A 56,574-nucleotide genomic window follows, 5' to 3' on the forward strand; every position below is an offset into this window, starting at 1 on the left:
CGCGGAAAAACCGAGTAACTGGGGTCGGATGTGCGTCCGGATGGGGGAGATACGCGGAAAAACCGAGTAACTCGGGTCGTGTGAGGGCATCCGGCGGGCGGCAAGACGAAGAAATCGAGTTACTGGGCATTGAAGTGGGCGCTTGGCGGACATTAAGTCGAAGAAATCGAGTTACTGAGCCCGGATTTCCGAGGCTAACGCCCTCCAGCCGGCTCCGCCTGCTATATCGGAGCCCGGATTTCCGAGGCTAACCTGGCTGTCCAAGGCTGGCGCCTCTGTACGCCAGCCCGGACTTCCGAGGCCAACCTCCTCCAGCCGGCTCCGCCCGCTATATCGGAGCCCGGATTAGTGGCACGATTCTTGCTTATCTTTTACGGCGAAGAGCCCCGGTCAGCAGCGAGGGCCAAGGAGACCTTTCCGAGGAGGATGAATTCGCATGAGAATGGAATATGCCAACGAGCCGTTCACGAATTTCAGCAAGGAAGAGGAAAGCGCCGCCTACGAGGCCGCGCTGGCCGCCGTCCGCGGGCAGCTGGGCCGCACGTACCCGATCGTCATCGGAGGCGAGGCGATCGAGACCGGGCGCACGCTCGACTCGATCAACCCGGCCGACAAGGCCGAGGTCGTCGGCGTCGTCCACCAGGCCGACCGCGAGCTGGCCGAGAAAGCGATCCGCACCGCCTACGAGACGTTCGGCTGGTGGCGCCACACGAGCGCGAAGGAGCGCTCGGGCTACCTGTTCAAGGCCGCTGCCGTCATGCGCCGCCGCAAGCATGAGTTCTCCGCGTGGCTGACGGTCGAGTCCGGCAAAAACCGCGCCGAAGCCGACGCCGATACGGCCGAGGCGATCGACTTCATGGAATTTTACGCCCGCGAGATGCTGCGCCTGAGCGAGCCGCAGCCGCTCACCCGCATCCCGGACGAAGACAACGAGCTGTACTACATCCCGCTCGGCGTCGGCATCGTCATCCCGCCGTGGAACTTCCCGCTCGCCATCATGGCCGGGATGACGACGGCCGCGCTCGTCTCCGGCAACACCGTCGTGCTCAAGCCGGCGAGCCCGACGGCGGTCATTGCCGCCAAGTTCGTCGAGCTGCTGGAGGAGGTCGGCGTGCCGGCCGGCGTCGTGAACTTCCTGCCGGGTCCGGGCTCCGAGGTGGGCGACTTCCTCGTCGAGCATCCGCTGACCCGCTTCATCAGCTTCACCGGCTCGCGCGACGTCGGACTGCGCATCAACGAGCGGGCCGCCAAGACCGCGCCGGGCCAGAAATGGATCAAGCGCGTCATCGCCGAGATGGGCGGCAAGGACTCGATCGTCGTCGACGCCGACGCCGATCTGGAGCTGGCGGCGGATGCGATCGCGGCGTCGGCGTTCGGATTTTCCGGTCAGAAGTGCAGCGCCTGCTCGCGCGCGATCGTCCATGCGGACGTGTACGACGAGGTGCTGGCCAAGGTGGTCGAGCGCACCGCCAAGCTGACGCTGGGCGATCCGGCCGAGCGCGGCACGAACCTCGGACCGGTCGTCGACGACAAGGCGTACGCCAAGATCCAGGAGTATATCGAGATCGGCAAGAACGAAGGCCGTCTCGTGCACGGCGGCGGCACAGGCGACGAGAAGGGCTTCTTCATCGAGCCGACGATCTTCGCCGACATCGCTCCGGAAGCGCGGCTCGCGCAGGAGGAGATTTTCGGGCCGGTCGTCGCCTTCATCAAAGCGTCCACGTTCGACGAAGCGCTCGAGATCGCCAACAACACCGACTACGGCCTGACGGGAGCCGTCATCTCCCGCAACCGCAGCCGCCTGGAGCAGGCTCGCCGCGAATTCTTCGCCGGCAACCTGTACTTCAACCGCAAGTGCACCGGCGCGCTCGTCGGCGTGCATCCGTTCGGCGGCTTCAACATGTCGGGCACCGACTCCAAGGCCGGCGGCCGCGACTACCTGCTGCTGTTCACCCAGGCGAAGCTCGTCTCCGAAAAAATGTAATCCCGCGCCGCGACCCGCGCGCGGTATACTGAATAAAACCGCCCAAGGAGGCCGCCGCCATGCCGGGACCCGTCCTGCAGCCTCAGGCGCTGCTCCGCCAGGAGCAGCGGCAGAAGCTCGCGCTCACGCAGCAGATGCGCCAGTCGCTGGCGCTGCTCGCGCTGCCCGCGGCCGAGCTCGACCGCGCCGTGCGCGAGCTCGCCGCGGACAATCCGCTGCTTGAGATCCGCGAGCCCGCGGCCTCGCGCCGCCTGGGCGGCCGCGGCCACGCCTCGGCCGCCGATCCGCTCGAGCGCGCCGCCGCCGCGCCGCCCACGCTCGAAGCCGAGCTGATCGCGCAGCTGCGGCTGAGCGGCGCCCCCGCGCCTCTCCGCCGCGCCGCCGCCTGGCTCGCCGGCAACCTCGACGAGAGCGGCTGGCTGGCGCTGCCGCTCGCGGAAGCGGCGGAGCGGCTGCGCCTTTCCGCCGCCGAGGCCGAGGCGGCGCTGCGGCTGCTGCAGTCGCTGCAGCCGGCCGGCATCGGCGCGCGGGACCTGCGCGAATGCCTGCTGCTGCAGCTGGACCGGGAGCCGGAGCCGGCTCCCGGGGCGCGCGAGCTCGCCGCGCGCTGGCTGCCCCAGCTGGCGGCCCGCCGCTGGGAGGAGATCGCGGCCGGCACCGGCCTTAGCCGCGCGCAGCTCGAAGAGGCGCGCCGAGCGCTGCTGCGCCTCGACCCGCGGCCCGGCCAGCGGCTGGCGGCCGGGGCAGCCGGCCGGACGCAGGCGGTCGTGCCCGACGCTCTCGTCCGCCAGGGCGCGGACGGCGAGCTGCTCGTCGAGCTGGCCGCCGCTTGGGAGCCGCGGCTGTCGCTCGCCGATATCGGCTCCGGCCCGCTCGCGGCCGTCGCCCGCGGCCACGAGGCGTACGCCTACGTGGAGAGCTGCCGCCGCGCGGCGCGCGCGCTCATCGGCGGGCTGGAGCAGCGGCGGGAGACGCTCGCGCGGGTCGTGCGCGCCGTCTTTGAGGAGCAGGCCGCGTTCCTGGAGCGCGGCTGGCCGGCGCTGCGGCCGCTTACGCTCGCGGACGTGGCGCTGCGGCTCGGCTTGCACGAGTCGACGGTGAGCCGCGCCGTGTCCGGCAAGCAGGTGCGGACGCCGCTCGGCACCTATCCGCTCAAGGCGTTTTTCAGCGCCGCGCTCGGCCGGGGCGGAGCGGCCGAGGAGGTGTCCGCCGCCGCCGCCAAGCAGCGGCTCGCCGAGCTCGTCGCGGCCGAGTGCCGCGAGCGGCCGCTGTCCGACCAGCAGCTCGCGGAGCGGCTGGCGGAGCTCGGCATCCCGCTGTCGCGGCGCACCGTCGCCAAGTACCGGGCGGAGCTGCGCATACCCAGCTCCTCCTCGCGGCGGGGCGACTGAGCGTGGCGTTCCTACATTCGAGAAGTCCAGGGCCTCCTTGCGAGGCGCCTGGGCTTTTTGGCTTTTCTTTCTGGACGGGCGGCCTGCCGATTCGCCATAATAAGGAAAAGGAGGTCGGACCATGGACGATCGCGAGCTGCTGCCACTCAACAACCGCGCCATCTTCGAGCCGCGGGCGGCGGCGCAGAGCTTCCGCCTGCAGCGGCTGCTGCCGCAAGGGCCGGCGGCGGCCTATATCCGCCATTATTGGCTCATCGAATGGAATCTGCCGCCGGGCGCGGTCCACACGCAGGAGGTGCTGGAGCATCCGACGGTCAACGTCGTTCTGCAGCCCGGCCGCTCGGTCGTCAGCGTCGCCGGAGCCGAACGCTCGCAGCAGCGGCTCGAGGGGCGGGACGAGGTGCTCGGCATGCTGTTCCGCCCGGGACTGTTCCGCCGCTGGCTGGACCGCGATCCCGGCGAGCTGGCCGGCCGGCGGCTGCCGGCGGAGCAGGTGCTTGGCCCCGGAGTGCTGGAGCTGGAGCGCGCCGTCTTCGCCGAGCCGGATTCCAGCCGCCGAGCGGCGCTCGTCGATGCGTTCTGGGCCGAGCGGCTGGCAGAGCCCGGAACGCTGCCCTGCTTCCGCACGACGTCCGACCCGACATCCGACCCGCCATCCGACCCCGAGCCCGACCCGACGTCCGACCCGCCATCCGACCCCGAGCCCGACCCGACGTCCGACCCTACGCCGGACCCGACATTCGACCCGGCATCCGACCCTACGCCAGCATCCGCCCCGCCGGCCCCTGTCCCGTCCGGTTCGGTTTCCTTCGCCCCGGCCTCCCTGGGGGCCGCGCCCGAAACGGATCCGTCCAAGATGGCTCCGTCCAGATCGGCCGCGCCCGGAACGGATCACTCGAAGCGGGCTCCGTCCGGCTCGGCCTCGCTAGCGCCCGATCCGTCCGCACAGCTGGCCGATCGCATCGTCACCGGCATCCAGCTCGACCGCAGCCAGCGCAGCGCCCGGGAGGTGGCCGCGCGCTGGGGGCTGTCGCCGCGCAGCCTGCAGCGGCTGTTCCGCGCCTACATCGGCATGACGCCGCAGGCGGTCATCCGACGGTACCGGCTGCACGAGACGATGGGCCTCGCCAGCGGCGACCCGGACTGGGCGTCGCTCGCGCTGGAGCTCGGTTATTTCGACCAGGCCCATCTGATCCGCGACTTCAAGGCGGTCGTCGGCATGACGCCTGGTTCCTATGCGAAGCGAATCACGAGCGAGGAAAGATAACATCGAACAAGCGTGGATCCTCGGATCCGCGCTTTTTTCATCCTTCGGCACCGTATTGTGTAATATATATTGACATCAACCTATCTTCATCTCTATACTCTCCGCAAGAACGGTCAGGGGGAGAGATGCAAGTGGGGAGAAGATGGGGGCATTTCGGAACGGCCGGCATGCTTGCGATCTTGCTGGTGCTGGGAGCGTGCTCGGGCGGAGGCGGAGCGGCGAACGAGGGGGCGGGGCCGACGTCGGTCCCGAGCGCAGGCGAGCCGGCGGGCGCTTCTCCCGCCCCGGCAGGCGGCGGCATCGCCAAGCCGCGCGTCGCGTTCGTCTATCTCGGCGTGCCCGGGGACGGAGGCTGGACGTACGAGCATGACCAGGGGCGACTGATGATGGAAAAGGAGCTGGGCATCGAGGCGACGACCGTCGAGAACGTGCCGGAAGGGGCGGACGCCGAGCGCGTGTTCGAGGAGCTGGCCCAGAACCACGACGTCGTCTTCGGCACGAGCTTCGGCTATATGGACGCGATGGTCAATGTGGCGAAGCGCCATCCCGACGTCAAGTTCATGCACGCGAGCGGCTACAAGACGGCGGACAACCTCGGCACATACCTCGGCAAGGAGTATCAAAGCGCTTATCTGGTCGGCATGGCGGCCGGCAAGATGACGAAGAACGACCATCTCGGCTATGTCGGCGCTTATCCGATCCCTGAGGTCATCTATACGATCAACGCTTTCGCGCTCGGCGCGCAGAGCGTCAATCCGGACATCAAGCTGTCCGTCGTCTGGAGCAATACCTGGTATGACCCGGCGACGGAGCGCCAGGCGGCGGTCAGCCTGCTGGACAAGGGCGTCGACGTGCTGGCGGCCTACCAGGACTCGCCGGCGAGCATCCAGGCGGCCGCCGAGCGCGGCGTCTGGGGCATCGGCAACGATTCCGACATGGGCCGCTACGCGCCCGAGACGTACATTTCCAACCCGGTCTGGCGCTGGGGGCCGTACTACGTGGAGCAGGTGAAGGCGGTCATCGACGGCACCTGGCAGAGCGGAAGCTACTTCGGCTCGATGGCCGACGGCATCACCGACATCGCTCCATTCGGCAAGAACGTGCCGGAGGACGTGAAGGCGCTGGCGGAGGAGAAGAAGCAGGAGATCCTTGCCGGGAGCTTCGACGTGTTCGCTGGTCCGATCCGCGACCAGAGCGGGGCGGAGCGGGTGCCGGAGGGCGGCGCGATGACGGTCGAGGACATTTTGGGCATGACGTGGTTCGTCGAGGGCATCGAGGGAACGATCCCGCAGTAGGCGGAGGGGTGAAAGGAGAGGAAATGAATGAGGCTGGAAGATCCCGTACTGACGGCCTGCTGGCATCCGGCCGCGCTCGCGCGCGACGTGACGGACCGTCCCTATCCGGTCACGGTCCTGGGAGAGAAGCTCGTCCTGTTCCGCAGCGGCAGCGGCGTCCACGCGCTCAAGGACCTGTGCATCCATCGCGGAGTGCCGCTGTCGCTGGGCAAGGTCGACCGGGGCGAGCTCGTCTGCGCTTATCACGGGTGGCGCTATGACGGCGGCGGGGCATGCGTCTGCATCCCATCGCTGCCGCCGCGCCAGCCGATTCCGTCCAAGGCGCGGGCCGAAGCGTACCGCTGCCGGGAAGAAGGCGGCTTCGTCTGGGTGTGCCTCGGCGAGGCCGAGCCGGAGCGGCTGCCGCTGCAGGGCAAGGTCGACCCGGCGCTGATCCCGGTCTGGATGGGCCCTTATCCGGTGCAGGCCGCGGCGCCTCGCGTCGTCGAGAACTTCCTCGACGTCTCGCATCTGATGTTCGTCCACGAAGGCCTGCTCGGAGACAGCCGCCATGCGGAAATCAACGACTACGGCGTGCATCGGCGCGAGGACGCGCTGTTTACGGACGAGATCGTCGTCTACCAGCCCGACCCGGACGGGCGGGGAGTCGGCGTCGAGAGCCGGTATGTCTACGAGATCTTCGGTCCGACCTGCGTCAAGCTCGTCAAGCGCAGCAGCGGTTCCGACGAGGAATTCCACTTGTTCCTGATCGTCCTGCCGGAGACGGCGACCGCCTGCACCGCCTTCATGCTGCAGCTGCGCAACTACTCGCCGAACGTGCCGGAGCAGGTGTTCATCGACTTTCAGAATACGCTGCTCGCTCAGGACAAGGTCATCGTCGAGGCGCAGAAGCCCGAGCTGCTGCCGCTCGATCTGCAGGCCGAGCTGCATCTGCGTTCCGACCGCGTCGCCATCGCCTATCGCCGCATGCTGAGGGAGCAAGGCATGACGATCGGCACGGAGTAAGGAAAAAGCCCCGTTCGCCGGACAAGATCCGGGAACGGGGCTTTGTTGCGCCTGCTTGGCTGCTTCGTGGCTTCATGGCTCGTTGCGGCTTGGAGAGCCGCCCCAGCTCCGCGCGGCTTGCCTGGCGGCCTCAGCGCCCTGCCTTGCGGCGGCTGCGGTAGAACCAGAACGCGCCCGCGAGCACGCCGAGCGCGATCAGCGCGTACGCGATGTTGGAGTAGATGTCCATGTAGCCGACGATCGTTTCCCACGACTCGCCGACGGAAGCGCCGACGGAGACGAGCACGGTATTCCAGATGAGCGAGCCGATCGTCGTCAGCAGCAGGAACAGCGGGAAGCTCATGCCGGACATGCCCGCCGGGATCGAGATGAGGCTGCGCACGAGCGGCACGAGCCGGCAGAGCAGCACGGCCCACGGGCCGTAGCGGTCGAACCAGGCGTCGGCCTTGCGGACGTCCTCGGGCTTGAGGCGCAGGATGTGGCCCCAGCGCGCGACGATCCGCTCCAGGCGCTCCGCGTTCAGCCACGCGCCGATGTAGTACAGGATGACGGCACCGATGACCGAGCCGAGCGTCGCGGCGATGATGACGCCGACGACGGTCATGCTCGTGCGGGCGGTCATGAAGCCGCCGAAGGTCAGGATGACCTCGGACGGAATAGGCGGGAACAGATTTTCAATCGCGATCAGGAATCCAACGCCGAAGTAGCCGAAGCGATCCATGATCTCCGTTATCCAGGCTTCCACAAAACCATCCTCTCGAAGGGCGTCCGCCGGCGGACATAGTTCTTCCCCTATACGATTCAGCCTGTCCCTTGGTTTCAGAAAACAAGCCGCCATGGCACGCTTCGCGAATGAGGAACGCCAGAGAGGCTTTGGTTAGACGTATACGTGATCTGCTATGGCGGCGACAACTAGGCCATTCGTCGAATTATGACATTCCTTGTAAAAAGTATAGATCTATAGGAGTATTGCTTTTTTTTGATTTAAATTGTAACTTATGGTTGCGAAAAGACGTTGAGAGGAAAGCTCATCCCTATTCTTCCACGGCACGATAAAGAATAGCCGAATCGAAAAGGAGGGACAAGTAAATCGAGTAAGGGAGGTTCTTGCGACTTTCTGTCAGGACAGATTAAAAACAGAAACATGCGCTCTGTGGTCGTTCCATCCGTTGCGAGCGCAGGAAAAGGAGATTCAGATCATGAAAAAATCGACGATAACAATCGTTTTGACAAGTGCGCTTATCCTTGTCGGTGCTGCAACTTCCCATATCATACAAGCATCAGCACCAAATGGGCCTGATCCATATCAGCTGGAAGCTGTTCCTTATGAAGGACAGATCAGTAAAGTCATGAGGGGAGAGAGCGGCTCTTCTCTTCTGGTTGACTCCATTGGTAGTAACGAGTATTCGAAAATGATGAGCATTCTTTACCCTAACGGGATTGTAGATGCGCAAGGCCAGGAAGTACCGGGGATAGACAATTTAGTCGAAGTGCGTGAACGATTTATTGAGGAGCATATGAGAGCACTTTCTCTGGTTGGTTCGACTCCAATCGAAATCGAGAAGACGCCGTTTACGATTTCTATCGCGGATGAATCGAATGGCGAATACAAAAGTTTGTTTTATAAAGCGAGTATCGGCAAGGACACCTTTGTATTCCCATCTGAATGGGGAAATCAGCCTTTTGATTTTGTCTCCGACAGTGAAAAGAATATCTATATCATCTATACGGATGCGGGGATTTGGAAGATTGATCCGATTGCTCTGAGCGCAAAAAAAATCACAGCAGACACATATTCGGGCAAAGACCGGCAACAAATCGGCCAAGAATTGACGAAGCTTCATCCGGATGCATACCTGCTCTGGGTCAGTAGTGTTATGATTAGCCCCGATGGCAAGCAAGTCGTTTATCGGACGAATCGTGACAGCACAAGGCTTGATGAGACATCAATATGGGCAATTGATCTTGATTCAGGAAAAGAGAGCCAACTAGTTCCGCCTTCTGTGAACAATGATATCCTAGGGTTCATCTCAGATCGCGATGTTGTGGTAGGGGCTCTCGCCGACACTCGTGCAATAGATGTGTATGACAAGTCGATTATTGCGCTCGATGTTCCGAAAGTGCCGAATCTGCGCATAAGTGCGGTTCAGGATGGGAAAATCGTCATATCCAGTCATGAAGAGGGCAGTTCGACTTCGACTGCGACGGTGAGTAGTGTCGATCTATCAAAGGGAATCCTCACTGAAATTTCTGAAATTTCTGGATATCTTGATGGAGAACCCCGATTTTCGCCATCGGGAACCCAAGTTGCGATCGGTTATGGAGACGATCCTTCGGTCGGGGTTGAAGATGTCATGATGGTTGAATTGTCGACGAAAACACAAAAGCTGCTCTCCAGTTCGTTGCAGAACAAGCGGTCTGTCAAAGGGAATATCATTCGTTTCCAATGGCTTAATGATGAAACAGCAGTTGTAGAAACGCAAACAGGAAGCAGCTTTTCAAGCGCTGTGGTCAATTCGACAGAAAAATGAGCCGATACTGAAAACAATTTGTTAGAAGAAGGTGTTGAGAAATGAGATACAAGAAATTAACGATAATGATGCTCTCTTTTGTTTTAGTTACTTTTATTTTCCCGGCTGGTGTTTTTGCTGCGGATTATAGCATCGTTTTCGGAAATACGCCGCCGTCTATCGTGAATTTCAACTCTCCTCTTTCAAATTCTTCATCTGCAGGCTTTGCGGCAGTGAACAGCAAATGGAATCAACCTCGGTCGAGTGGGACAAATCCCCATAACGGAGCGGATCTTCAAGCTGCATTAAATACGAATGTTTATGCTCCATATGACGGGTGGGCAACCGGAATTACTGTTACTGGTTCGTATGATATTGATTTCCTAGTCGATGCAAATAATAATAATGTTAAAGATGATGGGGATTATCATGTTCGATTTTATCATATGAATAGCAGGGAGACAGATGGGAAGAAAAGTCAAGGGGCTTTAATAGGAAAATCCGGCAATCAAGGAGATGTCCCTCCACATCTTCATTTTGGAGTTTGTTCGACATCGGGTGGATTGAAATGGCTGAGAAATGAAGTGAACTACAGGCACTTGTCTTCATCCAATTGGAGCTCAGGGAAAGACCTTGACGCTTATTCTGTGGTGGCCTGGAACAGCAACATCGCTTCTTTTACTGCATATATTAGGAATGATGGTACTAAAGAATCCTTCTCAGAAGTGAGAATTTATTATCGTACATCAGCGGGATCTTGGACGGATGGTGGAGTCATGAACAAGTCGGGAGATGTTTATAGTTACAACTTTACTGGTAAGGTGTCCTCTGGAACATCAGTACAGTGGATGTTTAGGATGCTTCGATCCGGAGTATCTCAGGCGGCATTCGGTCCGGCTAAATTTTATCAGCCAGACAACAATCCGAATGCAAGCTCATATGCATATAGCTACTTTACTAACACGGTGACATGAGTGTCATAGTACCCACGCCGATCTTGGCGAGGGTACTATGAAGTGTTTTACAGAAAAGGAGGACCTGCCATGAACCGTTTCCCCAAAGCGCCGCTGCCGATGCTCGTTACCGGAATGATTCTGACAGCCTTGACGGGCTGTACGAACGAAGCCCCCGCTGAAATGCCGCCCCCTAGCCCCCGAGTAAGCTCCGTCTCGACACCGACGGCAACGGTGTCACCCACCGAAATCCCGACGCTGTCGCCAACGCCTTCTGCGCCAGTCGGCGAGATCAGAACCTTCACGTTTGGCCGGCTGAAACTGGAGGTCACCCAAGTCATCGAGACTCGGACAAAACAGAGCAGTGATGGGGGTGTTCCTTGGGAGTACCAGCAAGTTGTTTATGGTGCGGGTGCTCGTGTTCGCGTTTTAGACACTGGCATGAGCGATGCGAGTATAACGGAAGATGGCAAGTCTCATCCCCAATTTGGGATATCCTTTGAACCGGATGGACGACAGGAAATCGACGAGAAGCTGGAGTCGTTTGAAATCACGCCCGATATGCGAGGAATTTTCAGCTTGGAGTCAAGTGTTTTTGTACTGGGATTTGAAGCCTACCAAGCAAGCTGATTCAAGAAGAAAGCCCCTTTGCAGGGGCTCTTCTTCGTTTCATCCCACCCGTTTCAGCCAAACAAGCCGCCCCCTGAGGGGCTCCGCGAACGGAGCCCCTCAGGGGGCGGCGGTATGGAAACGCCGGGCGGCCGGGGGGCGGCCGCCTCGGACGGGACCGTCGAAGCGAGGCGGCGGGCCTGCCTCCGCCTTACCCCAGATGCTGCAGGTAAGGCGTCAGGTCGACGCCCAGCGCGCCCGCCAGCCGCTTGCCGAGGTCGGCGTCGGCGCGGTAGAAGTTGCAGACGGCGCGCAGCTGCGTGCTGGACTCCGCCTGCGCGAGGTCGCCCGACAGGTTGCGGATGACCGCGTCCTGCTCGGCGGCGGAGTAGCGGCGCCATACTTGGCCCGCCTGCCCGAAGTCGTTCGTCTTGGCGATCTTCTGGCGTCCGGCCTGCGCGCCGGCGGCGAGCGGCGCCGGCGGCTCCGCGTATGCCGGATCCTCCTGGGGAGCGTCTTTGTGGCGGGATGGCTCGTAGTTGACGGAGCCGCCGGGCTTGCCGTGCTGCATGGTGCCGTCGCGCTGGTTGTTGCTCACCTGGGCGAACGGGCAGTTGATCGGCAGCTGCAGGTAGTTCGTGCCGACGCGGTACCGCTGCGTATCGGAGTAGGAGAACAGGCGGCCCTGCAGCAGCTTATCCTCGGAAGGCTCGATGCCCGGCACGACGACGCCCGGGTTGAAGCCGACCTGCTCCGTCTCGGCGAAGACGTTGTCCGGGTTGCGGTTCAGCGTCATCGTCCCGACATGCACGTACGGGATGTCCTCTTCGAACCAGTCCTTCGTCGGATCGAGCGGATCGAAGTCGAACGAGTCGAGGTCCGCCGGATCGAGGATCTGCACGAACAGGTCCCATTCGGGGAAGTCGCCGCGCTTGATCGCCTCCTGCAGGTCGCGCGTCGCGTGGTTGAAGTCATGCGCCTGGATCGCGCTCGCCTCGTCGCCGGACAGGTTGCGGACGCCCTGCTTGGGCACCCAGCGCAGCTTCGTGTAGACGCGGTTGCCGTGCTCGTTCACCCACTTGAACGCATGCACGCCGGAGCCGCGCATCTCGCGATAATTGGCCGGGATGCCTTCGTCGGAGAACAGATGCAGCAGCATGTTCGTCGACTCCGGCGTCAGCGACATGAAGTCCCAGTAGCGGTCGGGATGCTGGATGTTCGTGCTCGGATCGGGCTTGAGCGAGTGGACCATGTCCGGGAATTTCATCGCGTCGCGGATGAAGAACACCGGCAGGTTGTTGCCGACGAAGTCGTAGTTGCCCTCGGTCGTGTAGAACTTGACGGCGAAGCCGCGCGGATCGCGGAGCGTCTCCGGGGAGTGCTGGCCGTGGATGACCGTGCTGAAGCGGACGAATACCGGCGTCTCGGTGCCGGCGTCCTGCAGGAAAGCCGCCTTCGTCCAGCGCTTCATGCTGGCGGCCGTGCGGAATACGCCGTGCGCGCCGGCTCCGCGGGCGTGGACGACCCGCTCCGGAATCCGCTCCCGGTCGAAGTGCGCCAGCTTCTCCAGCAGCTGGTAGTCCTCGAGCAGCGTCGGGCCGTTCGGGCCGGCCGTCCTGGAGTTCTGGTTGTCCCCGATCGGGACCCCCTGGTTCGTCGTCAGTCGATTCATGAATGAGTTCCCCTTTCTCCCCGGTTCCCCGGCTTCAATGAGATTTGTTTTCAACTTTACATGTTTCTCATCTTATAGTCAATATCTATTTATAATAATTATAAATTAGAACTGAAGAAGGAATTGACCCCACGCCGCGGAAATCATAAGGACCACCAACGACAGCGCCTGCGGATTGCGAATTCCATGCCGGGCGCGCCGATTCCCGAAACGGCCGTCCGCCCGGCCCGAAGGGGAGAGCGGAATGCAGACGGAAACGCAGCCGCAGCCCGGCCGCCGGCCGGAAGCGGGACAAGCGAGGCTGGGGCGAGGCATCAACTCCAGCTGGACGTACGGACTCGGCATGCTGGCGATGATGGTGCCGAGCCAGGCGTTTTTATCGTTCTACAGCTACTACTATGTCGACAAGCTCGGACTCGGCATCGGGCTGGCGACGCTCGCCCGCACGATCTACCTCGTCTGGGACGCGGTCAACCAGCCGCTGCTCGGCTACTGGTCCGACCGCACGCGCAGCCGCTGGGGCCGCCGCAAGCCGTGGCTGTACGGCGCGCTGCCGGCGTTCGCCGCCGTTTTCATCGGGCTGTTCTCCGTGCCGGACGGCGTCGCCGCGACCGCCGCCGAGGGCGGCCTGGCGCTGTTCTACTGGTTCCTCGCCGCGCTCGTCCTGTTCGAGACGGCCTCCTCCGTCATCTGGGTCAACTACGGCGCGCTGCTGCCCGAGCTGTTCGCCGGCGCGGCGGCGCGGGCCAAGGCGTCCGCCGTCCAGCAGGGCTTTCAGATGCTCGCGATCCTGATCGGGACGGCGGCGACGCCGCTGCTGTTCCAGCGGCTCGGCTTCGGCGGCATGTCCTTCGTCTACGCCGCCGTCTTTCTCGTCTGCATGCTCGCCTTCCTCCGCCATCTGCGCGAGCCGCCGCAGTCCCGCAGCCAGCCTCCGCTGCCATTCCTCCAAGCGTTCCGCGTCACGCTGTCCAACCGCAGCTTCTGGATCTTCCATCTCGCGAACTCGTTCGCCCAGACGGTGAACGGGCTGCTCAGCTCCATGATTCCGTTCTATGCCAAGTATGCGCTCGGTATTCCCGAAAGCCAGGTGTCGCTGCTGCTCGCCTCGGTGTTCGTGCCGGTCATTCCGCTCGTCGCCGTCTGGTATGTCATCGCCCGCCGGCTCGGCGGCCTGCGCAGCTGGCGGCTCGCGCTCGCGGCCTACGGCGTCAGCGCCGTGCCGCTCTGGTTCGCGCAGGGGCTCGGCGGCGGCATCGCCGCGGGCGTCTGCATCGGCTTCGGCCTCGCCGGCTTCCTCGTGACGCCGGCCGTGCTCAGCGGCCGCATCATCGACCTCGACGCCGAGCGCACGGGACGCCGCCGCGAGGGCGTCTACACCGCCGTCGGCGGCTTCATCACCCGCTCGAGCGGCTTGCTGTCCGCGGTCGCGTTCTGGGTCGTCGGCCTGCTGCTCGGCTACCGGAGCGGCGCCGATCCCGGGCCGCATCCGGAGCTGGCCTTTCGCGTGCTGATCAGTCTCGTGCCGGTCGGTCTGCTTGCCGTATCCGTCGCCATATCCTTGTTGTACCGGGAAGAAGAGGAGGGACCGCATGACAAGCCGCAAGAGGCTCATCCTGAATTGTGACGACTTCGGCCAGTGCCGCGCCGCCAACGAGGCAATCATCGCCCTGCTCGAAGAGGGGCTCGCCAGCTCGGCGACGATCATGGCTCCCGCTCCGGCGTTCCGCGAGGCGGCCCAGTGGGCGCGCCGGCAAGGAGATCGCGTCAGCATCGGCGCCCATCTGACGTTCACGAGCGAGTTCCCCGGCTGGCGCTGGGGCTCGCTCACGGGAGCGGCCTCGCTGCAGGACGCGGAGGGATTTCTCCATCCGGACGTGGAGTCGTTCGAGCGCCGGGCGGAAGCCCGCGACGTGAAGCGGGAGATGGAGGCGCAGTTCCGCGCCGTCCGTGACGCCGGCGTGCGGATCACGCATGCCGACAACCATATGGGCAGCCTGTACGGGCTTGCGACCGGACGCAGCCATCTGCAGCTGACGCTGCGCGAATGCTCGGCCCGCCGCCTGCCGTTCCGCCTGTTCCGCCGCATCTGGGAGCAGGACGCCTTCCTCGCGTCGATCGCCGGCGCGGAGAAGACGCTCGGCAAGGTCGTGCTGCTCGCCGACCTGCTCGGGGTGCCGCTCCCGGATTATCTCGTCAGCCATCCGTACCATGTGGAGCCGGGGGAGACGTACGCCTCGTTCAAGGCGATTCTGTGCGCCAAGCTTTACGAGCTGCCGGAGGGCATCACGGAGACGTACGTGCATCCAGCCGTGCCCGACCGCGACATGGAGCGCATCGTGCCCTCGTGGGAGAAGCGGGTGTGGGAGTTCCGGCTGCTGCAGGACGACGACTTCCTCTATGCGCTGCGGGACGCCGGCATCGCGCTCGCCACGTACCGCGACGTCGCCCGCGAGCAGAAGCGCTCCCGCCTCGGCGCGCTCATGGGCATCGGCAAGCTGCTCGGGTGAAGCGCGGCGGCGCGAGGCCGGCGCTTTTCGCCATCGCGGCTCGTCTTTTCATGGAAAAGGAGAAGGAGGCAGGGCCGTGGGGAATCCATCGCGTCTCTCGGACGCGCCGGGCTTGGAGAGGACGCCCGATAACGACGGCTCCCGGAAGGGAAGAGCGGCTCGCCTCATCGTGCTGGCGCTGCTGCTCGGCCTAGGCGCGGCCTTCGGCACGCTGCTGTCGCCGCAGCTGGCGATCCGCGCCGACCTGCTGCTGCGGGTCCAGCCGGAGGCGGCGCTGCTGGCGGACATCGACCGGACCGACATCGTCTATCGAGGCATGCGCTACTACGGCATCGACCGCGGCCGGGACCGGCAGACGGGCAACAGCTTGGGCGGATTTTATGTGAAAAAGGTCGGGCCGCTTCATTTCGTTCAGGCATCCGGAGCCCCTTGATGCCCCAGCGGAGCTAAATTTAGGCATTTTCATGACAAAAAAGGATTTTATTCGACAAAAACTAACAACAAACGGAATGAAGGGCGATAAAGAAGGAAAAGACTCGAAATCGAGGTCCTATGCCTATTTATAACCAATTCCTATATCGGCTGATCGGCAATTACCTGATCGGCTCGGCGCTCGCCGTCGTCGGCGTCGGAGGCGCGATCATCAGCCTGAGCCTCGAGCTGCAGCCGGGCCAGCCGCTCGTCGTCGTCGTCATCCTGCTGTTGTCCATCGCTTGCATGCTGCTGTGCGAGGGAGCGGCCTTCCTGCGCCATGTGGCGCCGGTCCGGGCGCTGTACCGGATGGCCGAGCCGGACGCATCTGCGATACGCCAAGCCTATTTCCGCGTCCATCGCTTGCCGGCTCTGGCGGTGAGCCGCATCATGGGGCCGCATCTGCTCGGGTTCACGCTGCCGGCCCTGCTGCTGACGCTGGCCTGCCGGCCGCTCGGCTGGCTCGCCGTGCCGAACGGTTACCTCGTCATCGCGGCGCTCTCGTCGGCGCTCATCGCCTCGCTGCATGCGATGGTGGAATATTTCCTGACCGCCCAGGCGATCCGCCCGCTGCTGCTCGACATCAAGAGCTTCGCGGAGCCCGGAGCCGAGGAGCTGAGCCTGCGGGGCAAGGTGCTCGTCCCGATCCCGATCAAGTTCCAGGCGAGCATATTCGTCATCGGGGCGCTGCCGGTCATGATCTTCGTCCTGTCGACCCAAGTCCGCCTGTCCGTACGGGGCGAGTCCAGCGTCAGCTACTGGGCGTGGAGCGCGCTCGTGCTGCTCATAAGTCTCGGATTCGCCTCCTTCGCCGCCTGGCTGCTCGGCAAGAGCGTGCGCCAGCCGATCGAGGAGCTCTACACGATGATGCGGCTCGTGCGCAAGGGCAACCTGTCCGTCCGCGTGCCGGATCTGTACTCGGACGAGTTCTCGCGGCTCGTCGACGGATTCAATCATATGGTGCAGGGGCTCGGCGAGCGGGAGCGCATGAACGAGCAGCTGCTGCAAAGCTACTTCTCGACGCTCGCCGCGGCGCTGGACGCCCGCGATCCGTACACGGCCGGCCATTCCGAGCGGGTGGCCTCCTACGCGCTCATGATCGGCCGGGCCGAGGGCCTGTGCGGCGACCAGCTCGACGTGCTGAACAAGACGGCGCTGCTGCACGACATCGGCAAGATCGGCGTCCGCGACAGCGTGCTGCTCAAGGACGGCAACCTGACCGACGACGAGTTCGCCCAGATCAAGCTGCACACGGTCATGGGCGAGAACATCCTGCGCCAGGTGGAGCCGCAGGAAGCGATGGCGGCCTTCCTGCCGGGCGTGCGCTCCCATCACGAGCGCTACGACGGCACGGGCTACCCCGACGGCCTGCGCGGCGACGAGATCCCGCTCATGGGCCGGATCATCGCCGTCGCCGACGCCTATGACGCGATGACGTCGGACCGGCCGTACCGCAAGGGCATGCCGACCGCCAAGGCGCTGGAAATTCTGGAGGAGGGCCGCGGCACGCAGTGGGACCCGAAGTTCGCGCGCACGTTCATCCTGGCGATGGGGGGCTTGGAGCAGCCGGGGCAGGTGACGCTGCTGCCGCGACGTCCCGACGGCGCGAAGAACGAGGCCGAGCCGCCGCAAGCAGCGGACGGCGAGCGCAGCAAGAGCTCGTAAGCGGGCTGCGGGGAGAAGGGAGCGGCGGGCGATGCGCTCCGCTCCGGCGGCTCGCGGGGCGCGAGTCCGGGCCTCTGCCTCTGCCGCGAAGCGCGGGCGATGCGGCCGGCCGCCGGCTGCTCGTCCATGGCATGCAAGTCCGGCCTAGCCGGGCAGCAGCATAGGCAGACAAGCAAGGGCTGTCCCGGCGCCGTCATCCTCAGGATGACGGCGCCGGGACAGCCCTTTTTGGCCTTCGCGGCCGAAAGTCGCGGAGGCCTGCTCCGGTCAGGCGACGGCTGGGAGGCTTCTCCCTCTTTTACGACAGGCGCTGGACTTGCTGACAGGCAGTTGTCAGCAATGAGGGGTATACTAATAGAATTCGAGTCAGCGGAGGGTGGGGGGCGGAGATGCAGAGGACGGATAAACGCGATTCCCTGCCGCAGGAGGAGCCGGAGCAGGGCCGAGTCCCGGACAGCCTGAAGCCGCTGCGCTGGCCGGAGCGCTTCGAGGCGGCTGCGGCCTACATGGCGGCCCTGCCCGACAGGGAGCGCTACAGCCGCGAGGAGCTGCTGGCGGAGCCGCTGCTGCTGAGCCGCGAAGGGGCGCTCTCCATCTACTACGCCCCGCACAACGAGCTCGCCGCGCCGGATGCCCGGCTCATCATCGCAGGCTTGACGCCGGGCTGGCGGCAGATGGAGATCTCGCTCCGCGCCATGCGCGCCTGCCTGGCGGCGGGAGAGCCCCCTGCCGAAGCCTGCCGGCAAGCCCGTCGGGAGGCTCGCTTCGCCGGTCCGATGCGGACCGAACTGCTCGGAATGTTGGGACGGCTCGGCTTGCCCGAAGCGCTCGCTGCCGCTCTCGGCCGGAACGACGATTGGCCGCTGCTCGACCACCCCCTCGTCCACACGACCTCGGTGCTGCCGTGCCCGGTGTTCCGGGACGGGGCGAACTACAGCGGCCATCATCCGCCGCTTCGACGCAGCCCGCTGCTCTGGCAGACGGCCATGGGCCATCTGGAGGACGAGCTCTCGCGGCTGAAGCGGCCGGCGCTGCTGCTGCCGCTCGGCAAGGCGGCGGAGGACGCCGCATCCGAGCTGGTCCGCCGCGGCCTGCTGCCGGAGGAGCGGCTGCTGCGCGGATTCCCGCATCCGTCGGGGGCGAACGGACATCGGTTCGTCCAGTTCGAGCGGGCTTATCCGGAGCTGAAAGCCAAGCTGGACCGCTTCTTCGCCCACGAGAGCGGCGGTCCGGCATGAACAATCAATCGAGGAGGAACGGAACATGCTGCCGCTAAGAGATCTGTATAACGAACGTATGCTGCTGGATGTCGGGGAGGCGCTGCGGGAGCTGCATCCGGCGTTCGACCCGCAAGGCTTCGCGGCGTCGGCGATGGAGGAGCCGTGGGAAAAAGCCTCGTTCAAGGAGCGGACCCGCCTCGCCGCGCTGGCGCTCGGCCGCTTCCTGCCGCCGTCGTTCCCGGAGGCGGCCGCGCTCGTCTGCGAGGCGGCGGAACGCTTCCGCGGACTGGAGTACATCCTCTTTCCCGACTTTGTCGAGCTGTTCGGCCTGGAGCACCGGGAGACGGCAATGGACGCGCTGGCCCGGCTGACCCGCCGCTCCACCTCGGAGTTCGCCGTACGGGCCTTCCTGCTCGCCGACCCGGCCTGGGCGATGGAGCGCCTCGGCCGCTGGTCGCGCGATCCGGACGAGCATGTGCGCCGCCTCGCGACCGAAGGCTCCCGCCCGCGCCTGCCGTGGGGGCAGCGGCTGCCGATGTTCGTCCGCGACCCGGGGCCGACGCTCGCCTTGCTGGAGCCGCTGCTCGCCGACGAGAGCGAGTATGTGCGCCGCAGCGTCGCCAACCATCTCAACGACATCGCCAAGGACCATCCGGAGCGGGTGCTGGAGCTGGCGGAGCGGCATCTCGGACGGGATGCCGGCTCCGATTGGACGCTGCGCCACGCGAGCCGCACGCTGCTCAAGCAGGGGCATCCGCAGGCGCTGCGCCGCTTCGGCTTCGCGCCGGCCGCGCAGGTTTCGGCGCATGGGCTGCAGGTGCTCACGCCCGTCGTGCCGTTCGGCGGACGGCTGGAGTTCGCGTTCGAGATCCGAAACGAGGGCGAGCCAGTGCAGCTGCGGCTGGAATACGAGATCGGCTTCGTCAAGGCCAGCGGACGCCGCGCCGGCAAGCGCTTCAAGCTGTCCGAGCGGGTGTACCCGCACGGCTCGACGCCCGTCGTCCGCTCCCATGCGATCAAGCCGATCACGACGCGAAAGTATTACCCGGGATTGCAAAGCATTACGCTGTTGATCAACGGCGAGCCCCAGGGAGAGCTCGGCTTCGAGCTGACGATGGAGCCGGCCGCAGCGGGCGGCGAGGCAGCCGAAGGCTGACGGGCGGGCCGCTGCGGCCGGCTCGAGTCAGGCCGCCGGCTCCTTCTTTACCGGAGCCGGAGCCGGCGGAAGCGACAAAAAAGCGCGCCGGGGCGGCGCGCTGCGATGCAGGAATCTAATTGTGGGATGGGATGGACGGAGCGAGCTCCGCGCCGATTCGGCTCATGTCCTCGCGTATGTCGCGCAGCAGCTGGATCGACGCCTCGATTTCGACCTTGCGGGTGGAGACGCTCTCCACGCTGCAGCCGATCGGGATGCCCTTCTCGAGGCCGAAGCGGTACAGCTCGCGGAAGACTTGGCGGGACAGCTGCACCGACTTGTCGAGGATGTCGACGGAATGGATCAGCTCGTTCTCCAGCCATTTCGGGATGCTGATGCCGAGCCACTTCATGAACTCGAGCGTCTTGGCGGAGCCGCATGGAGCGAGGTTGAACAGGATCGGCGCCATCTCGGCTCCGCTCTCGCGGCTGGAGTAGTAGTAGTCCGACAGGAAGCTCTTGGACGCCTCCACGTCGAAGGTCGCCTGCGAGACGAAGAAGCCGCAGCCGGCCTCCTGCTTGGCGCGCGCCCGCTCGTGCTCGTCGCCCTTGCTGCGGTGGCGCTCCGGGATGACGACGCCGCCGGGCAGCAGCCGCTCGTTGAGGATCCCGCTCATGCGGTACGCCTCGGGCAGCCGGAGCTGCACCTGCTGGCGGCTGGAGGAGGCGCCGACGAAGACGGAGTAGCGCTGCTCGTCGCGTCCCCGCAGGATCCAGCTGGCGAGCTTGTCGGGCCCTTCGCAGGCGACGCAGTGGTAGATGATCGCCGGCACGCCGAGCTCCTGCTTGAGATACTGCTCGTAGTATTCGGTCGGATCCAGCGCCTTGAGAAACGGAAACGGCCGGTTCTCGTCGGTCCGCTCGGCCTCGTCCTGCACGTCGTACAGCACGAGGCCGTCGATGCCGGCTCCTCTCAGCCGCTCGATCTGCTTGTCCGCGATCTCGCGGATCTTTTCCGGCGGATGGCTGCTTTTCGGCGGCGTCATGCCATAGGTCAGAATGCCGCTTTCCTTGCGGAGCAGCTTGTCTTTCAGGGTCGAGCTCATAAGGGCCTCCTCGGGTGATAGTCCATCTTGCACGCTGACGCGCTGACGCGCCCCGCAGCTTTTCTCCTAGTGTACCACTTTGAATTCATTCGCTGTAGCGGTTTCGGCAAAAACGGCTATAGCGATCTGCGGGAGCTGGCTATCATCGGCGGTTATAGGCGGGGACCGGCCCTGGATCGGGACCGGGCGCGCCCGGGAAGGCCCCGTCTACGGCCGGATCGCAGAAATTCTCATTCGGAACGCAAAAATTCCCAACGGGAACACGAGAATCCCTGACGGGAACGCGAAAATCCCCATCCGGAACGCGAAAATCCCCAACGGGAACACGAGAATCCCTGACGGGAACGCGAAAATCCCCACCGGGAAGGATGGGGATCTGCTGCGGACGGAAGGCAGGGGAGCCGCCGTCCGTCCTGCGGCCGGCTTTCAGCCGGCCTTCGTCACTGCAAGAGCCATAGAGCCGGAGTCGTGGCCGGCTCCCAGCCGGTCAGCGACGTGTGCGCCTGACGGCAGGAGTACGTCTTGCCGCCGTACGTTACGAGATCGCCGATCTTGTAGGCGATGCCGGGAGCCCAGGCTTGCGCGCCCGGATTCGGGTTCGTCGTGCCGACGGCCGTCTTGCCGGTCACCGTGGCGGCGGCGCTGACGTTGCCGGCCGCGTCGACGGCGCGGACCGTGAACGTGTAGCTCGTGTCGGCGCTGAGGCCCGTCACGGTGTAATCCGTCGCGGAGCCGGACAGCGTGGCGATGAGCGTGGAGCCGTTGTAGACGCGGTAAGCCGTTACGCCGACATTGTCGGTGGAAGCCGTCCACATGATGGAGATGCTGCTCGAGGTCGTCGTGTGGACGTGGATGCCGCCCGGCACGCTAGGCGCTGTCGTGTCCGGCGTGGAGCCGGTGGACGTGGACACCGTCAGGGCGTTGCTGGCGGCGCTCGTGTTGCCTGCCGCATCGACGGCCTGCACCGTGAAGGTGTAGCTCGTGCCGGCCGTCAGGCCGGTCGCCGTATAGCTCGTGCCGGATACGGTCGCAAGCAGCGTCGAGCCGCGGAACACTTTGTAGCCCGTGACGCCGACGTTGTCGGAGGAGGAGGTCCAGGACAGGGCGACGCTGCTCGTCGTGATCGTACCTGCCGCCAGGCCCGTCGGAGCGGTAGGAGCGGTCGTGTCGACCGGAGGGTTCGTGCCGCCGCCAATGTTCACGTCGATGGCGTTGTAGAACGCGTTGCCCGTGTCGGCGATTTCCCAGACGCCGAGGATGACATAGTAGCCGGTGCGGTCGGAAGGCACGCTGCACGTATGCGTGACGGTCGCTTCCGGCTGCTTGCCGTTGTCCTTGATGTTGCAGAACAGCTCCAGATCGGAGCGGGCGATCGTCTTGTTCGGATCCCAGCCCTTTTTGGTGATGTAGTATTTCCACTCGGAAGTGGCATGGCGGGCCGTCAGCTTCCAGGTGAACGTGTTGGAGCCGCTGTTGATGTTGACCTTGGACCAGCGGGTCGAGCTCTGCTCGTTCAGCTGCGGGAACGCGCTGCCGGCGCCGGTGATCTGGCCGTCGGCCGGTCCGCCGGTCGGGAAGTTGCCCTTGGCTTCCAGGCTCTGAGGCTCGTACACGATGTTGCCGCAGTTCGTGTTCGTGCCGGTGGAGCACAGCTTGGCGCGGCCGGCGGGCGAATCGATGTAGCCGTGCGCGGATGCGCTTCCAGCGAATACCTTGCTACAGACGATGGCCAGCGCCATCAGGGCGAAGGCGGCGAGCACCTTCAGGACGAGCGAGCGGCTTTCGGTCAAGCGTAACGTCATTATTCATGCCTCCTGGTTCGAAATGGAATGATGATGCCAACGTGAATCTTCAGCCTGAGCGATCGATTGCGGTCAGCGATGCGGCCGGACAAGCCTCCTTTGCGGAAGAGTAGGGAAGCGGGACCGAGCGTGTGCCTCCCTTTGATCCCAATGTAAGGGAAATACCGGTAAAACAATAGGGGGAATTTTCCTGGCGGCAGGGGGAGAATAGTATGTAAACGGAACGAAACGGACAAAAAAACACGACATCGGAAAAGATGTCGTGTTCATTCAAACGGATCTACCGGTCTTGCAGACGGCGCAGCGTGTCGCGGATCTGCTCCAGATGGCGCGCCTCGTGCAGCGGCACGAGCTCGACCCACTGCGCCGCGCTCATCGGGCCGAACAGCGGATGCTCGAAGCCGCGCGTCTCCATGCGCTCCGTCCCGTAATCGGCGGCAATCGCCTCCAGCAGCCGACGGCGGACGTCTGCGAGCGCCTGCTCCGCCTCTGCGCCCGTATGGATGCGCCCGGCGGGCTGCACATGGGCCGGCGCGCCCACGAGCCGGGAGCGGTCCTTCACCAGCTCCAGCGGCGCGCGGCGCAGATCGCTGCGCTCCGGCCCGGCCAGCGCGGCCGACAGCCCTTGGGCGACCGCGCCTTCGAGCGCGGCCAGATGCTCCAAGTTCTCCAGCACCGACCAGCCCCCGCCCGGACGCGGCGCCTCCAGCGTCTCCAGCGGCAAGCCGCGCACCTCCTCCAGCAGCTCCGACCTCGTCATTTCCAATCGGTTCAGCACCAGCTCGCTCATCTCTCTCTTCCTCTCTGCGCCGAGGGTCAGCCCTCGGACGGCTCTTGATGGGGAGGCTCGACATCGAATTCCGGAAGCGCCCAAACGGACACGCTGCCGCCCTGCACCGGGAACTCGGCGAAGCCGTCCTCGCCGATGACGACGCGCTCGGCGCGGGTATTGGTCAGATCGACCCATACCTCGTTCGCGCGCTCCTCGCCGACGAACATGCGCTTCGCGCAGTCATCGGCGTTGCAGACGACGACCGCGCAGCCGGAGCGCTCGATGTCCGGCACGCCGCGGCGCACCCAGCCGATGACGTTCGGATCGTCGAGGTAGTCGTCCTGATCTCCGTAGGCGCGGTGGCAGCGGGCCCACAGGAGCGGGTCAATCGCCGCTTTTTTGCCCTCGATCGGCTCCTCGCCTCCAATGCCGTAATAATCGCCGTAGAAGACGACCGGATAGCCGTCGAGGCGCAGCAGGATGAGGGCGTAGGCGCTCTGCTTGAACCAGTCGGCGACCCAGGACTCCAGCGCCTCGCCCGGCTGGGTGTCGTGGTTGTCGACGAGCGTGACCGCATGCTGGGGCCGCTCGCGCACGAGCGCGCCGTCGAAGATCGTCCGCAGGTCGAAGTCGCGTCCGCCCTCCGAGGCTTCCTTGAGGCGGTAATGGAGCGGCGCGTCGAACAGGTCGAGCTCATGGTCGGCGGCGTCCAGATAGGCGAGGCAGTCCTCCGTGATGCTGTTCCAGAACTCGCCGACGATGTAGAACGGGCCGTCGGCCGCTTCCTTCGCCGCGCGGCAGAAGTCGCGGACGAACGTGTGATCGATATGCTTGATCGCATCGAGGCGGAAGCCGTCGACGCCGGTCTCGCGTACGAGCCACTTGCCCCAGGAGATCATTTCCTCGCGCACCTCGGGGTTGTTGTAGTCGATGTTGGCGAACATCAGGTAGTCGTAGTTGCCGAACTGGTCGTCGACGTTCTCGTTCCACTGCTTGTTCTCGCCCAAGATGCGGTAGACGCCCGTCTCGTCCCGCTTGGCGTCGAAGTCGGTGCCGTTGAAGTGAGTGTAATTCCACTTGAACGCGGAATGGGCGTCCCCCCGCCCGGGGAAGGTGAACTTCGTCCAGCCCTCGATGCTGCGCGGGTCGGAAATTTCCTCCTGGCGGTTCTCGCCGTCGACCTCGACTACCTTGAACCTCTCCTTCTCGTCCGCGCCGGCCTTATGATTCATGACCAGATCGGCGTAGACGGCGATGCCCTGCTCGCGGCAGGCGGCGATCGCCTCCAGCAGCTCGTCCTTGGTGCCGTACTTCGTGCGCTGCGCGCCTTTTTGGTCGAACTCGCCCAGATCGTAGACGTCGTAGACGCTGTAGCCGTTGTCCTCGGGGGAGGTGGCTTTGGTCGCAGGCGGAATCCAGACGGCGTCGATGCCGGCGTCCTTCAGCTCCCCGGCCCGCTCCTTGAGGCGCTGCCAGTGCTTGCCGTCTGCCGGCACATGCCACTCGAAAAATTGCATCATCGTATGATTGCGTTCCATCTGGATCGGATCACCCTTCGAACTTTTTACCGATCCATTACCCCGCACCGCGGATGCGTCAATCAGGACGGCCGCATGGGCCGGCCCGCCACAGCTCCGTCAGCGGTCCGCCGCGGCCAAACACCGGGTCGCTCTGCGGGATCGGCACGAGCCGGATCTCCTCCAGGTCGCGTTGCCGCTCGTCCGGCTTGCCTGTCCTCATGTTGTAGTCCATGCCTCCGGGATACCCGCCCGCGATGAGGAAGTCCGCCGTCGCGGACAGGCGTCTGTGCCCGGTGCCGGCCGGCAGCACGAGCACGTCGCCCGCCCGCGCCTCGATGCTGCGTCCGCCGTCGCCGCCGAGCTGGAGACGGGCGCTGCCGCGCACGACGCCGAGCGCCTCGTGGGCATCGCTATGGTAATGGTGATAGGGGTAGACGCCGTTCTCCCAGGTGTTGCCCCAGCCGGCGGCCTCGAAAAGAGCCGTCATCCGAGCCGGCTCGTTGACCGCTCCCGGATAATAAAGCACCGGCAGGAACGGATGGTTGGGCATCGTTCCGTCGTCCTTGAACCGGAAAGTCTGCACGCCGCCGGGGGCGGCTTTGTCGCGTTTCGTCATCGTCTGCCGCCTCGCTTTTCGAATCGGTTGTCTCTTTAGATTACCCCTTCTCACCCTGTCCGCAACCCCGCCCGGAGCTTCGCTAGCTGCGGCGAGGCCCGATTGAGGGCGATCCGCGCGATTCAGGTCCCCCTGCCGGGAGGTAAGAGAAGGCAATACGACTATTCCAAGTGAAGCAGGCGAAAGGGAGGCGGCGGAAATGAAGGAGCGGGACGAAGGCGTGCAGGAGCAGACAGGAGGCTTGGCGCCGGCAGAGGCAGAGGCGGTCAGGGAAGAGGCGGCGGCCGCTTACGCGTCCTCCTTCGAGGCGGAGCCGGCCTCCATCGAGTCCGGAAAGGCGGACGGCGGGGCCTTTGCCGAAGGATACAGGCCGGTTGCCGTCCGAAGCAAGGGGGCTTCTCTGGGTCAGGAGCCGGATTCCGGTCCGTCATCCGTATCCAGAGAAGGCCGGATCGAAGCGCTGCTGCCGTCCGGCTCCGCCTGGGAGCGCGAGTGGCGGCGGGCGGCCGAGGCCCAGTACGACCAGCATATGGGCGAGATCGGCCGGGAGCTCGATCAGGATATTCTGATCGCCCTCGTCGGCGACGTCAACGCCGGCAAATCGTCGACGCTCAACCGCATCGTCGGCGAGCCGGTCGCCGGCGTCGGCGCGGAGCCGGGAGAGACGGCGGCGATCAAGCCGTATTTGTTCAAGGACCGGATCTTCTTCGTCGACACGCCGGGGCTGAACGACGTGCGGCTGGAGAACTCGCAGCTGACGATGGACTATTACCGCAAGGCGGACATCATCCTGTTCTTCCTCAATGCGGCCGGCACGGTGTACTCCGAGGCGGAGAAGCGCAGCTTCGAGGCGATCCGCGACGCCAACGCCAACATCGTCGTCGTGCTCAACAAGATCGACGCCGCCGACGAGGTGGAGCGGATCGTCGAGCGCGTCCGGGCGGAGACGGGCGGCCGCTTCGACATCGTGCCGGTCTCCTCGCGGACGGGAGAGAACATCGACCGGCTGCGGGCGACGATTTTGGAGCTGCTGCGAAAAAAGTCCAAGGATCTGCTTTTCGCCCGGAACCTCAAGGAAAAGTCGGCGACGGCCAATAAGTGGATCCTCGGAGCGGCCGCCTCCGCCGGAGCGATCGGCGCCGCGCCGATTCCCGGCGCGGACATCGTGCCGATCACGGCCGTGCAGATCGGCCTGCTGACGCGGCTCGCCGTGCTGTACGGACGGCCGATCAGCAAGGAGACGGCGCGCGAGCTCGTGCTGGCGACCGTCGTCGGCAACATCGGCAAGAGCGTGTTCCGGCAGGTGGTCAAGCTGTTCCCGGGCGCAGGCTCGATCGCCGGGGCGTCCGTCGCGGGAGCGATGACGCTCGCGCTCGGCTACGCGGTCAAGTATGCGTACGAGCATGACATGGAGATCAGCACGGCGACGGTGACGAAGCTGTACGGCATGTTCCGCAAGCAGCAGGGAGCGGCCGGGACGGCCGGGACCTGAGCCGGCCTGCGCCGCGGCGGGTTCAAAAGGCGGCGCGTCGGGGAAAGCTTGAAGCAGCGGAGGCGGAAAGGCGAAGGGAGGGGAAGGTCATGTCGAAGCCGAACGAGGAGAAGGACAAAGCGATCCGCGAGCAGGAGGAGCCCGAAGGCGGGCGCGAGGTGCCGGCGGAAATCGTCGAGCAGCAGGACGACCCGGAGCCGGAGGGCGGCAAGGCCAGCGGCCAGCCGGGACTGGGCGGATAGGAGCAGGCAAAAGAAAAGAGGCCGGGCGCGGCGCCGATGATCGGCATCGCGCCCGGCCTCTTTGCCCTGCGTTGGGGGGAGCCGACGCATCCGGCGGGCCAGGGGAGGGGCGGATGCGGGGCTTCAGCCGCCGAGCCGCTGTCCTTTGTGGCGGGAGGAGGAGTCGCCGCGCAGCAGGGAGACGAGCCGGGCGCGCTCCTTTTTGAGCTGCCAGGCGGCGTTCCACAGGCTGCTGCGGATGGAGCCGCTCTCCTCCTCGCGCAGCTGCAGGTAGATGCCCTCCATTTGACGGGAGATCTCCTCGAGATCCAGCTGCAGCTGGAGGCGCCGCTCCTCCTGCTCCTCGAGCTCGCGCAGGGCGTCGCCGTGGCGCAGCTCCTGAAGGATCGACTCCCGCCAAGCCTCGTCGCCGATCGAGGAAGCATAATTGAGCAGATCCAGCCAATCGTTCGTCCATCTGGCTTGCCTGGCGTTGCGGTCCATCCCTACCACTCCCGTCCTGTTTTTAATTCCTTATATACCCACTATTATACTAGGATATAAAAAACCTGCAATGCCTTCCGCTTTGAATCTTATTCGGAAGCGAAGGCTCGCATGACGGATGAACGGCTTTCAGACGCGAGCGCGTCTTGCCGCGGCGAGCGGACCCGCCGCTGCGCCGCCCGCAGCGGGCGATTACACCGCGCCGGCGGATACGACGCGGTTGCGGCCCTGCTCCTTGGCCTGGTAGAGCGCCTGATCGGCGCGCCGGTACATCTCCAGATAGTCCGGAATCCGTCCGGCAGGCGAGGCCGCGGCGCCGAAGCTCGCGCGGATGCCGATCTCGCGGCCGTCGGGCAGCGCGAGCCGCGCCTCCTCGGCGGCGGCTCGCAGCTGCTCGGCGAAGCGGATCGCTCCCTCCTCTTCCCAGCCCGGCAGCAGCAGGACGAATTCCTCGCCTCCGTAGCGGGCGAACAGCATCTCCGGCTCGAGCCGCTCCCGGACGATCGAGGCGGCGCCTTGCAGGGCGATGTCCCCGGCCTCGTGGCCGTACGTGTCATTGATGGACTTGAAGTGGTCGAGGTCGAACAGCAGCAGCGAGCAGGGCCGCTTGGCGCGGACGCAGCCGGCCAGCGCCTCGGCCGACTGGGAGAGGAAGGCGCCGCGGTTGAGGATGCCGGTCAGCGAGTCGAGCGAGGCCAGGCGGTGCAGCTCCTCCTGCAGCCGCCGGCGCTCGGTCGTGTCGCGCAGCACGAGCAGATGGCCGCCGATGCGTCCGGCTCCGCGCTGCACGGGAGCGGAGTACACTTCGAAGTGCAGCGCGGAGGCGCCTTCGCCGCGCGAGAACGGAATCGCTTCTCCGGCCGTCGCCAGCGCCGCATGGAACGCCGCGGACGCCTCCGCAGGCAGCTCCAGATCGTGGAGGCTGCGGCCGACGGCGGCCTTTTCCAGCTCGGGCAGATGCAGTCGGGCCGAACGGTTCGTATCGAGCAGCCGCCAATCGGCATCCATGACGAGCACGCCCTCGCCCATGCTCTCCATGACGCTGTCCCGCGCGAGCGGCACGATCGTGATGAGGTCCGCGCGCAGGAACGCCCAGGCGTACAAGGCGCTCGTCAGGCAGAGCACGATCGGCACGGGATCGACGCCATGCGGGCTCAAGCCGAGCAGATAAGCGAGGGAAGAGGCGACCGGCACGGCGATGCCGACGGCGACGGCCGCCAGCTGCGGCTTGAAGCCGCGGGAGGGCTGGGCGAGCCGGATCAGCACGAGCACGAGGCTGAGCATGAGCGTGCCCGACGTGAAGCTGCCATGCACGATGTACCATTGCCCCATGTCGAATTCGAGGCTGCGCACGCCCCCGACCTCCTCGAAGCGCATCGCCCGATAGAACAGGGAATGGTAGGAGCTCGTCGCGACGAGCAGAAAGCTGACGGCCGGGATGACGAACAGCAGCCGCTTGCCCCAGCGCGGCAGCAGGTCGGGCTTGCCGATCAGCTCCAGCGCCATCAGCAGCGTGAGCGGAGCGGCGAACGGCATGCCCGCGTATTGGACGGCGGTCCAGAACAGGACGCCGGAGAGCGTATCGGAAGCCTTTTCGAAGGCGGCGCCGAACGTGTAGAGGACGAAGGAGCCGCAGAGCAGCAAGTAGATTAGCCGCAGCGACACCATGCCGCGGATGAACAAGGCGTAGATCGCGATCAGGAGGTTGAGCACGCCGCTCAGCCCGGACAGCACGATATAGACGGCGGTGAACGCAGGCATCGCATGACATCCTTGTCGTAATTTGGTCGTATCTTCAGGGTAGCATAGCGAATCGGGATTAGAAATGGAAAGTTGCGGCGGTCTGTGTCGAGCGGTTGAACGGGCGCAGAACGCGAAAAGGCGTCCCCTGGGGGGGACGCCTTGAACAGGGATGGCGGCCGGGCTGGACCAGGGAGCGCCGGGAGTACCGGCAGTCTGGCGGTCAGCCCAGGCAGTTCGGCGGCCAGCCCCAGGAGGACCGGCACCGGCAGGCTGGCGGCCAGCCCCGCGAGCACCGGCAGTCCGGCGCTCCGGCCGCCGCCTACAGGCGCGGCACGGCCGCGTCCGGCTTCGCGAAGGCGAGCAGCGTCTCGTTGAACCTGGCCGGCTCGTCGAACAGCATCGCATGCCCGCTTTCCTCGAACCGATGCAGCTCGGCATGGGGCACGAGCTCATGCGCGCGCTCGGCCAGCTCCGGCGGACAGATCTTGTCCTTCATGCCCTGCAGCAGCGCGGTCGGCACGGTGATCGCCGGCAGATCCTGGCGCAGGTCCTCGTCGCGCAGCGATTCCATCGCCCGCACCGTGCCGTGCGCGGACGACTCGAGGCAGATCGAGCCCATCCACTGGGCGAACGGCGGCGAGGGCGTCTTGGCCGCGAACAGCTTGCCGAACGCCTCGACCATCGCCGGACGGTCCTTGTGCGCATCGTCGAGCATCTTGTCGACCTGCTGCGCGGGCGTGCCGTCCGCGAAGCCGCTCGTCTGCGTGAAGCGCGGCACGGCGGCGCCGGCGAGCATCAGGCGGGCGGCGCCATGCTCATGATGGCGGTGCATGTAGCGCGCGGCGATCGCGCCGCCCATCGAGAAGCCGACGAGCGTGAACCGCTCGAGGCCGAGCGCGTCGACGACCGCCCGCACGTCGTCGGCCATGCGGTCGTAGCCGTAGCCCTCCCACGGCGCGTCGGACTTGCCGAAGCCGCGGAAGTCGATGCCGACGAACCGCAGCCCGTGGCGCGGCAGCAGCATCGCCTGGTACTCGAACATGCGCGAGCTGGCCGGCCAGCCGTGCAGGAAGACGACCGGGTCCCCCTGTCCGACGTCCTCGACGTTCAGCTTGACGCCCGGCTCGACTTCAATCCTTTTTCCCATTGCTCTCATCCTCCTCGGTCGGGTCCGCTTCGATCCGCGGCCTTGTCCTCCCCTCTTACCCCTGTCCCCCTTCGTCGACGCGCCGGGAGCGGCATGCTACAATGAAAGGCAAACGAATGTTCGGAGGCTGCGGGATGGAAGAGCGGGAAAAGGAAGGAGGGGCGGAGCTGGCCGAGGGCCGGCTGCGCATCGCCGTGCGGGCGCTGGCGGAGTACGCCTGCCGCAGCGGCAGCATCGAGTACGGCTTCCGCAGCTCGGCCGCGCTCGCCGAAGGGACCCGCATCCACAAGGAGGTCCAGGCGGCGTACGGCGAGCAGGACGAGCGGGAGCTGTTCCTGCGGGAGGAGCTGGAGCATGCGGGCGTGTCCTGGACGGTCGAGGGGCGCTGCGACGGCCTGCTGCGGGAGGGCGGCACGGAGACGATCGACGAGATCAAGTCCGTCTCGCGGCCGCTGGCGGACATTCCGGGGGACGGCTGGCCGGTCCACTGGGCGCAGGCGACGGGCTATGCCGCGATCTATGCGGAGCGGGAGGACCGGGCGGAGATGCGCGTGCAGCTCACCTATGTGCAAAAGGACACCGGAGCCGCGGTCCGCTTCGCGCGCGTCTGCTCGCGCGCCGAGCTGCGGGCCTCGCTGCTCGGGCTGCTGGAGGCGTACGCGCCGTACGCCCGCATGCTGGCGGAGCACCGCCGGCGGCGGGACGCCAGCCTCGCGGCGCTGGACTTTCCGTTCGGCGCCTTCCGGCCGGGGCAGCGCAAGCTGTCCGCCGCCGTCTACCGCACGCTCGAGACGCGCGGCGGGCTGTTCGCCAAGGCGCCGACGGGCATCGGCAAGACGATGAGCGTGCTCTGGCCGGCGGTGCGGGCGCTCGGCGAGCCCGCGGACGGCGCGGGCGGGGGCAAAGGCGGCGGCGCGGGCGTCTCGCGCCTGTTCTACCTGACGGCGCGCACGACGACCCGCGCGGCCGCCGAGGACGCGCTGCGGCGCATGGAGGCGCAAGGGCTCGTGCTGCATGCGGTGACGCTCACCGCCAAGGAGAAGATCTGCCCGCAGGAGGAAGTGCGCTGCGACGGGGCGGAATGCCCTTTTGCGGACGGCTACTTCGACCGGATCAACGGCGCGGTGCTCGACCTGCTCGGCAGCGAGACGCTCGTCACGCGCGAGACGGTGGAGCGGTACGCGCTCAAGCATCGCGTCTGCCCGTTCGAGTTCTCGCTCGACGCCGCCTACGCGGCGGACGCGGTCATCGGCGACTACAACTACGTGTTCGATCCCAAAGTGTCGCTCAAGCGGCTGCTGGCGGAGCAGGCGCGCCGCAGCGCGCTGCTCGTCGACGAGGCGCATAACCTGCCGGACCGCGCCCGCTCGATGTACTCCGCCGCGCTGGAGAAGGATCCGTTCCTCGCGCTGCAGCGCGAGCTGAAGGCATCCGCGCCCGCACTCGCCGCCGCCGCGAAGGCCGTGAACGCCGCGTTCATCGCGCTGCGCAAGGAGATGGACGCCGGAGGCGGGGGCGCGGCAGGGCTGCGGCCGGCCGGCGGCGGCGCGTTCGCCGCGGACGAGGCGCCGGCGGAGCTGCTGGCCGCGGCGCGCGGCTTCCTCGAGGCGGCGGCCGAGACGCTGGCCGCCGGAGGAGCGCCGGCCGCCGGCGTGCCGAGCGGCGAAGCGCCGGCGGGCGCGGCGGAGCTGGCGGCGGGCGATGCCGGCCCGGCCGGGCGCTCCGGCGAGGCGACGCTCCGGCAGGAGGCGCGCGCGCCGGCGGATGGGCAGCAGCGGCTGCTCGACGCCTACTATGCGGCCAAGGCGTTCGTCGCGGCCGGCGAATGGTTCGACGAGCGGTTCGCGCTCGTCCTGGAGCGCCAGCGCGGCTCGTCGGTCAAGGCGACGCTCCAATGCCTCGACCCGTCCGCGCTGCTGCGCCAGACCGGCCGCCAATACGGCGGGCGGGTGTTCTTTTCGGCGACGCTGTCGCCGCTGCCTTTTTATATGGATCAGCTGGGCGCCGAGGAGGAGGACCGCTCGCTGACGCTGCCGTCGCCGTTCGATCCGGCGCAGCTGGAGGTGCGGGTGCTGCCGCTGTCGACGAGGTACGCCGACCGCGCGCATACGCTGCAGCCGCTCGCCCGCGCCCTCGCGGACGCCGCGCTGGAGAAGGGCGGGCATTGGCTGGCCTTCTTCCCGTCCTATGCGTACATGAATGCGGCCTACGGGCAGCTGCTCGCGGAGCTCGGCAGAGAGCAGGGGCAGGCGGACGCGCGGCCGGAGTCCGGTCCGCCGGACGAGCCTGGCCGTCGGGACTGGAGCGGCGGAGCCCCGTCGGCTGCGCCGGACGGGCCAGGCCGCCGTGAACGGGACGGCGCAGCCCTGCCGGCCGCGGCGGCCGGCGCAGGCGGCGCCGACGAGCCGGATGCTCCCGGCGGGGAGCGGGCGTTTCCGCTGCCGGACGGCCGGGAGCTGCGGCTGCAGCTCCAGCGGCCGTCGATGACGGACGAGGACCGGGACCGGTTCCTGGCCGCCTATGCCGAGCCTCCGGGCGAGGACGGGCCGATCCGGCTCGGCTTCGCCGTCATGGGCGGCATCTTCTCCGAGGGCGTCGATCTGGCGGGCGACCGGCTGACCGGCGTCGCCGTCATCGGCGTCGGCCTGCCCCAGCTCGGGCCGGAGCGCGACCTGCTGGCCGCCTACGAGCAGCGCCAGGGCCGCAGCGGCTTCGACTACGCCTACGTCTATCCCGGCATCGGCAAGGTGCTGCAGGCCGGCGGGCGCCTCATCCGCAGCGAGTCGGACCGCGGCACGCTGCTGCTCGTCGACGACCGCTACGCCCAGCCCCGCTATCGGCGGCTGCTGCCGGAAGAGTGGCTGGCGGCGGAGCCGCGTTGACTGTCCCTCCATAGCCTCGGTCCGCTTCGGCGGACGGGGGCTTTTGCTTTTGGGCCCGATTGCCGAATGCCGCCATGCTCGCCAGCCTCCTCCGCCTATCCAGAGCGACGATGTGCGAGGACGGGTCCCCGTTCTGTCCGTACGGCTCGGCCGCATAGAAATAAAGGACAAGACCATGACGAAGAATGATTGAAAAATTATACCGATGGGTTAATATTAGTAGACGGGCTCTGTCCCTTTCCAGGCCTTGAGCCGGGCTCGGCCAACGAAACGAAGGAAGCAGGTGGGGGAAGTGGGGAAACGAATCAAGGTGGCTGTCGTCGGCGCCGGTCCGGGAGGCTTGGCCGCCGCGATGCTGCTGGCGGCTCGCGGCCACGAAGTGACGCTGCTGGAGAAGCAGGCCTACGTCGGCGGGCGGACCTCGGCGCTTCGCATCGGCGCTTACACATTCGACCGAGGACCGACGTTCCTGATGATGCTGCCGGTGCTGGAGGAGCTGTTCGAGCGGGCCGGCCGCGACGTGAGGGACTACCTGGAGCTGAAGCGGGTCGATCCGCTCTATACGCTGAAGTTCGGCGAGATCGAATTCTCTCCCGGAGGCAGCCACGAGGAGACGGCCCGCCGGGTGGAGGAGCTTTTCCCGGGCAACGGCGAGCGCTATCTCCGCTTCATGAGCCGGGAGCGGGACAAGCTGAGCCGCGTGCTGCCGCTGCTGAAGCGGCCGTTCGGCTCGGCCCGCAGCTATTTCGCGTCCGACGTGCTGCGGGCTCTGCCCAAGCTGGATGCCGCGGACACCGTACATAAGCGGCTCTCGCGCTATTTCACCGACGAGCGGCTGCGCTGGGCATTTTCGTTCCAGTCCAAATACCTCGGCATGTCGCCGTGGGAATGCCCCGGCACGTTCACGATGCTGAGCTTCCTCGAGCATGAATACGGCCTCTACCATCCGATCGGCGGACTGAACCGCATCAGCGAGGCGATGGCGGACGTCGCCCGCGAGCACGGCGCCGCCATCCGCGTCGGCGAGGGCGCGCGCCGCGTGCTGACGGACGGCAGGCGCGCCGTCGGCGTCGAGCTGGAGAGCGGGGAGCGGCTGGACGTCGACGCGGTCGTCATCGGCGCGGACTTCGGCCATGCGATGACGACTTTATTCGAGCCCGGCACACTGAAGTCCTACACGCCCGCCAGGCTGGAGAAAAAAAAGCTGTCCTTATCCACCTTCATGCTCTACCTCGGCATCGGGGCGGAGCTGCCGGCGCTGCCTCATCACAAGATCGTCTTTGCGTCCGACTACCGGCGCAACGTCGACGACATGACGAAACGGATGACGCTGTCGGACGATCCCTCCCTCTACATCCATCATCCGTCGCGGCTCGACCCGACGCTGGCTCCTCCGGGAAAGTCGGCGCTCTACCTGCTGATGCCCGTCCCCAACAACCGCTCCGGGCTCGACTGGCGCGAGGAGGCGCCGCGGGTGCGCGCCGCGATGCTGGAGCGGCTGGCGGCGGAATGCGGCCTCCCCGGCGCGGCCGCCGTCGAGGCGCTCATCGAGGAGGAGCGGATGTATACGCCGGAGGACTGGGAAAAGCAGTCGTACGTCTATCGAGGCGCGACGTTCAACCTCGCGCACAGCCTGGACCAGATGATGCATCTGCGGCCCCGCAACCGCTTCGAGGAGCTGGAGGGCTGCTATCTCGTCGGCGGAGGGACGCATCCCGGCAGCGGGCTGCCGACGATCATCCAGTCGGCGATCATCAGCGCGCAGCTGCTGGAGGAGGAGCAGCGGGAGCGGTCCGGGCGAAGCGGCGGAGCCGGACGCGGCCGCTGGAGCGGCTGGAGGCCAGGACGACGCGGCGGAGCGGCTGGAGCCGCCGGTCCCCCGGCAGCGGGCGGCTCGGAGACTCGCGGAGCGCGCGGTGCTGCTGCCGCTCCGCCGGAGGTCCGCTCATGAAGGCCGCGATCATCGGCGCCGGCGTAGGCGGCCTCGTGACGGCGCTGCTGCTGCGGCGGCAAGGGCTGGAGGTGGACGTTTACGAGAAGGAGGCCCGCGTCGGAGGGCGGCTCGGCTACGAGGAGGACGGCACCGGCCGGTTCCGCATCGACCAGGGGCCGACGATCGTGCTGCTGCCGGACCTGCTCCGCGACATTCTGGCGGAGGCCGGCGTGCCTCCGGAGGACATCGAGCTGGAGCGCATCGACCCGCTGTACGACTTCTACTACCCGGACGGCTCGCGCTGGACGAAGTGGCAGGACGCCGGGCAGCAGGAGCGCGTGCTGGAGGCGGCCTATCCCGGAGGGGCGGAGGATTTCCGGCGGTACATGCGGGACATGGAGGGGCTGTTCGACTACGGCTTCGAGGCGTTCCTCTCGCGTACGTTCCCCGGAGCGCGCTCGTTCCTGACGCCGGCCAACCTGCGCTTCCTCTATCGCTCGCGCGCCTGGCGCGGGATGCATCCTTGGACGTCGGCCTATTTCCGCGACGAGCGCATCCGCGAGGCCTACTCGCTGCAGTCGCTCTACATCGGCGGCTCGCCGCTGCAGGCGCCGGCGCTGTACGGGCTCATCCCCTACAGCGAGCACAAGCACGGCATCTGGTATGTCCGGGGCGGATACGGCCGGCTGGCCGAGGCGCTGGAGCGGGCCTGCCGCCGCTCCGGCGTGCAGATCCGCCTGTCGACGCCGGTGGAGCGCGTGCGGGTGCGGGACGGGCGCTGCGAGGGACTGTCCGCCGGCGGCGAGGAGCAGGCGTACGACGCCGTCGTCTACAACGGCGACTACCCCGCCCTGGCGGGACTGCTGGACGGCTGGCGCAGCCGGCCGAAGCGCTGGATTCCTTCCTCCGGCTGCCTGCTCGTCTATCTCGGGCTCGAACGGCGCTGGGAGGAGGCGGGAGTCCATCAGTTCTTCCTGTCGGACCGGCATCTCGACCATATGAAGGATGTGTTCGGCCGCGGACGCATCAGCCGGACGCCTTCCTTCTACGCGTTCAACCCGGTCGCGGCGGATGACGGAGCGGCTCGTCCGGGAGAAAGCGTGCTCTATTTCCTCATCCCGGTGCCCGCGGACGAGCGGCTGGACTGGGACGGGGCGGGAGCGGAGCTGGTCGACCGCGTGCTGGAGCGCGCCGAGGCGCTGCGCTTTCCCGGGCTCCGGGAGGCGATCCGCTGGCGGAGCGTACGCACGCCGCGGGACGCCGCCCGGTCCGGCCTGTACCGCGGCGGCAGCTTCGGCATCGCGCCGGTGCTGAGCCAGTCCGGCGGCTTCCGGCCGCAGGTGAAGCCGCTCCCGGTCGAGCGGCTGTACGCGGTCGGAGCGTCGGTCCATCCGGGAGGAGGCATTCCGATCGTCATGCAGGGAGCCCGCCTGCTCGGGCGAATCATCGCAAAGGAGTTGGGGACATGAACAACGGCACGACAGGACTGGATGCCGCGCTCGCCGCGGAGTGCGAGGCGGTCATGAAGCGAAGCTCGGCCAGCTTTTACGAGGCGTTCCGGCTGCTGTCCTCCCCTCGTCGGGAGGCGGTATTCGTGCTTTACGCCTTTTGCCGGATGATCGACGACAGCGTGGACGAGCCCGATACGAGCCCGTACACGCTGGATGAGCTGGAGGAGCGCTTCGAGCGGCTGGAAAGCGCGGAGGGGCACTTCATCTGGCCGGCGCTGCGCTGGCTGCTGGCGAGCTTCCCGATCGGCAAGGAGCCGTTCCGCACGCAGATGGGCGGACAGAGGATGGATCAGGTCCGCACGCATTACCGCAGCATGGAGGAGCTGGAGGATTACTGCTACCGCGTCGCGGGCTCGGTCGGCGAGATGCTGCTGCCGGTGCTGCATGAGCGGCCGGGAGCGGCGATCACCGAGGCGGGCGTGTGGCTGGGCAAAGGCATGCAGATCGTCAACATCATGCGCGATGTCGGCGAGGACCAGCGGCTCGGCCGGCGCTACGTGCCGCTCGAGCTGATGGAGCGCTGCGGCTACAGCGAGGAGCAGTTCGAGCGGGGCGTCGTCAACGAGGCGTTCCTCCGCGTGCTGGAGGAGCTCGCCTCCGTCGCCGCGGAATGGTTCCGCCGAGGACTGGAAGGCATCCACACGTATCCGGCGGACAGCGCCTTCTCGATCCGCCTGGCGGCAGCCTATTACGGCGAGATCGTGGAGGCGGTGCGGGCGATCGGCGGAGAGGTGTTCACGCGGCGGGCCTATGTCGATGACGAGGGGCGGAAGCGGCTGCTGCGCGCGGTGCTGCAGGGCATGGCGGCGGCCGAGACGGCGCGCGGCGGCGAGCGGAGCCCCGAGATCGAGGCCGGTCGAGGCGTCGGCGGCCTGGACGGGGACGAGGCCGAGCCGTCCCGGGTGGCGCTGTGAGCCGCAGCGGCGAGGCGGGGCAGGATCAGGCCGAAGCGGCTTCCTCGCCGCCGGGCGCAGCATCCCCGCTGCGGCTCGCCGAGCTCCCGCCGCCGGTCGCCCCGGCCGCTGCGCGGCGGCCCGGTCCGCCGCTGCTCGCCCGCATCGGCCTCGGCGGCTTGCCGCTGACCGCGTTTTTCCTCGTCTGGTATGCGGTCGGCTTCGTGCTGCAGGTGTTCGCGGAGGTGCCGCCCGCGCTGTCGTTCGCGAGCGGCGTCTTCCTCGTCCTGTACGCGCTCAGCGGGCTCGAGCTGCTCGCGGTCCGTACCGGCTGGCGGCGCCTGGCGGTCCCGGCGCTGCTCATCGCCGCCGGCACGTTCGCCGTCGAGTGGGTCGGCACGCATACGGGCTTCCCGTTCGGCGAGTATGTCTATACGGACGAGCTCGGCCGCATGCTGTCCGGCGTGCCGTGGACGATGGGGCTGGCCTGGATCGGCGTCATCGCGGGAGGCGCGCTGCTGTCCGGGCGGACGAGCCGGACGCGGCGGGCGCTGGAGACGGGCCTGTGGGTCGTGCTGCTCGACCTCGTGCTCGATCCGGTCGCCGAGGCGCGCGGCTTCTGGGACTGGGCCGGCGGAGGCTTCTATTACGGCATCCCGACCGCCAACTTCGTCAGCTGGTTCATCGTCGGCGCGCTGCTCAGCCTGCTGCTGCCGTCCGTCTCCTGCGGCGCGCGCGAGCGGCGGCTGGCGCTGCGGCTGTACCAGCTCATGCTGCTGCTGTTCGGCCTGCTGGCGCTGCGCGCCGGACTGACCGCCGCGTTTGTCCTCTCCCTCTTTTGGATCGCGCTCGCCGAAGGGAGGGTCCGCCTTGATTCCCGCCGCCAAGAGCGTTCCGTTTAGACGGCTGTTCGCGCTCTACCAGAGCCTCTATCTGTTCCCCCGGCATCTGCACGGCGTCTATCTGTGGGGCGAGCTGGAGCCGGAGGCGGGCGCGGCCGCTGGCGCGGGTGGCGTCGGCAAGCTGCCGGTCGTGTATGCCGCCAACCATGTGTCCTGGTGGGACGGGCTTGTCCTGTTCCAGCTGACGGAGCGGCTGACGCAGTCGGATCCGTACATCCTGATGGATGAAAAAGGCTTGAGAGAATACCCGTTCTTCCGCCGCCTAGGGGCGTTCTCGGTGAACCGGGACCAGCCCCGCGACACGCTCGCCTCGCTCGCCTACGCGGAGACCAAGCTGCGCGCCGGGCATCCGCTGTGGATCTTCCCGCAGGGCGCGATCACGCCGCCGGATCGGCCGATCGAGGCGCTCGGCGGCATCGGGCATCTGCTGCGGCGGCTCGGCCCGGCCGAGCTGCGTCCGGTGACGCTGCATTATGCGCTCGGCGACCACCAGAAGCCGGCGGCGACCGTCATGGCCGGCGAGCCGATCCGGCGCGATTGGTCCGAGCTGAGCCGGGACGAGGCGGCGGCGCTCGTCGCCGGGCTGCTGCAGCGCCAGCTGGAGGTCCATCGCCGGGAGCTGACGGATCGGCCGCTTCCGGACGGAGGGCGCTTCCGGCTCGCGCTGCGGGGAGGGCGCTCCACCTCGGACCGCTATCGCGGGTGGAAGGAGGGATGGCGCGGATGGAAGCCGTTTTCGCGCTCGTAGCCGCAGCGCTTTTGCTGCAGCTCGTTTTCATTGTATGGAACACTCGGTATTACCGACCGCTTGGCGACAGGGGGAAGCGGGCATTGCCCGCACCCGGAACGGCAGAGAGGAAGGCGGAGGCAGAGAAGGATTCTCTTCCAAACGCGCTCCATCTCTTTGAATCGCGGGATTTTAATCGAAGTAATCCTGAGAATGACATTGTATTACCAAGTGATATTTCCGTTCTCATCCCTGCCCGCAACGAGGAGCGGAACCTGCCGCGCTGCCTGGAAAGCCTGCTCGCGCAGCGCGGCCGGCCGCGGGAAATTCTCGTCCTCGACGACCGTTCGGACGATGACACGGCGGACATCGCCCGGCGATTCGCCCGGCTGCCGGACTCGCGTATCCGGCTGCTGGACGGCCGCGAGCTGCCGGAAGGCTGGCTCGGCAAGTCTCATGCCTGCGCCCAGCTGGCGGCGGAGGCGTCGGGCAGATGGCTGCTGTTCCTCGATGCCGATGTCGCGCTCGAGCCGGAGGCGCTGGAGGCGGCGGCCCGCGAGGCTTCCGCGCAGCGGAGCGGACTCGTCAGCGGCTTCCCCCGGCAGGAGACCGGCACCTGGATGGAAAAGCTCGTCGTGCCGATGATGCTGTTCACGATCCTCTGCCATCTGCCGCTGCGGCTCGTGAGCCGCTCGCGCGATCCGCGCTTCGCGGCGGCGAACGGCGCGTTCATCCTGATCGCCGCCGACAGCTACCGGCGAATCGGCGGACATGCCGCGGTCCGCTCGTCGCTGCTCGACGACATGGAGCTGATCCGGCTCGCCAAGCGCGGCGGGGAGCCGGCGCGGCTCGCCCGCATCGACGCGCTCGCCTCCAGCCGCATGTACCGCGGCGCCGCCGAGGTGTGGACCGGCTACCGCAAAAACCTGTTCCCCGGCCTCGGCCGCAGCCTGCCGCTGCTGCTGGCGGTGAGCGCGGCTTATGCGGCGCTCTACCTGCTGCCTGCGGCGGGGCTGCTGGCGGGGCTCGCGGCGTGGGCGGCCTCAGGCCAGCCCCAGGCGTGGCTGCCGGCGGCCGCCGCGGCATGGGCGCTCGGCGCGCTCGTCAAGCTCGCGGTCGACATCCGCGGAGCGGTGCCGGCCGCGTACTGCCTGCTGCTGCCGGCGAGCATCGCGCTCGTGCTGCTGATCGGGGCGGACTCGGCCCGCTGCCATTACCGCAAGCGGGGCTACGAATGGAAAGGAAGGCGATACGCATGAACGACGGGTCCAGACTCGGCCGCGGCCCTGAGCCGCCGCCCGCGCGCGCCGCAGCCGCGAGCTCCGGCCGGACCGGACGCCGCATCGCCGTCGTCGGAGGCGGGCTCGGCGGCCTGTCCTGCGCGATCCATCTGGCGGCCCGGGGCTGCCGGGTGACGCTGCTGGAGAAGGAGCCGGAGCTCGGCGGCAAGCTGCAGCGCGTCGAGGCGGACGGCTACCGCTTCGACAACGGGCCGAGCACGCTGACGATGCAGCCCGTATTCGACGCCGTATTCGCCGCCGCGGGGCGGAAGCGCGAGGACTACGTGCGCTTCCGGCCGCTCGATCCGATCGCGCGCAGCCGCTTCGCGGACGGGTCGGTCGTCGACCTGACCGCCGACGCGGAGCGGATGGAGGCGCAGATCGCCGCCTACAGCCCCGAGGATGCGCGGAGCTACCGCGCCTACATGCGGGAGAGCGCGCGGCTGCATGCGCTCGCCGAGCGGGAGTTTCTGAGCGGGCTCATCCTCGGCTGGAAGGACCGGCTGCGTCCGTCGCTGCTCGCCGGCTTCGCCCGCATCCGGCCGCTCGCCTCGATGGACCGCGTGCTGCGGAGCTATTTCCGCCATCCGAACACGCTGGCGATGTTCGGCCGCTATGCGACCTATGTCGGCTCGGCTCCGCGGCAGACGCCGGCCGTCTTCAACATGATGGCGCATATCGAGGCCGGAGACGGCGGCGGCAGCGGCGTATTCGCCGCGGACGGCGGCAGCTACGCGATCGTGGAGGCGTACGCGCGGCTCGCCCGCGAGCTCGGCGTGGACATCCGCACGCGGGCCGAGGTCCGGCGCATCGCCGTCCTGCACGGCCGCGCGGCCGGCGTCGAGACGGACGGCGGCTTCGTCCGGGCCGACGCCGTCGTCCTGAACGCCGATCCGCTCGAGGCGCTGCGCCGGCTCGTGCCGGAGCTCGATCGCCCGTCGACGCCCGATCGGCGGCTCGACCGGCTGGAGCCTTCGGTAGCGGGCTTCGTGCTGCTGCTCGGACTGCGCGGGGAGCTGGGCGGCCTGCTGCATCACAATGTCTTTTTCCCGGACGACTACGAGGCGGAGTTCGACGACCTGTTCGGACGGCGGGAGCTGCCGGCCGATCCGGCCATTTATGTGTGCCGGTCGGGCGGCGGGGCGGCGGCGGGAGCGGTCGGCGGCAGCGGGCGGACGAGCTTGTTCGCCCTCGTCAACGCGCCGGCCCAGCGGGACGGGCTGGACTACGAGGCGCTCAAGGACGCCTATGCCGAGCGCATCCTCGGCCTGCTCGAGGCCCGCGGCCTGAGCGGCATCGCGGAGCGGACGGACCCGCAGGCGGGCGGCCTGCGCCGCGTGCTGACGCCGGACGATCTGGCCCGGCGGACGGGCGCCTGGCGCGGAGCGATCTACGGCATGTCGTCGAACCGGCCGAGCCAGGCGTTCTTCCGTTTTCCGAGCCGGGACCGCGACATCCGCGGCCTCTGGTATGCGGGCGGCTCCGCCCATCCCGGCGGCGGCACGCCGATCGTCACGATCTGCGGGCGGCTCGTCGCGGAGCGGCTGCTGGAGGAGCTGGGCGATTAGCGCGAATTCCAATATGCGGGTGAAACTTTTTTCCAGATTGAGCCGTATCCATCTCCAGCATCATTCCCCGGCCGGCAGTCCTGAAGCGGACCCGTGGGCGAGCGGAATGAGCAACTATCGGTCAGGGAGCGTGGGCGGCATGTCCTTCTTCAAAAACATGATGGCTTCGATGGGAATCGGAGCGGCCAAGGTCGAGACGGTGCTGGAGGTGCCGTACAGCGGCGTCCGTCCCGGAGACGAGATCTCCGGGCGGATCCTCGTCGAGGGCGGAGCGGTTCCGCAGCAGATCAACGGCATTGAGCTCGTGCTCATGACGAGCTATATCAAGGAAGTGAACGACAGCAAGGTCAGAGAGAACGTCGCGCTGGCCCGCCTGCCGCTGCGCGAGTCGTTCCAGATCGGCGCCGGCAGCCGCGAGGAATTCGACTTCCGCTGGGTGCTGCCGCAGCATACGCCGATCACGGCCGGCGGCACGCAGGTGTGGATCAAGACGTCGCTCGACATCGCGAGCGCCCTCGATGCGGCGGACAACGACTACATCAAGGTGCTGCCGCATCCGCTCGTCGCCAGCGTGCTGGAGGCCGTCGAGCGCCTTGGCTTCCGCACCCGCGAGGTGGAGTGCAAGCATGTCGGGCATTCGCGCTACGGAGTGCCGGTGCTGCAGGAATTCGAGTTCGTGCCGCGCACGCGCGAGTTCGGCCGGCTCGACGAGCTGGAGATGGTGTTCCTCCCGTCCCCGGGCTACGTAGACGTGATGATGGAGGTCGACCGCCGGGGCGGCGCCTTCTCCGAATGGCTCGGCACCGACGAGACGCGCGCTTCGTTCCGCCTGCACGAGGCGGATGTGCGGCGCGGCCCCGATGCGCTGGCGCGGGAGCTCGGCGCCCGCATCCGCAGCTATATGTAGCGACGGCAAAAAGCCTCCTTTCCGACCTTCGGCCGGAAAGGAGGCTTTTTTCATGCGATGCGGGCTCCGCTCAGGCGGACGCCCGCTCGCTCGCTCGCAATCAGCGCTGGCGCGTCAGCTCGGCATAGCGCGCGTGGATCGCGCGCGCGACCGGCCCCGGCGAGCCGGGGCCGATCGGACCGCGCCCATGGACGCCGGCGATCGGTACGAGCTCGATGCCGCTGCTCGTCAGGAACGCCTCGTCGGCGGCCAGCAGCTCCTCCGGCCCGAACGCTTCCTCGATGAACGGGATGCCCTGCTCCTCGGCGATGCGGCGCACGGCGATGCGGGCGATGCCGCCGAGAATATGGTTGGTCGCCGGATGCGTGCGGATCGCGCCGTCCCGGACGAGATAGGCGTTGGAGCTCGAGCCCTCGGTCACGAGGCCGTCCCGCACGAGCACCGCCTCGAAGCAGCCCGCCTCCACGGCGGCCTGCTTGGCGAGGATATTCGGCAGCAGGTTGAGCGACTTGATGTGGCAGTTCAGCCAGCGCTCGTCCGGATGGAGCAGCACCTGCACGCCTTGCTCGCGGACGCCGGGGGCGAGCTCGCGCCACGGCTTGATCGTCATCGTCAGCGAGGACGGCACCGACGGAAAGGCGTGGTTGCGCGGCGCGACGCCCCGCGTCACCTGCAGGTAGATGTCGCCGCTGGCGAGGCCGCTGCGCGTGACGAGCTCGTCCATGATCGCGCGCAGCTCGCCGCGGTCCGGCGCGATGTCGATGCGGATCAGGTCGGCGCTGCGGTACAGCCGGTCGAGATGCTCCTCCAGCATGAACGGATGGCCCTCGTACACGCGGAAAAATTCATAGACGCCGTCGCCGAACTGATGGCCGCGCTCCTCGATCGGCAGCACCAGCTCCTCCAGCGACACGAAGCGTCCGTTGATATAGCCGAGACTTGTCATGCTTGCTTCCTCCTTCGGATGAATGCGTTCTTCCTGCGGCACGCCTATGGGCCCGGAGCCGTCCGCCAGCCGGACGAGCGGCCAGCGCTCCAGCCAGCCCTTGGCCGCCGCCCGCCGCGCGAACAGCGACGGATCGCGCTGCAGCGGGCTCGGGCGCAGCTTCATGGCGAACAGGTCGCTCAGCCCGTGCGGGGCGAGCGCCTCGACCTGATCGTCCGACGAGAGCCGCAGGGCGACGGCGGTGGCGGTCTCGGGCCAGCGGCTCATCGCGTCCGCCACGCCGGCGAACGGCTCGTCCCCGTTGATCGGGTGCATGCGCGCCTGGTTTTTGACCGACCAGCGCAGGCCGGGCCTGGCCGCGGCGAGCGCCTGCTCCCACGGCTTTTCGGCAGCCTCGTCGGGGCAGGCGGGATCAAAGTAGACGACATCGGCGTCGTCCAGGGGCGTGCGCTCGGCGCGTCCGTGCAGACGGTCCCAGACGAGGTTGCGGACATAGCCGGCGGCGAGCCAGGCCCCGGGCGGACCGTGCTCGCGGACCTGCCGCAGATCGGCGAGCAGCTCCGGCTCCGAGGCCGCGAAGTCCAGCAGGCGGCGCAGCAGGGCGGCCTCGGCGTCGCGGCCGGGCGCGTTTCGTTCGGATTCACAGGCATCGGATCGGTTCGTCAGAGATCGGCCTCCTCCCGCATCGGAATCGTGATCAGCATTCAGCATACTGCGGACAGAGGGGCGTGCACAACCTCGCGCTCACGATTCGAAGCGGGCTTCGCGATTCGACTCGCTCACCTCGTAGAGCAGCAGAATCTTCAGACTGTAGAGCAGGCGGGATTTCAAGCGACGAGTCTCCTTTCCGAATCGCGACAGCGAATGATCCCTATCATACCAGCGCTGGGCATGAATGGAAACCGGATCGTTCCATCGCAACCTTCGCTCGATCCGGCTCGTCCTAAGGGCAGCATCGGCCCGCGCAAGAGCGGGCAAGCGGGAGAAGAGGAGGCGAGGGAATGGGCGCCATCATCTGGATCAACGGAGCGTTCGGCTCCGGCAAGACGCAGACCGCCTGGGAGCTGCATCGGCGGCTGCCGGGCTCGTTCGTGTTCGACCCGGAGAACGCCGGGTACTACATCCGCGAGAACCTGCCGGCGGAGCTGGAGGCTTCTTTTCCATGAGCGGGCTCTTCCCGAGCGGATGCCGGTCTTGGCTGCCAAGGGAACAACCGCCGCCGAGAGCGGTTGAACCAGGAAAGAAACGAAGCCGAATCGGCTTGCGGTTCGTACCCAGTTCCATGGAAACGAAACGAGGGAAAGAGGAGGAGAACCGATGAAGAAACGCGGACGCTGGATTTGGCTCGCCGTGACGCTGGCGCTGCTGGTCGCGATCGGAGGCTGCACCGCCTGGTATTTCAGCACGGAGAACGGCTCCAGGCAGCTGAAGACCTGGAAGTCGAACAATGCCGGAGGACTGGAGCGGACCGTCAAGGTGTACGACCAGAACGGAAATCTGCTACAGCAGTATGAGGGACGCATCGACATCCAGGACACGGAGTACGGCAACAAGGTGCTGTTCGACCTGAACGGCAAGCGCATCGTGATCTACAACGCCACCGTCATCGTCGAGGAAAAATAACCGGTCCCCGCCGCGCGCGGCCAGGTTTCCCCTTACTTCGACACGGGGGCTGGGTTACACTGGGTATGCCTGTACCGGCCTATGGTCCGGCTCCGTCCGCACCGGCGTCCGACAACAGCTGACCCGGCCCGACAGACGCCAGCCGACGCCAGCTTCGTTCGAAGAAGGAGGAAGCCGATGGAAACGCTTGCCGCCTCGCTGTTCTTTCTCATCTACGCGCTCGTCGCCGGAGTGCTGGTGTACCGGCTGCGCAAGGGCACGTTCCGCCGCCTGCGCAAGGAAAACGCCGGACTCGTCGCGCTCGTGCTGCTCCAGCTGCTTCTCCTGAACGGCACGGCCGCGCTCAAAACGGTGCTCGGAGCGGCGATGGCGGCGCTGTTCGCGGTCGGCTGGCTGCTGGCGGACAAGGCCCGGCAGCGCGGACAGCCGTGACGATTGCCCAGGAAATATTCCCCTGAACGGGGAACAAGCTGTGAACTTGCCGGACTACGGAAGGAAAACCGCTGCCCCTGTCGAATGATATTACCAGGCAATACCGCCTGGCCGCGAACAGGGCGCGCCCGCGCCCGGCCGGCCGTGGCCGGCCACAACCGCTCTCCCGAGCCGAGAGACGAGGAGGAACCGAAACATGAAGGTACATTTTCAGGTAGGCAACGACAACGGCAACAGCGAGCATGATCTGTTCGTCGACGGCAAGATGATCCGCCAGCCGAACGTATGCTGCCGGGTGGACAAGCTTCCGTGGAGCGACGAGCTGCCGCCGGAGAGCTTCATCCGCAACCTGCAGGACCAGCTGATCGTCACGATCGATTCCCCGGCGGCGCGCCCGGGCATGTACTATATCGGCAAGTTCGCCCTGATGAGCGGCGAGCTGCTGGAGAATCTGCAGATCGGCATCGACAACAAGGCCGACATGGATCTGCCCATCATCAACACGCTTGCGCAGGTCGCGGCGGTAGCCGTGCAGCGCGCCTACGACGAGGCCAAAGGCGTGCCGAGCGAGCCGATCGAGGTGACGGTCGACATGGCGACGGCGCTGCCGGTCACGCAGCATACCGACGAGAACGCGGCGAAGTTCGAAGCCAAGTTCACCGAGGGCACGCACCGAGTCACCGTCCACCTCAACAAGATGCGCGTGCCGGTAAGCATCGTCTTCGACTACGTCAAGGCGATTCCGGAAGCGACTCCGGTCGTATTCGCCCTGCAAAAGGACCGCGAGGGCGCTTGGCGCTCGGGCGACATTTTCGCTGAGTTCGTCGAAGCGTACGAGCTGGGGTCCAAGTTCAATGGCTCGTACTTCAAGGACAAGCGCGTGCTGCATACGGACATCGGCGACGGATCGACGGAATATCCGATCACCGAGGGCAACAAGTTCCTGCGCCAGTTCGTGCACGGCAGCCATCACGGCGCCGGCTACGCGATCGAGGAAGCGCTTGACGACTTCAACCGGCTCGTGCATCTGCCGGACAGCCCGCGCCAGTTTTTCAGCGACGTCATCAAAAACCCGCAGCATAAATACCATAGCCGCGCGATCCAGACGCTGCGCCGTCCGCTCGAGGGACAAGCCCGCCATATCGTGCAGAACCTCCGCAAGCAGCTGACCAAGGCGCGTAACGAGATCGACGTCATCTGCGTGTACGGCGGGGGCAGCGTGCTCATGAAGCCGATCCTGCAGCCGATGCTCCAGGAGCTGTGCGAGGAGCGCGAGATCAAGCTGCTCTACATTCCGGCCGAGCATGCGGTGACGATGAACGCCGAGGGCCTCGATGCCTTCGTGCGCGGCAAGATCTTCGAGGCGCTCAAGGCCAAGGGCCCGAAGCAGCCGGCCTGAGGCCGGCACAGAACGACAGCAGGCGAAGGCGCACAGGGGGTGAGGCCGGGTGAAGAAGATCAAGCAGCCCGGAGAGAATATCAGCCTGAAGACGAAGAAGAACGAGTCGCCCGAGGTGATGGACTGGATCAACGGCCAGTCGAACCTGATGGACTCGATCCGTTATCTGGTTGAAAATGAGATCCGCGCGAACGGCGTGCGGAATCTGCAATTGTTCATTCCGGCCGAGAGGGGCATCCTCGTGGCCGGAACGGCGGGCGGCGGCGCGGCCTATGCCGCCTCCGCAGGCTTGACGGCGCCGACGGAGCTTGCTGCCGCGGCCGGCGAAGCGTCGGCGGCCGCGGGCGAGGCGGCTGCGGCCGCTGAGGTTGAGATCGAGCAAAATCGCTACGCTGACGCTGAAGAAGAAGGCGAGGAAGGCGGCATCGCTGACGCCGCTAGTGCCGGCGGCATTGGCGAGGAAGGCGACGTCGCTGACGCCGCTAGTGCCGGCGTCGATCTTGAGGGAGACGATATCGACGATGACGATATCGACAGTTGGATGTAGCAGCCGCGCGGTTTTTGCGCATCCGGCTGTGCTCCGACCAGGAGCCGGCTTTGCCGGCTCGCCTATGGTTTTAGCGCATGGAACCGCTCGAGCGGTTCCATGCGCTTTTTTTACGCCTAATCCGACAAGGCCCGCATGATGTTGGATTTCGCCTCTGCCGCAATCGCTTCATTCCCGTCATCGACCGCTTGCATCAAGATCAGGATGGGGATGTATACCGCGATCAGCCGCGCCAGCAGCTTCGTTTCCTCGTCCGCTCCTCCGTACGTCTCGAAAAACGCGCCGCGAGCGCAAGGCGGCAAAAAGCTATAAGCAACGCTCAAATCGCAAGCCGGATGGCCTACGTTCAGATCGCCCCAATCAATGATGCCGGAAACGATCCCGTTCTCATTCACAAGCATATTTTTGAAATGAAGATCGCCATGCAGCAGCACATTCACCGACTCGACACGGTCCTTTTGCAGCCTGCCCATATACGCTTCGATCGCATCGGACTCCTCCGGCGACAAGTGTTCAACCACCTTCGATAGAAATCCCGTCATTTGCACTTTGCGCGACGCGATGTCCGTCAAGTTTCGATGATCTTGCCGAGCTCCGCCCTTCAGCGCCGCCTGCACGGGAAACTCATGCAATCTGCGCAAAAATTTCGCCAGCTTTTCTACCGATAAAGCCCGGCGTTCTTCCGTCAAGCCGATGGGGAAATCTCCTGGCACGTAGGCATAGCCAAGAAATGGCGCCGGGTATTCGTCACTTGCTTCGCCGTAAAACAACGGTTTCGGATAGGGGATGGTCATATAGGGCTCCAGCTTCGGCAGCAGCTTCCCTTCTATACGAATCGTGCCGATTGCAAATGTTCTTCTTGGAAACCGGAACACGTACTCATCCCCGATGAGAAAAACCGTATTGTCCCAGCCCCAGCCCAAACGCTTCACTTGCTTCGATGACAGCTGAGGAAATTGTCTGCCGATCAGCGTCCGCGCCTGCTCCTCGTCGATCTCCCACTCCGCATCCCATAAATTCGTTCCTCCCATGAATAGTCCGCCTCCTCGTTCCTTATGTTATTTAGATGTCTACATTCCCTAAAAGTTACGCATGACGGCCCGTTAGCTTAACAAGCGGCCCCGAGCCGTGTCCGCGCCGGCAACCGCCTCGCGCAAATCTGCCGCCCGCCGCGAAATGGCGCCATTTTTCCGGATGGCGTCTGCGGGGGCGCATAAAACGCTTGCGGCCTGTAAATTCTGTCGAGGGAATCCTCATTTTTCTTTTGCAGTTCCGTCGTTTAAGTTGTAAACTTACGTGTAGAAGTTCCGGGCCGTTTACGGGCCGACAACGCAAAGACCGGGAAAGCGACCGACCCTCGTCGTTCGCGGCCGGGTGCAGCAGGTCAGCGGGTACGGGCAAGATTTTGCGCCTTGTTTTGTGAAATTTGGTACAAAGCCGTCCCGGCCCGCGAGCCTGCCGATCCCGCAGCGAAGCGAATTGCCTCCCCGACCGGCCGTCCAGCGGCCGCATGGGGGCGGAACCGCATTTCCAGAGTAAAGGAGGAAGTATTTCCATGTCCGACAACCAAACCACTCCAGCGGTGGCGACGCAAGAGCCGGCCGCCGCGCAGCAGCGCGACATTCTTGACCAGCTCATGAAGCCGGAAGTGCAGCAGTCCCTTACGGTGCTCGTCGACAATCTTCCGAAGCTGGCCGAAATCGTGACCCTCATGACCAGCTCCTATGACGTGGCCAAGTCCCTCGCTACCGACAAGGTGCTGCTGAGCGACTTCGGCGGCGGCCTGGGCGAAATGGTCAAGCCGATCGTCGACAAGACGAAAACGGTCGCTCAAGCAGCGATCGAGGCAGGCGACCATGCGGCCAACGAGTCCAACACGGTCGGCCTGTTCGGCATGCTGCGCATGCTCAAGGATCCGAACGTGCAGCGCACGCTGCGCTTCACGCAGGCGTTCCTCGAAGCGCTCGGCGAAAAGGAAAAGCAGAAGAACTAGAACGAATCCCGTCCTCCCGCGCGGAGGCCGATAGAACGTGAACGGAGGATGAACATGGCCAAGCATATTCTTATCCTGGGCGGCGGCTACGGCGGACTTCTCGCTGCCACGACGGCGCGCAAGCATTTTACGCCGGAGCAAGCCCAGATTACGGTCGTCAACCGCATCAATGCGCATCAAATCATCACCGAGCTGCACCGTCTGGCCGTCGGCAACCTGTCCGAGGGCAACGTCGCGCTGCCGCTCGACAAGCTGCTGCGTGGCAAGGACATCGACCTGAAGATCGGCGAAGTGACCGAGATCAAGCCGGACGAGAAAACCGTCAAGCTCGGCACGGGCACGACGCTGTCGTATGACGCGCTCGTCATCGCCCTCGGCACCGAAACGGCCTTCTTCGGCATCCCGGGCCTGCAGGAGCACAGCTTCACTCTCAAGTCCGTCGCCGATGCCAACAAGCTGAAGGCGCATGTCGAGGCTTCCGTGGCGAAATACAAGCAGTCCGGCGACAAGGCCGACCTGACCTTTGTCGTCGGCGGCGGCGGCCTGACGGGCATCGAGCTCGTCGGCGAGTTCGCCGACATGCTGCCGGGCCTCGTGAAGCAGCACGGCATCAGCTACGATGACGTGTCCCTGTACTGCGTCGAAGCCGCTCCGACGATCCTCCCGGGCTTCCCGGCCGAGCTGGTCGAGCGCGCGACGACTTCTCTCGAGAAGCGCGGCGTCGTCTTCAAGACGGGCCTGCCGATCACCGAGATGAAAGGCAAGACCGTTTCCCTGAAGGACGGCAGCACGATCGAGTCGAGCACGGTCATCTGGACCGGCGGCGTGCAAGGCACCGCTGTCGTGGCGAACTCGGGCATCGAGGTCAACCGCGGCCGCGCGACGGTGACGGAAGGACTGCAGTCGACGTCCCACCCGGATGTCTTCATCGCCGGCGACAGCGCCGTCGTCATGGGTCCGGAAGGCCGTCCGTTCCCTCCGACGGCTCAGCTGGCCTGGCAGATGGGCGAGCTCATCGGCTACAACCTGCATGCCTACTTCAACGGCTATCCGCTCGATACGTTCCAGCCGGTATTTTCCGGTACGCTGGGCTCGCTCGGCCGCAAGGACGCGATCGGCACGATCGGCGGCAACCAGACTCGTTTGAAGGGCCTGCCGGCTACGCTGATGAAGGAAGCCTCCAACATCCGCTACCTGTCGCATATCAACGGCCTGTTCTCCCTGGCTTACTAAGCGATTCGGCAAGCAGCCGCGCGGCAAGGAATTCCGATTCCTTCCGCGCGGCTTTTTCGTTCTCAGAGCCTTGTCCGAGGCGGGCGCGGCTCTTTGCCGGGCTGCGATTCGTTTATCGCTTTCCCGTTCCGGGTAAGAAGAACCAGATGCCGCAAGGCCACCCTTACCGAAAAGGAGCGATCAGACATGGCAGATGGACTGAGCGATAAAGTAAAAGGCGCCGTCAACAAAGCAAAGGGCGAGGTCAAGGATCAATGGGGCAACGCGACGGACAATCCTCGCCTGCAGGCGGAAGGCAAGATCGACAAGGCGAAGGGCGAGGTGCAGGAGAAGATCGGCGAGCTGAAAGACCGTAGCTAGTAAGGCGCGTATCGCGCGCCGCCAGTAAGGCGCGGACCGCGCGCCGCCAGTAAGGCGCGGTCCGGCAGAGCGCCGCCAGTAAGGCGCGGTCCGGCAGAGCGCCGCCAGTAAGGCGCGGTCCGGCAGAGCGCCCGCCTGAACCGCCGCCGCTCGACTCGGCAAGTCATTCCCGATCCCACCCGATAAGCTTCCCTGCTGCGCAAGCAGCGCGGCGGAGCTTGTCTTTTTTGTTCCGCTGCAAGCGGAGCTGCGCTCGGCTTGCGGCGTCATGCCGCCGCCTGGCTGCCTGGCTGCTTGGCTGCTTGGCTGCCTGCTGTCGGCCTGAGCGGCGCCATTTGGAGCGGGCGAGCCGTTCGTTCGGGAGGAAGAGGCGATTTTCCGCCCTGCGTTTGAAATGAGGGTTTTGAAGCGGGATATTCCGCATTATTGTTTGGTGGACCTCTACAAATGTTCGGTTTATTAGCAACCTCTCCCTCTTTTTTGACTCTTTCTTGACCAAAAAAGCCCAATCGGACGGATTTATCCGTTCGATTTCGTCGTTCTTCGCTATTTTATGCGGATTTCCTTTGATAAGGGCCATTTTTCGCACGGCGCCCGAGCCTTCGGCGTCCGCTAATGCGGTGCCTGCCCGCTGCTCCTCGGCATGCTTCGTCGCATCGAGCACGGTTGAATCGCGCCGGCTGAACGTCTGAATTCGGCGGCTGGCCGCACCCGGCCGCTCGTCCAACCGCCAACCCGGATCGTGCGGACCTGTCCTTCCTTCGTTGAGAATTGCTGCGCCGCGTATTCTATTTCGCCTAACCGGTTCGCGCGCCGCTCCATGTTTAGCGCCATTCCATTCCGCTTGCTGTCGCTTTCCCTTCCGGCTGCTTGCCGCGCCTCGCAGCGAGCCGCAATCCAACCAAACCGAAATAAGCCTCCCCATTACGGCAAGTCGGCTTTATTGACGCATGTTTCTGATCATAAAATTGTACATATCAAACCCGTTTTATTCGTGGGAACGGAAGGGGTTTTAATTGGATAAGTTTAAAATGATCAAAAAAAGAACGCCCCTAGGGGCGTTCTTTTGGCTGAGTGCGATCGCTGCTGCGAAGAAGCGGGTTCGGAAAGATCTAGTACAGGAAAGCGCGGCTGATGATGACCAGCAGAATGAAGAGAACCAGAATGGCGCCCGTGCTGGAGTAGCCGAAACCGCCATAGCCGCAACCTGGACCGACGCCTGCTCCTCCGACGGCTCCGCCGCCTACACCGTAAGACATGTGCAAATCCCCTTTCAAGTTGGATGGATTATTTCAAGTTGAATCGGTTTACGATTTCTCGATCGAGCCGGCAGGATGCCGCTCGCGGGAGTCCGCGATCCGCTCTTCGAGCGGGCTCCTTCTGTGCGAACTAGTAGAGGAACGCCCGGCTGATGATTACCAGCAGAATGAACAGAACGAGAATCGCTCCCGTGTTCGTCCAGAGACCGCCGTAACCGACTCCGCCACAGCCTGCTCCGACTCCACCTACACCGCCAACGCCGTATGACATTTGTCAAATCCCCTTTCGCTTGAGATAAGACATCATACGCATGGGACGGCCGGGATGTTTGGGCAGGGAGGGCATTCGCGCATAAATGGGCATAAGCCGAGATGGCCGGCTGCAAGGGCGGAAAAAGCACGGAGAGGCATGGGGGAGGGCGGCCGTTCGGCCGTCCTCTCTCATGGCTGTTCCGTTGTCTCCGCCGGGGGCTGCGCAGCAGCCGGCGGGACGGCTGGCGTTCGTTTCAACCTACACGAAGAAAACGCCGGAAATGACGACCAGCAAAATGAACAGGACGAGGATGATGCTGGTCGAGGAAGGACCGCGCGAAGCCGAGGCGACTCCGACGCCTTCGACAAACTCGGACATGGGGCAATTCTCCTTTTCTCGTAAGTTACCTCAGCATATGCGAGATTCGCCGGGACGTTCGGACAGGGCGGACAAATGTGCGGTTGCCGCCACGCTCTTGGTGGCGTGCGGTCCGGATCGCTGCCGCCGCTGCAAGAGCGGACGGCCCGCGTCACTGCCGCCGCTGCAAGAGCGGACGGCCCGCGTCACTGCCGCTGCTGCAAGAGCGGACGGCCCGCGGCGCTGCCGCCGCTGCGAGGCGGAAAGGAGCGCATGCAAAATCCCCCGCGGCGGCTGCCGCGGGGGAACTTCGCTTCAAGTTGGATCAAGCCGCGATTTTGTCAGGTAGTACTAGCAGAGAAATGCGCGGCTGATAATGACCAGCAGGATGAAGAGAACCAGAATGGCTCCGATGCTCGAGTAGCCCCAGCCGCCGACGCAGCCCGCGCCGACACCACCAACACCGCCAACTCCATAAGACATGGTGTCAATCCCCTTTCTTGTGGTATGCGACATCATACGAAGCGGGAGGGCAGGGCGATTGGGCCTTCGGTACAAATGTGCAGGAGCGCAATTCCAGCCATCGCCCATTCGGGTCAAGCCAGACCGGCATAGGAGCCTGGCCGAGGCGCCGAGGCCGCATCCCGGCGTTCCGGAAAAGCGGCGCCGCCGCCTGCTCGAGCGAGCTTCGGCGCCGTCGGGGAGCCGGCTTCCTAAAGCGTGGCGGACGCGGACCGCATATCGGGAGCGCCTCCCCGCATACACTGTAGTCCGCGAAGGACAAGGGGGGGACGGAGCATGGATATTTTCCGGGAAATAATTCAGGAGTCGCATGAGCAGGTCATGCTGTGCCACGATGCGCCAAGCGGGCTGAAGGCGATCGTCGTCCTGCACGATACGCGGTCCGGCCCGGCGCTCGGCGGCTGCCGGATGAAGCGCTACGGCTCCGAGGAGGAGGCGCTGCGGGATGCGATGAGGTTGGCGAAGGGCATGACCTATAAAAACGCAGCCTACCGGCTCCCGTACGGCGGAGGAAAGGCTGTCGTCTGGCAGGACGATGGAGATCCGTGGAAGGCGGGAGAGACGGACGAGGCCGCGCGCACGCGGCTTTTTCAAGCGCTCGGCACTCAGATCGAGCGTCTTGGCGGACGTTATGTCGCCGGCCTCGATCTCGGCACGACGATCCGCGACATGGATGCGATCCGGACGCGGACGAAGCATGTGACCGATACGACCGGCACGATCATGGCCACCGACGAATTCACGGCGGAAATGACCGCGTACGGCGTCTACCTGGCGATGCGCGCCGCAGTGAAGAGGGAGATGAACCTGCCGACGCTGCATGACCTGAAGGTGCTCGTGCAGGGGCTCGGCAAGGTCGGCCGCCGGTTATGCCGCTATTTGTACGAGGATGGCGCGCGGCTCCTCGTCTCCGATCTGAATCCAAAAGCCGAAGCGGAGGCGATCCGGCTTTTCGGGGCGAAAAGGGTCAGGACCGAGCACGTCGCCGGCACGGCCTGCGACATTTATGCGCCGTGCGCGGCAGGCGGCGTGCTGGACGACCGGACGATCCCCCGGCTGAAATGCCGGATGGTCGTCGGCGCGGCCAACAACCAGCTGCTGATGGAGCGGCACGGCGAGCTGCTGCACGAGCGCGGCATCCTGTATGCGCCGGACTTCATCGTAAATGCCGGAGGCATCATCATCACGGCCGGCGAGCTGCAGGGGCTCGGCAAGGCGCGGCTGAAGCGAAACGTGGAGGCCGTCGGGCAGACGCTGCTCGACGTGCTCGATCTGGCCGAAGAGCGCGGCATTCCGGCATCGGAGGCCGCCCTGCGGCTCGCGGAAGAGCGGCTCTCGGGCGGGTGACGGCAAGAAAAAAGCCTCCTCCACCGCAGAGTGCGAGTGGAGAGAGGCTTTTGGAGCTTCCGTTCCGGTAACGCCATGCAAAAAGGCTTCGCCCGGCCGGCGCCGGTCCCGTAAGGCTCGGCGTGCCACAGCGGCTCAGCCGCCGAGGCCGCGAGCCATCGCCGCGATCAGCCGTCCCGTCCGGTCGAGGCCGTACTCCCAGAACATGAGGCCGCCGAGACCGCGCTCGGCGATGTAGGCGCACTTGGCTGCGATGGACTGCTCGTCGTCATAGGAGATGAACGTCTGCCCGTCGAACAGGTACGGCGCCTGGGCATCCTCGTCCCAGTAGCGCTCGAAGCCGTTCTTTCCGATATACGCCTCGTCGAGCTCGGTGAAGTCGGGTCCGTATCCGCCTGTCGTGGCCGCCATCTGATGCAGGCCCTGCTGCCGGTCCGGCACCCCGCGCCAGAGACGGGAATAGAACGCCGCTCCGAGCACGAGCTTCTCTCGCGGCACGCCGGCGGCCTCGAACAGCCTGGCCGAAGCGTCGGCGCTGATGCGGAACAGGTCGCCCGGCGGCGTGAACAGGTTCGTGTGATGGCCGGTCAGCACCTGGAAGCCGCCGCGCATGTCGTAGGTCATGAGCTGGATGAAATCCAGCAAAGGATGGACCTCGCCCATGTCCGTGCCGTCCAGGTAGTATTGGTCCGCTCCGGCGGCGATCGTAAGCAGGTACGTCCGCCCGTCCGCCCGGCTCTTGGCGTCGAGCGCCTCGCGCAGCTCCCGCAGCAGCAGCGTGAACGTCCGCTTGTCGTCCCGATGGCCTGCGATGCCGGCGACGCTGTAGCTCGGGTACTCCCAGTCGAGGTCGATGCCGTCCAGCGGCAGCTGCTCGAGCGCTTGCAGGGCGGAGGCGGCCATGCGGGCGCGGCCTTCGGCCGTGGAGGCGGCTTCGGAGAACCCTCCGGCGCTCCAGCCGCCGACGGAGAGCAGAAGCTTGAGCTGCGGGTAGGAGGAACGGATTCGGAGCAGCGCGTCGACGTGGCGCAGATGCGAAGTCTGGATCGCGTCCTCCCGCACATGGGCGAAGGCCAGGTTGAGATGCGTCA

Annotated in this window: 50 protein-coding genes and 1 pseudogene (1 of these 51 running past the window's edge); 34 read left to right on the forward strand and 17 right to left on the reverse strand. The window is 65.8% G+C overall.

The genetic code is table 11. From position 1 onward, the window contains the following. Window positions 1-436: 436 nt before the first annotated feature. The 5 genes from pruA to H582_RS0112840 all read left to right on the forward strand — a co-directional run bounded on the left by pruA (window position 437) and on the right by H582_RS0112840 (window position 6,942). Entirely contained in the window at window positions 437-1,984 is a 1,548-nt protein-coding gene (gene pruA, locus H582_RS0112820; protein WP_028598843.1) for an L-glutamate gamma-semialdehyde dehydrogenase, read from the forward strand. Between the two features lie 59 nt (window positions 1,985-2,043). After that, window positions 2,044-3,375, forward strand: coding sequence for an RNA polymerase factor sigma-54 (gene rpoN, locus H582_RS0112825; protein ID WP_028598844.1), 1,332 nt, complete (start codon window positions 2,044-2,046; stop codon window positions 3,373-3,375). Window positions 3,376-3,496: 121 nt separating this feature from the next. Beyond that, window positions 3,497-4,642, forward strand: a complete 1,146-nt coding sequence (locus tag H582_RS31905) for a helix-turn-helix domain-containing protein (RefSeq protein WP_052333212.1) — start codon at window positions 3,497-3,499, stop codon at window positions 4,640-4,642. A gap of 125 nt (window positions 4,643-4,767) precedes the next feature. Next, on the forward strand, window positions 4,768-5,937 hold the full coding sequence (locus tag H582_RS0112835) for a BMP family ABC transporter substrate-binding protein (protein ID WP_028598845.1): 1,170 nt from the start codon (window positions 4,768-4,770) through the stop codon (window positions 5,935-5,937). Window positions 5,938-5,964: 27 nt separating this feature from the next. Beyond that, window positions 5,965-6,942 (forward strand): aromatic ring-hydroxylating dioxygenase subunit alpha, encoded by a 978-nt coding sequence (locus H582_RS0112840; protein WP_028598846.1) that lies wholly within the window; start codon window positions 5,965-5,967, stop codon window positions 6,940-6,942. A 130-nt stretch (window positions 6,943-7,072) separates the two neighbouring features. Here H582_RS0112840 and H582_RS0112845 read toward each other — a convergent pair whose 3' ends face one another. Further along, window positions 7,073-7,687 (reverse strand): DedA family protein, encoded by a 615-nt coding sequence (locus H582_RS0112845; protein WP_028598847.1) that lies wholly within the window; start codon window positions 7,685-7,687, stop codon window positions 7,073-7,075. 454 nt (window positions 7,688-8,141) lie between these two features. Here H582_RS0112845 and H582_RS0112850 point away from each other — a divergent pair, with 454 nt between their 5' ends. The 3 genes from H582_RS0112850 to H582_RS0112855 all read left to right on the forward strand — a co-directional run bounded on the left by H582_RS0112850 (window position 8,142) and on the right by H582_RS0112855 (window position 11,035). Further along, window positions 8,142-9,473, forward strand: coding sequence for a TolB-like translocation protein (locus H582_RS0112850; RefSeq protein WP_127464548.1), 1,332 nt, complete (start codon window positions 8,142-8,144; stop codon window positions 9,471-9,473). Window positions 9,474-9,514: 41 nt separating this feature from the next. Beyond that, entirely contained in the window at window positions 9,515-10,426 is a 912-nt protein-coding gene (locus H582_RS30965) for a M23 family metallopeptidase (RefSeq protein WP_084137206.1), read from the forward strand. A gap of 69 nt (window positions 10,427-10,495) precedes the next feature. Continuing rightward, window positions 10,496-11,035, forward strand: coding sequence for a hypothetical protein (locus H582_RS0112855; protein WP_028598849.1), 540 nt, complete (start codon window positions 10,496-10,498; stop codon window positions 11,033-11,035). A 190-nt stretch (window positions 11,036-11,225) separates the two neighbouring features. Here the strand turns inward: H582_RS0112855 and H582_RS0112860 are convergent, their stop codons facing one another. Next, window positions 11,226-12,686: a catalase gene (locus H582_RS0112860; protein ID WP_028598850.1), complete on the reverse strand. Its 1,461-nt coding sequence runs from the start codon at window positions 12,684-12,686 to the stop codon at window positions 11,226-11,228. A 343-nt stretch (window positions 12,687-13,029) separates the two neighbouring features. On the opposite strand from H582_RS0112860, the gene H582_RS0112865 reads away from it, so the two are divergent. The 6 genes from H582_RS0112865 (at window position 13,030) to H582_RS27395 (ending at window position 19,708) form a co-directional block, all read left to right on the forward strand. Next, complete coding sequence (locus H582_RS0112865; RefSeq protein ID WP_052333261.1) at window positions 13,030-14,313, forward strand: MFS transporter; 1,284 nt, start codon at window positions 13,030-13,032, stop codon at window positions 14,311-14,313. Next, window positions 14,279-15,196, forward strand: a complete 918-nt coding sequence (locus H582_RS0112870) for a polysaccharide deacetylase family protein (RefSeq protein ID WP_028598852.1) — start codon at window positions 14,279-14,281, stop codon at window positions 15,194-15,196. The genes H582_RS0112865 and H582_RS0112870 overlap by 35 nt, the downstream gene beginning before the upstream one ends. Window positions 15,197-15,272: 76 nt before the next feature. After that, window positions 15,273-15,629 carry a hypothetical protein gene (locus H582_RS0112875; RefSeq protein WP_028598853.1) on the forward strand — a complete coding sequence of 119 codons (357 nt, stop codon included), beginning with the start codon at window positions 15,273-15,275 and terminating at the stop codon, window positions 15,627-15,629. Between the two features lie 119 nt (window positions 15,630-15,748). Beyond that, on the forward strand, window positions 15,749-17,332 hold the full coding sequence (locus tag H582_RS27385; protein WP_084137209.1) for an HD-GYP domain-containing protein: 1,584 nt from the start codon (window positions 15,749-15,751) through the stop codon (window positions 17,330-17,332). A gap of 389 nt (window positions 17,333-17,721) precedes the next feature. Then, window positions 17,722-18,570: a hypothetical protein gene (locus H582_RS27390; protein WP_052333213.1), complete on the forward strand. Its 849-nt coding sequence runs from the start codon at window positions 17,722-17,724 to the stop codon at window positions 18,568-18,570. Window positions 18,571-18,595: 25 nt separating this feature from the next. Then, window positions 18,596-19,708 (forward strand): DNA alkylation repair protein, encoded by a 1,113-nt coding sequence (locus H582_RS27395; protein WP_052333214.1) that lies wholly within the window; start codon window positions 18,596-18,598, stop codon window positions 19,706-19,708. A 115-nt stretch (window positions 19,709-19,823) separates the two neighbouring features. Here the strand turns inward: H582_RS27395 and H582_RS0112895 are convergent, their stop codons facing one another. The 5 genes from H582_RS0112895 to H582_RS0112915 form a co-directional block, all read right to left on the reverse strand. Further along, the gene (locus H582_RS0112895) at window positions 19,824-20,792 is read right to left on the reverse strand and encodes a methylenetetrahydrofolate reductase (RefSeq protein ID WP_028598854.1); all 969 of its coding nucleotides are present in this window, start codon (window positions 20,790-20,792) and stop codon (window positions 19,824-19,826) included. 440 nt (window positions 20,793-21,232) lie between these two features. Then, window positions 21,233-22,594 (reverse strand): lytic polysaccharide monooxygenase, encoded by a 1,362-nt coding sequence (locus H582_RS0112900; protein WP_084137211.1) that lies wholly within the window; start codon window positions 22,592-22,594, stop codon window positions 21,233-21,235. A 280-nt stretch (window positions 22,595-22,874) separates the two neighbouring features. Continuing rightward, complete coding sequence (locus H582_RS30100) at window positions 22,875-23,384, reverse strand: DinB family protein (protein WP_052333215.1); 510 nt, start codon at window positions 23,382-23,384, stop codon at window positions 22,875-22,877. Between the two features lie 26 nt (window positions 23,385-23,410). Then, window positions 23,411-24,904: an alpha-amylase gene (locus tag H582_RS0112910; protein WP_028598856.1), complete on the reverse strand. Its 1,494-nt coding sequence runs from the start codon at window positions 24,902-24,904 to the stop codon at window positions 23,411-23,413. Window positions 24,905-24,962: 58 nt separating this feature from the next. After that, window positions 24,963-25,502 (reverse strand): cupin domain-containing protein, encoded by a 540-nt coding sequence (locus H582_RS0112915; protein ID WP_043111304.1) that lies wholly within the window; start codon window positions 25,500-25,502, stop codon window positions 24,963-24,965. 199 nt (window positions 25,503-25,701) lie between these two features. Between H582_RS0112915 and H582_RS0112920 the strand changes: the two genes are divergently transcribed. After that, a complete protein-coding gene (locus H582_RS0112920) occupies window positions 25,702-26,994 on the forward strand; it encodes a GTPase (RefSeq protein ID WP_084137212.1) in 1,293 nt (430 codons plus the stop codon). 89 nt (window positions 26,995-27,083) lie between these two features. Continuing rightward, window positions 27,084-27,236, forward strand: a complete 153-nt coding sequence (locus tag H582_RS31910) for a hypothetical protein (RefSeq protein WP_153784515.1) — start codon at window positions 27,084-27,086, stop codon at window positions 27,234-27,236. A 123-nt stretch (window positions 27,237-27,359) separates the two neighbouring features. Here H582_RS31910 and H582_RS27405 read toward each other — a convergent pair whose 3' ends face one another. The 3 genes from H582_RS27405 to H582_RS0112940 form a co-directional block, all read right to left on the reverse strand. Next, on the reverse strand, window positions 27,360-27,719 hold the full coding sequence (locus H582_RS27405) for a hypothetical protein (RefSeq protein ID WP_052333216.1): 360 nt from the start codon (window positions 27,717-27,719) through the stop codon (window positions 27,360-27,362). 192 nt (window positions 27,720-27,911) lie between these two features. Next, window positions 27,912-29,480 carry a histidine kinase N-terminal 7TM domain-containing diguanylate cyclase gene (locus H582_RS30105; RefSeq protein WP_028598859.1) on the reverse strand — a complete coding sequence of 523 codons (1,569 nt, stop codon included), beginning with the start codon at window positions 29,478-29,480 and terminating at the stop codon, window positions 27,912-27,914. Between the two features lie 301 nt (window positions 29,481-29,781). Next, a complete protein-coding gene (locus H582_RS0112940; RefSeq protein WP_028598860.1) occupies window positions 29,782-30,609 on the reverse strand; it encodes an alpha/beta fold hydrolase in 828 nt (275 codons plus the stop codon). Window positions 30,610-30,743: 134 nt separating this feature from the next. Between H582_RS0112940 and H582_RS27415 the strand changes: the two genes are divergently transcribed. The 9 genes from H582_RS27415 to H582_RS0112985 all read left to right on the forward strand — a co-directional run bounded on the left by H582_RS27415 (window position 30,744) and on the right by H582_RS0112985 (window position 43,212). After that, entirely contained in the window at window positions 30,744-33,491 is a 2,748-nt protein-coding gene (locus H582_RS27415; protein WP_156876710.1) for a helicase C-terminal domain-containing protein, read from the forward strand. 292 nt (window positions 33,492-33,783) lie between these two features. Further along, window positions 33,784-35,442, forward strand: a complete 1,659-nt coding sequence (locus H582_RS27420; RefSeq protein ID WP_174817710.1) for a phytoene desaturase family protein — start codon at window positions 33,784-33,786, stop codon at window positions 35,440-35,442. Continuing rightward, complete coding sequence (locus tag H582_RS0112955) at window positions 35,439-36,893, forward strand: phytoene desaturase family protein (protein ID WP_028598861.1); 1,455 nt, start codon at window positions 35,439-35,441, stop codon at window positions 36,891-36,893. Before H582_RS27420 ends, H582_RS0112955 begins: the two co-directional genes overlap by 4 nt. Continuing rightward, on the forward strand, window positions 36,890-37,849 hold the full coding sequence (locus H582_RS27425; RefSeq protein WP_084137216.1) for a phytoene/squalene synthase family protein: 960 nt from the start codon (window positions 36,890-36,892) through the stop codon (window positions 37,847-37,849). Before H582_RS0112955 ends, H582_RS27425 begins: the two co-directional genes overlap by 4 nt. Continuing rightward, on the forward strand, window positions 37,846-38,730 hold the full coding sequence (locus tag H582_RS0112965; RefSeq protein WP_240479018.1) for a carotenoid biosynthesis protein: 885 nt from the start codon (window positions 37,846-37,848) through the stop codon (window positions 38,728-38,730). Before H582_RS27425 ends, H582_RS0112965 begins: the two co-directional genes overlap by 4 nt. Further along, the gene (locus H582_RS27430) at window positions 38,699-39,478 is read left to right on the forward strand and encodes a lysophospholipid acyltransferase family protein (protein ID WP_052333218.1); all 780 of its coding nucleotides are present in this window, start codon (window positions 38,699-38,701) and stop codon (window positions 39,476-39,478) included. The genes H582_RS0112965 and H582_RS27430 overlap by 32 nt, the downstream gene beginning before the upstream one ends. 83 nt (window positions 39,479-39,561) lie before the next feature. Continuing rightward, window positions 39,562-40,716, forward strand: coding sequence for a glycosyltransferase family 2 protein (locus H582_RS0112975; RefSeq protein ID WP_164820192.1), 1,155 nt, complete (start codon window positions 39,562-39,564; stop codon window positions 40,714-40,716). Further along, entirely contained in the window at window positions 40,713-42,305 is a 1,593-nt protein-coding gene (locus tag H582_RS0112980) for a phytoene desaturase family protein (RefSeq protein WP_052333219.1), read from the forward strand. The genes H582_RS0112975 and H582_RS0112980 overlap by 4 nt, the downstream gene beginning before the upstream one ends. A gap of 139 nt (window positions 42,306-42,444) precedes the next feature. Next, window positions 42,445-43,212, forward strand: coding sequence for a sporulation protein (locus tag H582_RS0112985; protein ID WP_028598865.1), 768 nt, complete (start codon window positions 42,445-42,447; stop codon window positions 43,210-43,212). A gap of 100 nt (window positions 43,213-43,312) precedes the next feature. Here the strand turns inward: H582_RS0112985 and dat are convergent, their stop codons facing one another. Next, window positions 43,313-44,869 (reverse strand): D-amino-acid transaminase, encoded by a 1,557-nt coding sequence (gene dat / locus H582_RS32595; RefSeq protein WP_084137220.1) that lies wholly within the window; start codon window positions 44,867-44,869, stop codon window positions 43,313-43,315. A 290-nt stretch (window positions 44,870-45,159) separates the two neighbouring features. On the opposite strand from dat, the pseudogene H582_RS30975 reads away from it, so the two are divergent. From H582_RS30975 to H582_RS32880, 5 genes and pseudogenes are all read left to right on the forward strand, one after another. Continuing rightward, window positions 45,160-45,306: pseudogene (locus tag H582_RS30975) on the forward strand (tunicamycin resistance protein); the annotation flags it as partial. 169 nt (window positions 45,307-45,475) lie between these two features. Beyond that, window positions 45,476-45,781 (forward strand): hypothetical protein, encoded by a 306-nt coding sequence (locus H582_RS0113005; RefSeq protein ID WP_028598867.1) that lies wholly within the window; start codon window positions 45,476-45,478, stop codon window positions 45,779-45,781. 177 nt (window positions 45,782-45,958) lie between these two features. Continuing rightward, the gene (locus H582_RS0113010) at window positions 45,959-46,213 is read left to right on the forward strand and encodes a hypothetical protein (RefSeq protein ID WP_028598868.1); all 255 of its coding nucleotides are present in this window, start codon (window positions 45,959-45,961) and stop codon (window positions 46,211-46,213) included. Window positions 46,214-46,409: 196 nt separating this feature from the next. Next, a complete protein-coding gene (locus H582_RS0113015; protein ID WP_028598869.1) occupies window positions 46,410-47,612 on the forward strand; it encodes a ParM/StbA family protein in 1,203 nt (400 codons plus the stop codon). A gap of 49 nt (window positions 47,613-47,661) precedes the next feature. Further along, complete coding sequence (locus H582_RS32880; RefSeq protein ID WP_228551756.1) at window positions 47,662-48,159, forward strand: hypothetical protein; 498 nt, start codon at window positions 47,662-47,664, stop codon at window positions 48,157-48,159. A 116-nt stretch (window positions 48,160-48,275) separates the two neighbouring features. Here the strand turns inward: H582_RS32880 and H582_RS0113025 are convergent, their stop codons facing one another. After that, window positions 48,276-49,190 (reverse strand): phosphotransferase, encoded by a 915-nt coding sequence (locus H582_RS0113025; protein ID WP_028598870.1) that lies wholly within the window; start codon window positions 49,188-49,190, stop codon window positions 48,276-48,278. A 524-nt stretch (window positions 49,191-49,714) separates the two neighbouring features. On the opposite strand from H582_RS0113025, the gene H582_RS0113030 reads away from it, so the two are divergent. The 3 genes from H582_RS0113030 to H582_RS30985 all read left to right on the forward strand — a co-directional run bounded on the left by H582_RS0113030 (window position 49,715) and on the right by H582_RS30985 (window position 51,745). Further along, window positions 49,715-50,152 carry a DUF1641 domain-containing protein gene (locus H582_RS0113030; RefSeq protein WP_028598871.1) on the forward strand — a complete coding sequence of 146 codons (438 nt, stop codon included), beginning with the start codon at window positions 49,715-49,717 and terminating at the stop codon, window positions 50,150-50,152. 54 nt (window positions 50,153-50,206) lie between these two features. Then, window positions 50,207-51,385, forward strand: coding sequence for an NAD(P)/FAD-dependent oxidoreductase (locus H582_RS0113035; protein ID WP_028598872.1), 1,179 nt, complete (start codon window positions 50,207-50,209; stop codon window positions 51,383-51,385). A gap of 186 nt (window positions 51,386-51,571) precedes the next feature. Further along, complete coding sequence (locus tag H582_RS30985; RefSeq protein ID WP_084137222.1) at window positions 51,572-51,745, forward strand: CsbD family protein; 174 nt, start codon at window positions 51,572-51,574, stop codon at window positions 51,743-51,745. A 163-nt stretch (window positions 51,746-51,908) separates the two neighbouring features. Here H582_RS30985 and H582_RS0113045 read toward each other — a convergent pair whose 3' ends face one another. From H582_RS0113045 to H582_RS30990, 4 genes are all read right to left on the reverse strand, one after another. Next, window positions 51,909-52,472 carry a hypothetical protein gene (locus H582_RS0113045; protein WP_028598873.1) on the reverse strand — a complete coding sequence of 188 codons (564 nt, stop codon included), beginning with the start codon at window positions 52,470-52,472 and terminating at the stop codon, window positions 51,909-51,911. A gap of 385 nt (window positions 52,473-52,857) precedes the next feature. Next, window positions 52,858-53,004, reverse strand: coding sequence for a hypothetical protein (locus tag H582_RS32405; RefSeq protein WP_164820184.1), 147 nt, complete (start codon window positions 53,002-53,004; stop codon window positions 52,858-52,860). A 511-nt stretch (window positions 53,005-53,515) separates the two neighbouring features. Then, window positions 53,516-53,635, reverse strand: a complete 120-nt coding sequence (locus H582_RS32600; RefSeq protein WP_194843469.1) for a sporulation protein YjcZ — start codon at window positions 53,633-53,635, stop codon at window positions 53,516-53,518. Between the two features lie 330 nt (window positions 53,636-53,965). After that, window positions 53,966-54,097 (reverse strand): sporulation protein YjcZ, encoded by a 132-nt coding sequence (locus tag H582_RS30990; RefSeq protein WP_084137223.1) that lies wholly within the window; start codon window positions 54,095-54,097, stop codon window positions 53,966-53,968. Between the two features lie 315 nt (window positions 54,098-54,412). Between H582_RS30990 and H582_RS0113070 the strand changes: the two genes are divergently transcribed. Continuing rightward, the gene (locus H582_RS0113070) at window positions 54,413-55,483 is read left to right on the forward strand and encodes a Glu/Leu/Phe/Val dehydrogenase dimerization domain-containing protein (protein WP_028598874.1); all 1,071 of its coding nucleotides are present in this window, start codon (window positions 54,413-54,415) and stop codon (window positions 55,481-55,483) included. 135 nt (window positions 55,484-55,618) lie between these two features. On the opposite strand, the gene H582_RS0113075 is transcribed toward H582_RS0113070, so the two are convergent. Further along, window positions 55,619-56,574, reverse strand: partial view of a glycoside hydrolase family 18 protein gene (locus H582_RS0113075; RefSeq protein WP_028598875.1) — the 3' portion only. Its footprint extends 79 nt past the window's final position; the window shows 956 of its 1,035 coding nt (coding positions 80-1,035); the start codon falls outside the window, past its right edge — the gene reads right to left on this strand; the stop codon is at window positions 55,619-55,621.

It is taken from the genome of Paenibacillus pasadenensis DSM 19293, assembly GCF_000422485.1.
GTDB lineage: Bacteria > Bacillota > Bacilli > Paenibacillales > Paenibacillaceae > Paenibacillus_O > Paenibacillus_O pasadenensis.

What these genes read in the sequence shown, in the direction of transcription:
- pruA (WP_028598843.1), top strand. Translation starts at nt 437, where the DNA reads ATGAGAATGGAATATGCCAACGAGCCGTTCACGAATTTCAGCAAGGAA.
- rpoN (WP_028598844.1), top strand. Translation starts at nt 2,044, where the DNA reads ATGCCGGGACCCGTCCTGCAGCCTCAGGCGCTGCTCCGCCAGGAGCAG.
- H582_RS31905 (WP_052333212.1), top strand. Translation starts at nt 3,497, where the DNA reads ATGGACGATCGCGAGCTGCTGCCACTCAACAACCGCGCCATCTTCGAG.
- H582_RS0112835 (WP_028598845.1), top strand. Translation starts at nt 4,768, where the DNA reads ATGCAAGTGGGGAGAAGATGGGGGCATTTCGGAACGGCCGGCATGCTT.
- H582_RS0112840 (WP_028598846.1), top strand. Translation starts at nt 5,965, where the DNA reads ATGAGGCTGGAAGATCCCGTACTGACGGCCTGCTGGCATCCGGCCGCG.
- H582_RS0112850 (WP_127464548.1), top strand. Translation starts at nt 8,142, where the DNA reads ATGAAAAAATCGACGATAACAATCGTTTTGACAAGTGCGCTTATCCTT.
- H582_RS30965 (WP_084137206.1), top strand. Translation starts at nt 9,515, where the DNA reads ATGAGATACAAGAAATTAACGATAATGATGCTCTCTTTTGTTTTAGTT.
- H582_RS0112855 (WP_028598849.1), top strand. Translation starts at nt 10,496, where the DNA reads ATGAACCGTTTCCCCAAAGCGCCGCTGCCGATGCTCGTTACCGGAATG.
- H582_RS0112860 (WP_028598850.1), bottom strand. Translation starts at nt 12,686, where the DNA reads ATGAATCGACTGACGACGAACCAGGGGGTCCCGATCGGGGACAACCAG.
- H582_RS0112865 (WP_052333261.1), top strand. Translation starts at nt 13,030, where the DNA reads ATGCTGGCGATGATGGTGCCGAGCCAGGCGTTTTTATCGTTCTACAGC.
- H582_RS0112870 (WP_028598852.1), top strand. Translation starts at nt 14,279, where the DNA reads ATGACAAGCCGCAAGAGGCTCATCCTGAATTGTGACGACTTCGGCCAG.
- H582_RS27385 (WP_084137209.1), top strand. Translation starts at nt 15,749, where the DNA reads ATGCCTATTTATAACCAATTCCTATATCGGCTGATCGGCAATTACCTG.
- H582_RS27390 (WP_052333213.1), top strand. Translation starts at nt 17,722, where the DNA reads ATGCAGAGGACGGATAAACGCGATTCCCTGCCGCAGGAGGAGCCGGAG.
- H582_RS27395 (WP_052333214.1), top strand. Translation starts at nt 18,596, where the DNA reads ATGCTGCCGCTAAGAGATCTGTATAACGAACGTATGCTGCTGGATGTC.
- H582_RS0112895 (WP_028598854.1), bottom strand. Translation starts at nt 20,792, where the DNA reads ATGAGCTCGACCCTGAAAGACAAGCTGCTCCGCAAGGAAAGCGGCATT.
- H582_RS0112900 (WP_084137211.1), bottom strand. Translation starts at nt 22,594, where the DNA reads ATGACGTTACGCTTGACCGAAAGCCGCTCGCTCGTCCTGAAGGTGCTC.
- H582_RS30100 (WP_052333215.1), bottom strand. Translation starts at nt 23,384, where the DNA reads ATGAGCGAGCTGGTGCTGAACCGATTGGAAATGACGAGGTCGGAGCTG.
- H582_RS0112910 (WP_028598856.1), bottom strand. Translation starts at nt 24,904, where the DNA reads ATGGAACGCAATCATACGATGATGCAATTTTTCGAGTGGCATGTGCCG.
- H582_RS0112915 (WP_043111304.1), bottom strand. Translation starts at nt 25,502, where the DNA reads ATGACGAAACGCGACAAAGCCGCCCCCGGCGGCGTGCAGACTTTCCGG.
- H582_RS0112920 (WP_084137212.1), top strand. Translation starts at nt 25,702, where the DNA reads ATGAAGGAGCGGGACGAAGGCGTGCAGGAGCAGACAGGAGGCTTGGCG.
- H582_RS31910 (WP_153784515.1), top strand. Translation starts at nt 27,084, where the DNA reads ATGTCGAAGCCGAACGAGGAGAAGGACAAAGCGATCCGCGAGCAGGAG.
- H582_RS27405 (WP_052333216.1), bottom strand. Translation starts at nt 27,719, where the DNA reads ATGGACCGCAACGCCAGGCAAGCCAGATGGACGAACGATTGGCTGGAT.
- H582_RS30105 (WP_028598859.1), bottom strand. Translation starts at nt 29,480, where the DNA reads ATGCCTGCGTTCACCGCCGTCTATATCGTGCTGTCCGGGCTGAGCGGC.
- H582_RS0112940 (WP_028598860.1), bottom strand. Translation starts at nt 30,609, where the DNA reads ATGGGAAAAAGGATTGAAGTCGAGCCGGGCGTCAAGCTGAACGTCGAG.
- H582_RS27415 (WP_156876710.1), top strand. Translation starts at nt 30,744, where the DNA reads ATGGAAGAGCGGGAAAAGGAAGGAGGGGCGGAGCTGGCCGAGGGCCGG.
- H582_RS0112955 (WP_028598861.1), top strand. Translation starts at nt 35,439, where the DNA reads ATGAAGGCCGCGATCATCGGCGCCGGCGTAGGCGGCCTCGTGACGGCG.
- H582_RS27425 (WP_084137216.1), top strand. Translation starts at nt 36,890, where the DNA reads ATGAACAACGGCACGACAGGACTGGATGCCGCGCTCGCCGCGGAGTGC.
- H582_RS0112980 (WP_052333219.1), top strand. Translation starts at nt 40,713, where the DNA reads ATGAACGACGGGTCCAGACTCGGCCGCGGCCCTGAGCCGCCGCCCGCG.
- H582_RS0112985 (WP_028598865.1), top strand. Translation starts at nt 42,445, where the DNA reads ATGTCCTTCTTCAAAAACATGATGGCTTCGATGGGAATCGGAGCGGCC.
- dat (WP_084137220.1), bottom strand. Translation starts at nt 44,869, where the DNA reads ATGCTGAATGCTGATCACGATTCCGATGCGGGAGGAGGCCGATCTCTG.
- H582_RS0113005 (WP_028598867.1), top strand. Translation starts at nt 45,476, where the DNA reads ATGAAGAAACGCGGACGCTGGATTTGGCTCGCCGTGACGCTGGCGCTG.
- H582_RS0113010 (WP_028598868.1), top strand. Translation starts at nt 45,959, where the DNA reads ATGGAAACGCTTGCCGCCTCGCTGTTCTTTCTCATCTACGCGCTCGTC.
- H582_RS0113015 (WP_028598869.1), top strand. Translation starts at nt 46,410, where the DNA reads ATGAAGGTACATTTTCAGGTAGGCAACGACAACGGCAACAGCGAGCAT.
- H582_RS0113025 (WP_028598870.1), bottom strand. Translation starts at nt 49,190, where the DNA reads ATGGGAGGAACGAATTTATGGGATGCGGAGTGGGAGATCGACGAGGAG.
- H582_RS0113030 (WP_028598871.1), top strand. Translation starts at nt 49,715, where the DNA reads ATGTCCGACAACCAAACCACTCCAGCGGTGGCGACGCAAGAGCCGGCC.
- H582_RS0113035 (WP_028598872.1), top strand. Translation starts at nt 50,207, where the DNA reads ATGGCCAAGCATATTCTTATCCTGGGCGGCGGCTACGGCGGACTTCTC.
- H582_RS30985 (WP_084137222.1), top strand. Translation starts at nt 51,572, where the DNA reads ATGGCAGATGGACTGAGCGATAAAGTAAAAGGCGCCGTCAACAAAGCA.
- H582_RS32405 (WP_164820184.1), bottom strand. Translation starts at nt 53,004, where the DNA reads ATGTCTTACGGTGTAGGCGGCGGAGCCGTCGGAGGAGCAGGCGTCGGT.
- H582_RS32600 (WP_194843469.1), bottom strand. Translation starts at nt 53,635, where the DNA reads ATGTCCGAGTTTGTCGAAGGCGTCGGAGTCGCCTCGGCTTCGCGCGGT.
- H582_RS30990 (WP_084137223.1), bottom strand. Translation starts at nt 54,097, where the DNA reads ATGTCTTATGGAGTTGGCGGTGTTGGTGGTGTCGGCGCGGGCTGCGTC.
- H582_RS0113070 (WP_028598874.1), top strand. Translation starts at nt 54,413, where the DNA reads ATGGATATTTTCCGGGAAATAATTCAGGAGTCGCATGAGCAGGTCATG.